The following is a 56761-nucleotide window of genomic DNA, read 5'->3' as shown; positions in this document are numbered from 1 at the left end:
CTGATCTGGCAGACTTCTCTTTTACGCAAATGCTGCAGGGTATACTCTCTGCGCCGGTAAATGGTGGCGGATAAATTAATGGCTAGCGGGGTACATACGGACATAATAACACTTATGGGAAAGGATGTAGAGGTCAAGGTCAAATCGGTTGACCAGATGACACTACGGTTCTTTTCGGAGAACCCTCGGATTTATTCCCACTTATGGCAAGACGATTCAATAGAGCCTACTCAACAGCAGATATTTGAAGTTCTTTCTAAGGCGGAACACGTTCGAGAGACTTTGGTTCCATCGATCAAAGCTAACGGTGGCCTTATCGAACCTCTGCTCGTTCGAGGCGTAACTGTGCTAGAGGGCAATAGTCGGCTCGCGGCGTATAGGCTGTTGGCACAGGTAGATGCCGTGAAATGGAAGAGCGTTCGCATTCGACAGCTACCAGACGATATTTCCGAGGCTGACATATTCTCGCTTCTCGGCGAATACCACATCGTAGGAAAAAAGGACTGGTTACCATTTGAGCAAGCCGGATACGTTTACCGACAGCATAAGAAGCACGGCGTTCAGGAAGAAGTGCTAACGGGTCAGATTGGACTGAGTAGGAAGAAGATCAGGCATTTGATTTCCGTTTATCAATACATGATTGATTGCGACGACCGAACCCCATCTCGGTGGAGTTATTATGACGAATTGCTTAAGGGCCGGAGATTTGACTCTGCTATGTCGGCTTATCCGGATTTTCGTAAAGTGATCGTTGAAAAAATACAATCTGGTGAGATAGAGAGAGCTGTCGATGTAAGAGATGGATTACCACTTATAATAAAAGCGGGAGGGAACACCCTCAAAAGATTCATGTCCGGCGCCCTTTCATTTGAGAAATCTGTCGCGGATGCTAGGTTTAGAGGGGCAGGCAACTACAACTATCGAAAGCTGAACGATTTTCGTCAGTGGCTCGTTGAAGGTCAGCTCGATGACGAATTTCGATCAGCGTCCGACAACGAAAAAAGAATGATGAAGTTCGAAATTGAGAAGATTGAGCGCAGATTGAAGGGGCTGCTGTCCCTGCTTGAACCGCCATCTGCCACGTCGAGCCCCCCTAAACGGTCCGGCGCTTCGCGTTCAAAGTAGGTCGTTGTGTGTGGGCAGTGGTCATTCTTCTGATCCGTGCTGCTGAACGCACCCAAGGCGACGCGAGGGTCTCTTTGCGCAACGAGCCAACGTTGAGCTCTGGACGAGCAAACCAAGCTCGAGTTCCATAAGTCCGGCAAGAGTTTTGTCACGCGCTGGCTCTCCCCATCGCCATGAGTTCCCAAGCGTTCAACTCGGCGCGTCTTTCGTTTTGGTGAGCAACCGTGGTCACACTCTGGTCACACAAAACGCTGTTCCACGGGGCCTTTCGGGCGGCTTGCGTAACCTATCGAATAACTGTAGAAGCCAATAAGCAGTTGAATTAACTAGGTCTTTTAGGAGCGCGGCTTCGGATGGGCGTGTAGCTCAGCGGGAGAGCACTGCATTGACATTGCAGGGGTCACAGGTTCAATCCCTGTCACGCCCACCATCCTTTCAAAGACTTAGTCTCTTGTGCCGATTGGCACAGAACGGCACAAAACGCCCACTGAGCTCCTGAATGGTGCCCTTGAGTATTCCGATGCGGCCGATCCGTGACAGCTTGTGTGTTACGCCCGATATGGCGGGGTCAAGAAAAAAGCCGAACGGAACAACCAGCGCCGTGAGAAGTTAGCCGGCACGCTTCCCTCCGCCCTCCGTCGGCTCAATAGCCCCGTTTGCGCTCGCGGGGCGGGGTTTCTGCGTTTTGGGCATCTACCTCCAATTGCCGACCGAATCGCTCTTTCGGGTGACTTTCTTAAAGGAGTGAACTGTTCAAATCTGGAGTCTCTCTAAGCGGGAGGAACGGATGGGCAGCGATTTCGAGGCCGCACGACGACACCTGAAGCGCGCGCGTCAGTGCCTTCATGGCGATGATCACGTGAGCAGAGAAACGGTTGAGAGAATCGATGAAATGATCATAGCCCTGGCCGCGGAGGAGTGCTCTTCGTTTGGCTCCCTCTTCCCCTTCGGCCATCGAACGACGCGGAACTCTGAGGCCGCCTCGTCCAAGGCATAGCTCTACCTGCCGAAGGCAAACACTCGCGGTCCGTCGAGGCCCCGCTGGCTCCGTCCGGCCGGCTCTTCTGTAGACTTGATGAAAAGGCCGGAGCCAACAACCGCTCCGGCCCTGTTCCGTCGTCAGTCATTGCAGCTGTCGTCGGCCTTTGCCGCCGCGGTCTTGCCGCCATGCTGCTGCGCCTCGATATCCTGCTGCGATGTTGCGAGATTCTTGTCACCGCCGCCTTCCGCCCCCGCCAACGGCATTGTGCTGCCATCCTTGGCGGCCGGTTTGCCGGCACTATCCTTGGCCTTCGGAGTTTCCAAGGGCGCGTGGGTACCATCTTTCGAAATACCGGCAGTCTGTTGGGTGTCGGCGCCCGTGTTGGCAGCCGACTTGTCCGGACATGCCGCGATTGCAGAGCCCGCAGAAAACGACACCGCAAGCGCGATTACCAAAGCCATTTTCATCATGCTCGTCCTTCTGTTTGAGTGCCCTGCGGGTGAAACTAACGGCGCTTTTCTTTGTTCCGGGCCGGGCCGTATGTCGTCATCGACGCACCACAACCGGCACGCTGATGCCACGGCGACGGCGCCAGATACTCCACGGAAGCGTTCGCCGACTCCCTTGTTATGCGGCCGAAGGGATACTCACCAGGAGTGAATGATGAAACGACTTCTTCTCGCTTCCGCCGTAATGATTCTTTCCGGCGGCCTTGCCCTGGCGCAATCGACCAATACGACGTCGAGCGGCTCCTCCTCCACGACGACAACGATGCCGACGGATCAGAACACGGACTCGACCACGACCAAGTCGACCAACTCCGCTAAGGATTGCGCACCGGGCCAACAGACAGGCAGCGCCAAGGAGTCAGCTCCCGGTCAGCAGGATACCAGCGCCAAGTCCGCGGCCCTGGCCAGATGGAAACGACGACGGAAGGTTGCTGACCGCATTGCCACTGATGTCTCGACTCGCAACCTTGGCCTCCAGGTGCCTCGCGTCAGTTGGAACCACCTGCTGGGCTGATAGCCCGTCGGCTTCGGCCGGCGGGTGTCCAATGAATGCGGCTGTGGACTCGGTGACCCCCTACGCAAACGTGACCAAGTTCTCTGAAAAGTGACTGACGATTGTCCGCCTCGACGCGATAACGTTCCTCGACATCAGGAGGAACGCCTTGAAGCTCAATTCGCAGCAGAAGAAAACCGTCCTTGCCTCATTCCTGGGCTGGACGCTCGACGCTTTCGATTTCTTCCTTCTGACATTCCTGCTCACCGACATTGCGTCTGAATTCCAGACCGACGTCCCGGCGGTGTCAAAGGCGCTTTTCCTGACCCTTGCGACGCGCTTCATTGGCGCGTTCTTCTTCGGCACGTTGGCAGACAAATTCGGGCGCAAGCCCATCCTGATGCTCAACATCGTCAGTTATTCCGTGATCGGCGCTTTGGCCGCCTTCTCGCCCAATCTCGGCATATTCCTGGCGCTGCGCGCACTGTTCGGCATCGCCATGGGCGGCGAATGGGGACTTGGCTCCTCGCTTGCCATGGAATCCATCCCGCCCAGCGCCCGCGGCATGGTCTCGGGCATCCTGCAATGCGGCTATCCGGCCGGCTACCTCCTAGCGGCGGTCGTCTATGGCCTGCTCTATCACCAGACGATCGGCGGCTACACGATCGGCTGGCGCGCCATGTTCCTGCTCAGTTTCATCCCGGCCCTGATCGTCCTTTTCATCCGCTCACATGTTCCGGAATCGCCGGCCTTCGTCGAGGCGCGGAAGACCGCAAGGCCCGGCATGCTGGAGACACTGCAAAAGCACTGGGGCGTCGCCCTCTATGCGGTCGTGCTGATGATGTTCTTCAACTTCTTCAGCCACGGCACGCAGGATCTCTACCCGACATTCCTGAAGAAGCAGCATGGTTTCGACCCGCACACGGTGAGCTGGATCACCATCGTCGCCAACATTGGCGCCATCGTCGGCGGTCTGGCGTTCGGCGCGCTGTCCGAGAAGATCGGCCGCGTCAATGCGATCACGCTCGCCTGCCTGATTGCCTTGCCGTCCATCCCGCTATGGGCCTACAGCTCGACGCCCTTCATGCTGGCCATCGGCGCCTTCGTCATGCAGGTCGCGGTCCAGGGCGCCTGGGGCGTCATTCCGGTGCACCTCAACGAGCTCTCGCCCGGCGCGGTGCGCGCGACCCTGCCCGGCTTCATCTACCAGGCCGGCAATCTCGCAGCCTCCTATGGCGGTCCCTATCAGGCGGGCATAGCCGAGGCTCCCGGAGGCAGCTATGGCTACGCGTCGGCGCTATTCGCCGGCGTGGTCGCCGTCTGCATCATCATCGTCATCCGCTTCAGTCCGGAACGGCGCGGCCAGGTGATGACCGTGCTGGACCACGACGTCAGCCGAGTCTGAGCGCCACGACGCCGGCGACGATGCTGAGCGCGGCGGCGCCGCGCCAGCCTGTCATCTTCTCGCCGAGCGCGAACACCGAGATCACCATGGCGAACAGGATGGAGGTCTCGCGCAGCGATGCCACCGAGGCGATCGGCGCCTTGGTCATCGCCCACATGACGATCCAGTAGGCAGCGCCGCTCAGCACGCCGGTGAACAGCCCCGCTTTCCAGTCCCGCGCCAGCACCGGCAAGGCCCGCGGTCCACGGAAGATCAGGCACAGCACCAGCGCTCCAAGCGCATCGCACACGAACAGCCAGGCGGCATAGCTCTGCGCCGTGGCCGCCAGCCGCGCCCCGCTGCCGTCGGACAGTGTGTAGCTGGCGATGAAGATCGAGGTCCCCAGCGCAAAGCCCACCGCGCGCAGGTTCAATCGTTCCAGATGCGCGCCGCCGCGAAACGACATCACCAGCGTGCCGGCCGACAGCAAAAGAATACCCAGAATGGCGAGCGGCGCCGGCACTTCGGCGACCACGAACATACCGCCAAGCGCCGCCAGCAAGGGCGCGGTGCCGCGCGCCAGAGGATAGGTCTGGGCGAAGTCGCCGGCCTGGTAAGCGCCGATCAGGAAGGTCCGGTAGCCCATGTGGAAGACGACGGAGGCAATGATATAGAGCCAGACTTCCGCCCTCGGCACCTCGACGAAGGGAAGTGCGAAAAGCGCGGCAAATCCCATGCCAAGCGTCATCAGGGTGATCGACAGGAAGCGGTCGAGATGGACCTTGACCAGCGCATTCCAGATCGCGTGCATGGCGGCCGCCGCAAGCACCGCGAAGAAGACGAAAAGCGTCATTTGGGCCTCATCCGCCTCCGGGGCCGGCGGGCGTTTCGAGATCGATGTCGATCCTGACCGGAAAATGATCGGAAGCCACTTCGCCAATGTCCGAGCTGACCGAGCGCACACGACCGGCAAACAGGCCGCCGACGAAGCAATGATCGAGCCGGCGCTTTGCCAGCCTGCCGTCGATGATCTTCTCATGCGTGTGGAAGTCATCCGCCGGTTCAATCGCCACGGCAGCGGCATCGACGAACCCATCCAGATAGGCGGCACCGCGATGATAGGGCGTGCCGCCGACGATGCGGCGGTATTCGGCGCTGCCCGGCTCCATGTTGAAATCGCCCATCCAGATCGCCGCCAGCGGGTTCTCCGGCTCTGGCTCGCCATTGCTCCAATTGCGCGCCGGCTCGTCGTCGGCGCCGCTCCACGGCCCCCCATCGGAGGGCGCCCGGCGATGCTCGGCAAGCAGATAGTCGATCTGCTCGAGCCGTTCTTCAGCCGCGACATGGGCGAGATGCAATGAAAGCACCCGCACCGGACCCGCCGGCGTGCGGATCATGCATTCGAGCGCCGCGTTGCGGGTGTTGAGCGGCCGCAGTGTGCGGCGCATCGGCAGCGCATGCAGCCGCGACCAGACGATCGGCAGCTTCGACAGCACCATGGTGCCGAACTGCCGGCGCCGGTTGACGATGCGGCCGTCGCGCTGTTCGCTGGCGTCCATGTCGAAGGCCGGGCCGTAGACCCAGTGATAGTCCGGCAGCAGCCGCGAAAGCAGCTCTGGCTGGTCGTCGAAATTGCTGCGCTGCCAGTGCCGCTCGACCTCCTGCAAGGCGATGACATCGGCGCCGGCAACAATGCGCGCGGCGCGCGCCGGATCGTAGAGGCCGTCGCTGCCGAACCCGTATTGGATATTGTAGCTGACCAGCTTCATTGCTCATCCGGCTCAGTTTGGTGACGGCAGTACCGTTTCGACGGCGACCTTGCAATGGACCGCCGCGGCGGCCCGGCTGGGCCACGACGCAAAAGCCCCTCGCCTCGCCTAGGTCGTCAGCGGCTGGAACCGTCCCGCCGGGGAAGCCGCCAGCTCCGACCAGTCGATTTCTTCCTCCAGCCGGTGATAGGCCTCGTCACCGATCGTCCCGTTGCGGCGAAGTTCTTCCAGCGCGTCGCGCTGGCGCTTGATGGCATAGAGCCGCAGCCGGTCGTACTCGGTTGCTGCCTGGGCGTCGTCGGGGTTCTTGGCGACCTTGCGCTGTGCGGCATACTGCTCGCGCACCGCCGCCGCCGCGGTCGAGGTCTTGCCGCTCAATATGTCGAGGGCCGCCTGCATGATGGCGACACGGGCCTGCGCGACCTCGCGGTCTATGGTCTCGTCCGGTTCGAGACGAAGCAGGCGCAGCAACGGCTTCAGGCTCATGCCTTGCAGGACAAGCGTGCCCAGCACCACGCAAAAGGCGGTGAGCACGATCGGATCGCGGCCGGGGAAGTTCGCCGGCAATGCGAAGGCAGCCGCCAGCGTCACCAGGCCGCGCATGCCGCACCAGCCGATCAGCACCCCGCCGCGAAACGACGGCACCTCTTGCCGCTGCTCCGCATTGCCGAAGCGGGCAAGCCCTCGGATCACGGCGCCGCAGCCCAGCACCCAGGCAAGGCGGGAAACGATGACGACGGCCAGGATCGTCCCTGCAAACAGGAACGCCTCGGACTGTCCCTGCTCGGCCAGGCGACCGACGATCAGCCGCGCCTGCAGGCCCATCAGCACGAAAGCCAGCACGTTGAGCACGAACACCGCCGTCTCCCAGACGGAATAGGAGCTGACGCGCTTTCTGGCCGACATGCGCCGCGGTGCGGTGCGCGCGATGGTCATGGCATAGACGACGATGGTGATGATGGCCGAGAGCCCCAGCCTGTCAGCCAGGATCCAGACGCCGAACGTCCCGGCGAACTGCACGACGGTGCCGCTCGCCGCATCTTCGATGCGTCCAAGCATCGCCTGGGACAGGCGGCCGAGCAGATAGCCCGCGGCCAGGCTGCCGATGGTCGACAGCAGGACCATCGGAACGGCACTGCCCAAAAGAACGGGACCGGCGGCGGCAGTGATCGCGATGCGATAGATCAAAAGCGCGGTGGCGTCATTGAGCAGGCTTTCGCCCTGAAGGATGGCCGTGATGCGGTGCGGCACTTTGAACTGCCCGAGCACGGCGCTCGCGGCAACCGCGTCCGGCGGCGCCACGATGGCGCCGAGGGCTATGGCGGCGGCGATCGGCAGGCCGGCCATTTTCCAGCCGACCAGGGCCACGACGGCGGTCGTGAAAACGACCGCGCCAAGCGCCAACAGCACAAGCGGCAGCCTGTAGCGGTTAAGATCGCGCAGCGATGTGTCGTAGGCCGCGTCGAGCAGCACCGGCGCAATGAACAGCGCAAGCGCCAGTTCCGGATCGATCTCGATCGTCGGCGCGCCGGGCAGGAAGCCAAGGCCGGCGCCCGCCAGCGCCAGCAAGGCGGGGTAAGGAACCTGCAGGCGCCGCGACAGCGCCGTCAGCGCAACGGCGATCAGCAGGAGGACAAGGGTGAGCTCAAATAGCGCCATGGCTCATCGTAGCGGCGAAGCGGAGTTCTTGGCAGTGGCAAAGCCGCAGGATGCTGTTGATTGTCCAAGAGGAGTGCATCGTCCGGCAACTGGACCGGTGACCGGATCGACAGGGCGCTTCGGCCGCGTCAGTGCAGCACCAGCAGGTCGCCCGACGAGAAGGAAATCTCCGCCTTCTCGCCAACGGCCGGCGGTGGCGTCGTCGAACTGTTGAACGTGTCGAGCGAAACGGTGTTGCCGCCGATGCCGACCCGGACCCGGATCACCGAGCCGAGAAAGTGCACTTCGGAGATCTCGCCGGACAGGCTTGAATCGCGGCCGGGCTGGCGGCCGAGCGAAATGGCTTCCGGCCGCAACGCCAATGACAGCGTATCGCCGGACTTCGAGCCGTTGAGCCTGCCCTTGAGCGAGACTTCCTCGGTGTTGACACGAACCTTGCCCGACGCCGCGTCGGTGACGGTGCCTTCCAGCACGTTCAGCGTGCCGACGAAATTGGCGACGAACTTGGTTGCCGGCCGGTTGTAGATCTCGAACGGCGTGCCGACCTGCTCGGCCTTGCCGCCATACATCACCGCGATGCGGTCGGAGATCGACAGCGCCTCTTCCTGGTCATGGGTGACGAAGATGGTGGTGATGCCGAGCTTCTTCTGGATCGAGCGGATTTCCTCGCGCAGCGAGACGCGCACCTTGGCATCAAGCGCCGACAGCGGCTCGTCGAGCAGCAAGAGCTTCGGCTTCGGTGCGATGGCGCGGGCCAGCGCGATACGCTGCTGCTGGCCGCCCGAGAGCTGATAAGGATAGCGGTCGGCCATCTGCGGCAGCTTGATGATGCCGAGCATTTCGGCGACACGGGCATCGATATCCGCCCTGGACATGCCGGCGACTTTCAGTCCGAAGCCGATGTTCTGCGCCACGGTCAGGTTCGGGAACAGGGCATAGGCCTGGAACACCATGCCGACATTGCGCTGGTTCGGCTTCAGCCTGGTGATGTCCTTGCTGCCGACGACGATCTTGCCGGCCGACGGCTCCTCGAAGCCGGCGACCATGCGCAGCACCGTCGTCTTGCCGCAGCCTGACGGGCCGAGGAATGAGACGAACTCGCCCGGTTCGACGTCGAGATTGAAATCCTCGACAACAGTGGTGGCGCCGAAGGATTTTCGCACATGCTGGATGGAGAGGAATGGCTCGGCCATGGCTTTTTCTTTCGGGTCAGTTCGGACGATTAGCCGATTTCGGCGCGAAGCGCGACAGGATCTGGATCAGCGACATGCAGCCCCAGGTGATGACGAAGGCGATGATGGCAAGCGCCGCCGGCTCATAGGCGCGGTTGGCCCCGACATTCTGCAGGTACGGGCCGAAAGCCGGCCGGTTCAGCAAGCTCGCCATCGTAAACTCGCCGATGACGATGGCGAATGTCAGGAAGGCGCCGGACAACACCGCGATCAGCACATTGGGAAGGATGACGCGGGTGATGATCGTGCCCCAGCCGGCCCCGAGGATCTGGGCCGCTTCCGTCAACGTCCGCACGTCGATGGTTCTGAGCCCCGTATCGACGGCACGATACATATAGGGCAGCGCCAAGGTCGCATAGCCGATGACCAGCAAGGCATTGGTTCCCATATCGGACCCGAGGAACGGCAAGGGTGAATTCGAGCCGTACATCCTGATATAGCCGAAGACGATGACGATGGCCGGAATGACCAACGGCAAAAGCGTGATGAACTCGACGATCGGCCTGAGCTGCGGCAGCCGCAATCGGATCCAGTAGGCTGCCGGCACCACGATCAGCACACCCAGAATGATGGTGAAGATGGCGGCGACCACCGAATACAGGAAGGTCGCCTGGAAACGCGCGTCGCCGAGCACGATCCGGTAGGCGTCGAAGGAATAGGCGCCGCGCCGCATGCGCATGGAAAATTCCACCGTCGCGATCAACGGGATGAAGAAATAGGCCGCGCCGAGGATGAAGACCACCCAGGCCCAGAATCTGCCCGACTTCATTTCAGCCACCTCTCGGAACGGGTCCGGAACCAGATGTAGAAGACATTGGCCAGGCCGGTGATGACGATCATGCCGAAGGCGATCGCGTAGCCGAGATGGGCATTGTGCAGCACGTCGCCGCGGATTTGCGCGTAGAGCAGGATCGGCACGATGTTGAGCGACGAGCCGGTCAGCGCATAGGCGGTGGCGATCGCCCCGAAGGCGTTGGCGAAAAGCAGGATCACGGTGCCGAGAAAACTCGGCCAGATCACAGGGATGACCACGATGCGCCAATATTGCGCGGTGGTCGCGCCAAGCGTGGCGGCAGCTTCACCCCATTCCTTCTTCAAGCCATCGATTGCCGGCGTGATGATGACCACCATCAGCGGTATCTGGAAATAGACATAGGTCAGCGTCAGGCCCCAGAAGGACAGGATGTTGAAGCCGTGGGCATAGATGTTGAGGCCGAACACGGTGTTCAGGATCACCGTGGCAAGACCGAGCCGGCCGAGCGTGGCGAGGAAGGCGAAGGCCAGCGGCACGCCGGCGAAATTGGAGGCGACGCCGGAAAAAGTCAGGGTGGCCGAGCGTATCCAGTCCGGCAGCCCGCCGCGCACGATGGCGATGGCGATGGCCAGGCCCGCGAAAGCGCCGATCAGCGCCGAGGCCAGGCTTACCTTGATCGATATCCAGTAAGCGGCAACGATCGACGGCTGCGCCAGAGCGACAATGTTCTCGAGCGTGAACTCGCCGGCATCATTCTGGAATGCGCCCAGCATCAGATAAAGCGTGGGCAAAATCAGGAACATGATGGCGAAGATGAAGAACGGAGCGACGCCTAGCCATTGCGTCGGCAATCGCAACGCGCGTGCCTCCGCGGGCGGCGCGGTCTTGCCTGCGGTATCGTGACTGGAAAGCGAGAGATCGGTCATGCGCCGGCTACCGTCTTCGAGGGGGAACCGGGCGGCCGCGAAGCCGCCCGGTGGATTCAACTGTTACTTGACGTTGGCACCGACAACGGAGTCCCAGTTCTTGGTGACGGCTTCCTTGGCCTTGCCCTGCTCGTCCAGCGTCGGGAACACCGCCGAAGCATAGGCTTCCGCCGGCGGCAGCTTGGCCAGGACGTCCGCCGGGATCTTGCCGTTCTTGGCGAGATCGTTGAAGCGGATCGGGTGGCAATAGCCCTTGAGCCAGCCGATCTGGCCTTCGTCTGAATAGAGGTATTCCATCCAGAGCTTGGCTGCGTTCGGATGCGGCGCATAGGCGCTGATCGCCTGCACGTAGACGCCGGCGACGACGCCGGTCTTCGGCACGACGACGTCGACCGGCGGGTTGCCCTTCAGCGTGTCACGGCCGGCGAGCGCGTTGTAGTCCCAGTTGATCAGAATCGGGGTCTGACCCTGGGCGAGTGTCGCCGGCTTGCCGATGACCGGTACGAAGTTGCCGGCGGCATTGAGCTTCTTGAAGAAGTCGAGGCCGGCGGTGCCCGCGGCTTCGCCAGCCGCGGCTCCACTCGAAAGACCAGCGGCATAGACCGCCTGGATGGCCTGGTTCGAAGCGCGCGGATCGCCGGCGAGAGCCACTGAATTGGCGAATTCCGGCTTCAGCAGATCGGCCCAGTCAACAGGCGATTCCTTGACCAGATCCTTGTTCACCATCATCGCCAGAACGCCGTAGTAATCACCGTACCAGGCGCCGTCGGCATCCTTGGCGCTGTCGGGGATCGAGTCCCAGGTCGACACCTTGTAGGGCATCAGCAGGCCGTCGGCCTTGGCAGTCGGGCCGAAGGACAGGCCGACGTCGATGACGTCGGGCGCCTGCGGACCCTTATTGTCCTTGTTGGCCTTGATCGCCTCGACCTCGTCGCCCGAGCCGGCGTCGGGGTTGAGCTCGTTGATGGTGATTTCCGGATATTTCGCCTTGAACCCCGCGATAACGTCGCCGTAACCGCACCAGTCATGCGGCAAAGCGATGGTGGTGAGCTGGCCTTCCGCCTTCGCGGCCTTGACGAGATCGTCCAGCGGAGCCGCGGACGAAATCACCGTCGACGCAAACAGCGCCGCGGCCGAAAGGGAAAGCACTTTCCCCGTGAATTTGAACATGTGTTCTCTCCGTTGAACTGACGCCGTTGGACGCCTGCGATGCGGTATCGTTTTCGTGTGACAGCCAGATGAAAGCTTTATGAAACCCCACCGCTGGCAGCACGAAAGTTAACTCCTTTTAATCGACTGTAGCAATTAGCCCCCACTTAATTTTCCGGCTAATTACTTTTTGCCTTGCACTTCACCCCTTTCCCCTTGGTTGCCCCTGATTTTCCAGATCAACTTTACCCTTAAAGCGGTATCACACCGTCCCGGCGATTGCATTTTCGAGCAGCGTCAGCGCTGCCTTCTTGGTCAGCTTGACCGGGTTGCCGCCGGCTGTCGGATCGACCACCGCCATATCGGCGATCAAGGCCCTGCGCTTCTTGTCCATGTCGAGCCCCTTGATCAGGCCAGGCAGCGCATGCGGCACCTTCAATTCCTTGCGAAGCTTGATGACAGCCTTGGCGAAGCCGTCGAAGCCGCCCCTTATGCCGCAATAGGCGGCGAGCCGCGCGATGCGGTCCTCGATCGCCTCGCGGTTGAAGGCGAGCACATAGGGCATGAACACCGCATTGGTCATGCCGTGATGGGTGTCGTAGAGCGCCCCGATGGGATGCGACAGCGAATGGATCGCCCCCAGCCCCTTCTGGAAGGCTGCCGCGCCCATCGCCGCGGCGCTCATCATGTTGGCGCGGGCGACCAGATCCCTGCCGTTGGCATAGGCCTTTGGCAGGTTCTCGAAGACAAGTCTGATGCCTTCCACGGCGATGCCGTCGGCCATCGGATGATAGCCCGGCGCGCAATAAGCCTCGAGGCAATGGGCCAGCGCGTCCATGCCGGTGCCGGCGGTGATGAAGCCCGGCATGCCGACCGACAGCTCCGGATCGGCAATGACGATCGCCGGCAGCAGCTTCGGATGGAAGATGACCTTTTTGGTGTGGGTCGCCTCATTGGTGATGACGCCGGCGCGGCCGACTTCGGACCCGGTGCCGGCCGTGGTCGGCACCGCTATGATCGGCGCGATCGCGTCCGAGTTGGCGCGTGTCCACCAGTCGCCGATGTCCTCGAAATCCCAGACCGGGCGCGTCTGTCCCGCCTGGAAGGCGATCAGCTTGCCAAGGTCGAGCGCCGAGCCGCCGCCGAAGGCAATGACGCCGTCATGCTTGCCCTTCTTGAACACCGCGATGCCGGCGGTGAGATTGGAATCGACCGGATTCGGCTTCACTTCGGAGAAAACGCCGTAGGGCACTTTTGCGTCATCGAGGATTTTCAGCGTCGAAGCGACGACCGGCAGTTTCGCCAGCCCCGGATCGGTGACGAAGAGCGGCCGCTTGATGCCGGTGGCGGCGAGCACCTCGGGCAATTCCTTGATGCGCCCGGCGCCGAAGCGGACGGTGGTGGGGTAGTTCCATTTGGAGATCAGCTTGGACATGTTTGTCTTTCAAAAAATCAGATGGCTTCGCGCAGGTGGAAGGATTTCGGCCGGGTCAGGTTGTCGTAGCCGATGGCGGACAAGCCGGCCCCCTTGCCGGTGTCCTTGACGCCGGTCCAGACCAGCGCCGGGTCGAGGTAGTCGCAGCGGTTCATGAACACCGTGCCGGTCTCGACGCGGTCGCCGATCGCCACCGCATGCTCGGTGTCGCGCGTCCAGATCGAGGCGGTCAGGCCGTAGGGGCTGTCGTTCATCAGCGCGATCGCCTCCTCGTCGTTGCGCACCTTCATGATGCCGACGATCGGGCCGAAACTTTCCTCGCGCATGACGCTCATCTGATGGTCGACGCCGGTCAGCACCTCCGGCGCCAGATAGGGCGAGCCGGCCTTGTCCTGAGCCACCTTCATGTTGATATGCGCCTTGGCGCCCTTGCGCAGCGCCTCGGCCTTCTGCTCACGGATCAGGTCGGCGAAACGCGCCTGCGCCATCGGCCCCATCGTCGTCGCCTGTTCGAGCGGGTTGCCGACGACATAGTTCTTCGTCTCGGCGATGAAGGCTTCGACGAACTCGTCATAGACCCTTTCATGCACATAGACGCGTTCGATGCCGCAGCAGCACTGGCCGGAATTGTAGAAGGCGCCATCGACCAGATTGGCGACCGCATGGTCCATCTTGGCGTCGGGCAAGACATAGGCCGGATCCTTGCCGCCAAGCTCCAATCCGAGCGTCATGAAGGTGCCCGCCGCTGCCTTTTCGATGGCGCGGCCGCCGGCGACCGAGCCGGTGAAATTGACGTGGTCGATCTTGCCCGAGCCAAGCAATCTTTCTGTCTGGACATGGTTCAGCACGATGTTCTGGAACACGCCCTTGGGCAGGCCTGCTCTGTCGAAAGCCTGCTGGAAACGCTCGCCGACCAGCAGCGTCTGCGCGGCATGTTTGAGGATGACGGTGTTGCCGGCCATCAGCGCCGGCACGATCGTGTTGACCGCGGTGAGGTAAGGATAGTTCCACGGCGCGATCACCATGACCACGCCGAGCGGATCCTTCTTCACATAGCGGCGGAACCCGTCCTTCGGATTGGAGGCCGGCACGGATTTCAGCGCCGCCTCGGCGATTTCGACCATATGGCTGGTGCGTTCCTTGACGCCGCCGAACTCGCCGCCATAGCGCACCGGACGCCCCATCTGCCAGGCGATCTCCGGCACGATCTCGTCGGTCATGGCAACCAACGCCTCGAGCATCGCCAGCATGTACTTGCCGCGCTCGGCGATCGGAGTCTGCGCCCACTTCTCCTGCGCTGCCTTGGCGCGCTCGACAGCGGCATTGACCGCCTGGTCGGTGGCGATCGGACGCTCGGCATAGACCGAACCATCGATAGGGGATTTGAGTTTCACGATTTCCAAGAAGATGTCTCCATATCGAAAGGCAAAGCGTCAGCAGGCAAGGGCGCGAACATGCCCCGCTCTCGCATAATCCAGTATCGACTGATCGCGCGTCACGAGCGTCAGATCGAACGCCCGTGCCGTCGCGATCAATATTCTATCTGCCGGATCGCCGTGAAGCGATCCGGGCAAGAAGGACGATTCAATCAACAAGCCCGGCGAAAGAGCCTCCACCTTGATGCCTGGCGTGGCGATCACTTCCCCAAAAATGCTTGTTGGCGACTTTGCTGCCGCCAACCGGCCCTTGGCGCTCAGCAGGCCCAATTCCCAGGCCGAAATGGGGGAAACCCGGATCTTCTCGTCAACAGCCGCGGCGGTATTGATCGCAGTCTTGGCTTCCGGCCTGATCGGCTCGTTCAGCGCTATCCATATGATCGCGCACGTGTCGAGCAGCAACCTATGCGTCACGGCTGCACATCAGGCTCAAAAGCCGGCCTAGTGTAATCATGCCCTGGGCAAAGCGTAACCTTGCCTGTCCATATGCCGAAAAGCGGATGGTCGATATTTTCCCGTGGAAGTTCGTAGCTAGCCTGCGCTGGCTCCGCCATTCCCGGAGGAGTCTTGTCCATGGTAGCCATGTTCGGCTTTCGATAGCCCTCGGGCCATCCCTCCAGTTTAAAATCCACGCGTTCGTTCGCAAGGTCGACATGGGACGCCCGATAGTTTGCGCGCAACCAGGCGCGTGCCTGGCTGTGCCCGTTCGGGCTGTTCGCCCACCATTCCTCCCGCTGTCGCGCCGACGGCGGCAAGCGGCCGCCTATTACTTGCTCAATCTCCGCGAAGCTCATGGACATATGGCCTTGGCCCGAGAACAGAAGATGCTCGAAAAGCGGATGGTATTTGGTTCCTTCGGTCATCACATAAATCTAGTTCAATCCGCGTTTCCGATCAAGGTAAGGGTAGTAACTTACTATCTTTCTAGTATCGCTCGAACCCCCTGTGCAGTTCCCAATCCGTAATGCGGCGGTCGTATTCGAACTGCTCCCATTTGGCGGTGTGGACGTAGTGTTCGAGCACGTCCTCGCCGAGCGCCTGTTTCAGCATCTTGGACTTGGCCAGCGTGTCGGTGGCGTCGCGCAGCGTCTTCGGGATCTCCGGCAGGCGCGAGGCCTGATAGGCGTCGCCGACGAAGGGCTTTTGCAGCTCCAGCTTCTCGTCGATGCCGGCAAGGCCGGCGGCGATCAACGCCGCGAAGGCGAGATAGGGGTTCAAGTCGGCGCCGCCGATGCGGCATTCCATCCGGATGCCCTTGGTGCCTTCGCCGCACAGGCGGAAGCCGGCGGTGCGATTGTCTTCGCTCCACATGATCTTGGTCGGCGCGAACGTTCCGGCCTGGAAGCGCTTATAGGAATTGATGTAGGGCGCCAGGAACCAGGTGAACTCCTTGGCGTATTTAAGTTGGCCCGCCGCCCATTGCTGGCCGAGGCTCGACAGCGTCCAGTCGGCTTGTCTGTCGAAGAAAAGCGGCGTCTTGCCGTCGGCGCTCCAGAGCGAATTGTGGATGTGGCTGGAATTGCCGGCGAGCCCGTAATTGTACTTGGCCATGAAGGAAATCGCCTTGCCTTCGGATTCGGCGATCTCCTTAGCGCCGTTCTTCAGGATGACGTGGCGATCGGCCATGTCGAGGGCCTCGGCATAGCGCACATTGATCTCTTCCTGACCCGGCCCCCACTCGCCCTTCGAGTTCTCGATCGGGATGCCTGCCGCTTCCATCTCGTTGCGAAGCCGTCGCATGACGCCTTCTTCCTTGGTGGTGATGCCGATCTGATAGTCGCCGATATAGGGCGAGGCGGTGTCGAGGCCCTGCCAGTGCTTCTTGCGGGCGGAATCGTAGGTCTCGCTGAAGAGGTAGAATTCGAGCTCGGAGGCGAAATAGCCGATATAACCGCGCTCCGTCAGCCGCTTGACCTGCTTCTTCAGGATGGCGCGCGGGGAATGCGGCAGGTCGTCATGGGTGTGGTGATCGAGCACGTCGCAGATCACGAGCGCTGTCTTTTCCAGCCACGGAATGCGCCGCAGCGTCGCGAGGTCGGGCTTCATGACGAAATCGCCATAGCCCTTCGACCAGCTTGCCGCCTTATAGCCGGGCACCGGCTCCATATCGATGTCGGCGGCCAGGAGATAGTTGCAGCCATGCGTCTCGTCATGCGCGGAATCGACGAAGTACTGGGCCAGGAACCGTTTTCCCGCCAGCCGTCCCTGCATATCGACGATGCAGGCCAGCACCGTGTCGATCTCCCCGCCGGAAACCGCTTTCTTCAACTGATCGAACGAGAAATTTCCGGCCATTCCTTTGGCGCTCCAGTGCTTGTCATTTTGGGCTTGTCGATTTCGAAGGGTCGAAGCCATGGCCGGCGATGCGCCGGCCATGGCTGTGAGATGCTGGCCTCAGTGGCCGGTTTCGCCGACGGCCTGCTCAGCCGCCTTGATCGCCGCTTGGCGCGCCGCGATGATGTCGCCGAGCGGCGGACCCTGGAAGCGGTTGCGCTCGAAGGCAAACCAGACGATCGCGGTCAGGATGAAGAAGCCGACGGTGATGTAGAGCGCCCAGTCGTTCGGCGGCTGGATGCCAATGACGAAGATCAGGATCATCGACACGATCGACAGGACCGCAAACAGCATGAACACGCCGCGCCCCATGTTCCACGGTCCCATCTTGTCCCATTTGGGCGTGCCCCAGGCCAGCATGCCGAGCACGATCGGCACGGTGAAGGACAGGAACAGGAAGATGACGGTGCAGGACACCACGATGGTGTAGGCCGAGGTGCCGGCGACCGAAACCAGCGTCGAACCCCAGACGAACAGCACCGACAGGATCGATGCCGTCCAGATCGCCGCCACCGGCGTGCGGTAGGTCGGACTGACCTTGGCCAGTGCAGACGAACCCGGCAGGCCGCCGTCACGCGAGAAGGCGAAGATCATGCGCGAGGCTGAGGTGACGGTGGCGAGGCCGCACAGCAGCTGAGCGATGAACACGACGAGATAGACGAACTCCTTGAGGCCAGGGCTGACGCGCTGGTCGAAGGCCCAGAAGAACACGTTCCAGCCTTGCTTGGCGGCATCGTCCATGTTCGGGATCATCAGCACGAACGCGGCTAGGAACAGATAGCCGAACACGGCCGACCAGATCACCGACATGACCATGGCGCGCGGCACCGAGCTGGCCGCCTTGATGGTCTCCTCGGACGTATGCGCCGAGGCGTCGTAACCGGTGATGGTGTAGATCGGCAGCAGGAGGCCGAGCGCGAACACCCAGGCATTCGAAACCGACGGCCAGACGCCGCCTCCGGCATCGCCGGAGTAGTTATGGAAGGTAAACAGCCGGCTGAAATCCCAGGTTTCGGCGGAGAGCAGGCAGACCACCGCGATCAGGATCGAGCCGAAGAAGATGAGATAGCCCGAGAAGTCGGTGAGCTTGGCCGTCAGCTTGATGCCGAGATGGTTGATCAGCGCCTGGGCGCCGGTGATGATGACCAGAAAGATCATCTGGTTGGTCAGCGTGCCTTCGATGCCGAGCGCCGGTCCGAAGGCGCCGATGAAGAACGTCCAGGTGCCGACATTGATGGCGCCGAGCACGGTGATCAGGCCGAGCAGGTTGAGCCAGGCCGTGACCCAGCCGGTGCCGCGGTTGCCCAGGATCGAGCCCCAATGATAGAGCCCGCCGGCCGTCGGATAGGCCGAGCTGATCTGCGACATGGCGACGGCGAACGTCAACGAGACGAAGCAGCCGACCAGCCAGCCGATGCCGATGCCGATGCCGCCGGCGCCCGACGTTGCCTGCGCCAGCGAATTGATGCCGCCCGACAGGATGCAGATGATGGAGAAGGAAACGGCGAAATTCGAAAAGCGGCTGAGGCGCCGCTCCAGTTCCTGGGCGTAGCCCATGCTGTGGAGGACCTTGACGTCCTCCGCCTTGTCAACTTCGGTATATCCAGGTGCTGCCATTTTTAGTCCCCTTGCGTTCTCAGCTAGCCGATTGAACTGACTTTCCCACTGCGTGTTCCCTGGCGCCCCTGGTCTCCTCGGGCTCTAGATCCGAAAAGATGCCTGTGAGCAAATCCGCCCATTTCCGCTGCCCGGTCTCGCCGGAGATTTCATCGTTGCGGATTTCGATCATCGCGCAGGGCAGCCCGCGCAGGCGCGCATGGCGTTCCAGCGTGAAATAGACGCGGTCGGCCGGCGAATAGGGTTCGTTGACGCCCACGGTGATGCCGGCAAGGTGCCGCAGCGCCGATATCAGCGGCGCTGCCAGCCGGCGGTCGTCATCGTGGATGATGCCGATATGCCAGGGCCGGTCTCGGCCTTTGTAGACCGGCGTGAAGGAATGCACCGATACCAGCCGCGTCTCCTGGCCGCGCGCCATCCTGTCTTCGACAATATGCTCGATGGCGTTATGAAACGGCTGCCAGGACAGGGCGACCCGCGCCGCGCGCTGCTTTTCCGACAGGCCGGTGTTGCCCGGTATGGCTGTGGTTTCGCTGACCGGCGGCACCAGGTCCGGCGCGTCAAGCGGCCGGTTGCAGTCGATGACGAGACGCGAAATGCAGGTTTCGACCAGCGTCGCATCGAGCGCCTGCGCCATGCGCAGCGCAACGGGCAGCGCGCCCGGGTCCCAGGCGATGTGACGCGACAGGTCCTCGGCGGTGAGGCCGAGCGTGCCGAATTCGGCGGGAACGAAATTGGAGGCGTGGTCGCAAGTGAGCACGAAGGGACTCGATCCGCCCGGGTTGGTCACCCTTACGGCATCAGGCGATGCAAGGCTGGCGGGCCGTGCTTTCTCCATAGTCTGCGGTCCCCGGGGAGCGCTGTATCGTATGTTACGTATTTTGCCTCATTGCGTCCCTATGGATGATTTCATACAGTTTGCCCGGCTTTGTCAAATGCGATTTGGGGAAAACACCGTCGGCCGGGCCATGGATGGGAAAGATGATTTCCAGTATTGCCGAATTGATCGCCGACCGCATCGGCACAATGCCGGCCGGCGAGCGGCGCGCGGCCCAGACGCTGATAGCGAGCTATCCGATGATCGGTCTGAAGACTGTCGCCGAATTCTCGTCCGCGGCCGGCGTGTCCTCGCCGACGATCCTGCGTTTCGTCGCCAGGCTCGGCTTCCAGAACTATCCGGAGTTCCAGTCGAGCCTGCAGGACGAACTGGCGGCGCAATTGCAGTCCCCTGCGACCCGCACGCTCAATCCGCCCTTGCCCGGCGGCACGGCGTCGCCGATGCTGGAGGCAACGCTCGACAATATGCGCGAGACGTTCCGGCACCTGTCCGACAAGCAGCTTGCCGACATCGCGTCCCGCCTCGCAGAGCGTCGCGGCAAGACATTCCTGATCGGCGGCCGCTTCACCGATCCGCTGGCGCGCTACATGGCCGCCCACCTTGCCATCATCCAGCCTGACGTCATTCACCTCGCCGGTCAGGAAAGCATGTGGCGCGACAGGCTGATCGACATGGGCAAGCGCGACGTGCTGGTCATTTTCGACATCAGGCGCTACCAGGACAGCCTCATCCGCTTCGCCGAGAAGGCGCATCAGCGTGGCGTGCAGATCGTGTTGTTCACCGACCAGTGGCTGTCGCCGATCGCCCGCTTCGCCCGTCACGTCATCGCCGGGCGAACCGCCGTGCCTTCGGCGTGGGACTCCTCGGCGGCGCTCTTCGTCGTCGCCGAAACGCTGATCGGCGCCGTCACAAGGCAACTCGAGGCCGACGGCGCCCGGCGCATCCGCGAGATGGAAGGCCTGCGTTGATGCAGCCCGGGATAAGTCTGGAACGATTTCGGTCCGAAACTGGCGTCGGGGCGGCATAGCCAGCGTTGTAATCTCGAAAGCCCGGCTCGAAGTGAACTAAAAAATCAAAACTGCACGAACACCGGCAACGTTACGCATATTTAATGTGCGCGGACACTGAAGAATTGTCATAAAGGCACGATATCGGAGGCTTGCTTCTTGCCTTAGAATAGCCCGCTGCGTCTGCTTATTTCGGGAAACCGGTGGACGGAAGGATTGTTTTGCCAACCGGAGTGCCGATGGCCGCCTGGAAACAGATACTTTTCGCTCTTGTGGTGCTGGTGGTGGCGGTTGCCGCCTGGCTGCGCTTTTTTCCGGGCGCGCCGGACGTGCTGGCGCGCTGGGGAATAGACTGGGCCTACGCGGCAACGCCTCCGGCTGAAACTGGCGCCGGCACGAAATCCGCTGGCGGCGAGCGAGCCCGTCAGGTCAACGTCGTCGTCGTGCCCGCTATTTCCGCGACCATAAACGATCGGCTCCAGGCCATAGGCACCGGCCGCGCCAATGCGTCGGTAACGGTCAATCCCTACTCCTCCGGCCGTCTCGCCGAATTGCTGGTTTCGTCCGGCACCCATGTCGACAAGGGACAGGTCATCGCGACTCTTGATTCCGAGACCGAAGTGATCGCCCAGGACCGTGCCCGGCTCGCGCTTCAGGACGCACAGGCCAAGCTCGACCGGGTCAGGTCGCTGCGCGCCTCCAATGCGGCGACACCGGTCGCCGTCGCCGATGCCGAAGTGGTGCTGGCCGGTGCCAAGCTGGCGCTACAGGATGCGGAACTCGCCCTGCACCGCCGGTCTGTTCTCGCCCCGATCTCCGGCACGGTCGGCATCCTGCCGATCTCCGCCGGCAATTATGTGACCAACCAGTCGGCGATCGCCACGCTCGACGACCGTTCCTCGATCCTTGTCGATTTCCTGGTGCCGGAGCGCTTCGCCGCCGCCGTCAAGATCGGCGCGCAATTGTCGGCGACGCCGATCGCCAACCCCGGCAACAGCTATACCGGCACGGTTTCGGCCATTGACAACCACATCGACGAGAACAGCCGTACGCTTCTGGTCAAGGCGACGATCGCCAACCCGGCCGATTCGCTGCGCGCCGGCATGTCGTTCGCCATCACCATGAAATTCCCTGGCGAGACTTACCCCGCCGTCAGCCCGCTGGCGATCCTGTGGGGCTCGGAGGGCGCTTACGTCTGGGCGGTCGAGAACGGCAAGGCCAAGCGGGTGCCGGTGCGCATCATCCAGCGCAACACCGAAACCGTGTTGATCGACGCGGAACTGGACAGTGGCGACATGGTGGTGACCGAAGGCACCCAGAGCGTCAGCGAGGGCGGCGAAGTCCGCATCGCCCGCGGAGAGCAGCGCGCCGCGAACGCGGCCGAAGGCTCATGACCGGAGCCGTCAACGCCGCTAGCGAGACCGGCTTTACCGCCCTGTTCATCCGCAGGCCGGTCATGGCCTTGGTGCTGAATGTCCTCATCGCGGTCGCCGGCCTCGCCGCCTTCTATGGCGTCGAGATCCGCGAACTGCCTGATGTCGACCGCGCCGTCGTCACCGTTTCCACGACTTTCGAAGGCGCGGCGGCCGAAACGGTCGATCGCGAACTGACCGATACCATCGAGGGAGCTGTTGCCCGCGTTTCCGGCGTCAAGTCGATCTCCTCGACCTCCTCCTTCGGCTCGAGCCGCGTCACCATCGAATTCAACGACGGCGTCGATCTCAATGTCGGGGCCTCGGATGTGCGGGATGCCGTCGGCCGCGTCGCCAACCAGATGCCGGAGACGGCCGATCCGCCGCGCATCGTCAAGGCCGACGCCAACTCCGACCCCGTGATGCGCCTGGCCGTCACCTCCGACACCATGTCGGTACAGGACATGACCGTCGTGGTCCAGGACCAGATCGAGGACGAACTGGCTGCCGTTCCAGGCGTCGCGGACGTCCAGGTCTATGGCGACCGCGACAAGATCTTCCGCATCGACGTCGACCAGAACAAGCTCGCCAGCCTGGGCTTCACCGTCGCCGACCTCAGGACCGCCCTTGCCTCGGTCGCCTTCGATTCACCCGCCGGCTCGATCACCACGACCAATCAGGACCTGATCGTTCGCACCACGGCCGATGTGACGACGCCGGAAGAATTCGAGAACATCATCATTGGCGGCACGACGCGCATCCGCGATGTCGCCACCGTCACGCTCGGCCCCGACATCGGCCAGACCACGTTGCGTTCGGACGGCAAGACCGGCATCGGCATCGGCATCATCCGCCAGGCGGAATCGAACACGCTGGATATCTCCACCGGCGTCAAGGCCGCCGTCGAGAAATTGCAGGCAAACCTGCCGGAAGGCATGTCGATCAAGGTCACAAGCGACGACGCGGTGTTCGTCAACGGCGCCGTGCACGAGGTGGAGATCGCGCTCGCGCTTTCCGTCTCCATCGTTCTGGTCGTCATTTATGCCTTTCTTCTCGACTGGCGCGCCACGCTCATTCCGGGCCTGTCGATGCCCGTCGCCATGATCGGCACCATTGCGGCGATCTATCTCGCTGGTTTCTCGATCAACATCCTGACGCTGCTGGCCCTGGTGCTGGCGACGGGGCTTGTCGTCGATGACGCGATCGTCGTTTTGGAAAACATCGTGCGGCGGCGCAATCAAGGCATGGGGCCGCGTGCCGCCGCAGTGCTCGGCGCACAGGAAGTGTTCTTCGCCGTCATCGCCACCACGCTGACTCTGGTTGCCGTCTTCGTGCCGATCTCCTTCCTGCCGGGCCAGACCGGCGGCCTGTTCCGCGAATTCGGCTTCGTGCTCGCCATGTCGGTGCTGTTGTCCTGCGTGGTCGCGCTGACGCTTTGCCCCATGCTTGCCTCGCGCATGCTGTCCACTGCTGCCCTCCACCACGAGGGCGGCAACGGCGTCGGCGCACGCATCGGCGGCGCGCTGAACGCGGCCTACCGGCGCAGCCTGCATGTCTGCCTCGACGCGCCGTGGATCGTGGTGCTGGTGGCGCTGCTGTTCGCCGGCACCGCATTCGCGCTGTTCGGCACCATCCGCCAGGAATTGACGCCGACCGAGGATCGCGCGGTCGTGCTGCTTCGCATCAGCGCCCCGCAAGGCGTCAGCCTCGACTACACGACGCAGCAGATGCAGAAGATCGAAAAACTGATCCAGCCGCTGCGTGATTCCGGCGAAATCGTCAGCACTTTCGAGAGCGCCGGCCAGAACGGCGCCTATAATTCAGGCTTCATGGTGATGACGCTGGCGCCCTGGGACGAGCGCAGCCGCAGCCAGCAGGAGATCATGGCCGAGATCAGCCAACTCACCCGCCAGGTGCCCAGTGTGCGTATCTTCCCGGTGCAGCCCAACAGCCTCGGCATCCGTGGCGCCGGCAACGGCCTGCAGTTCGCGCTGGTCGGCAACGACCGCAAGGCGCTCGGCGACGCGGCCGTCAAGATCATCGCCGAGATGCAGAAGGATCCGCGTTTCCAGACACCCCGTCTTTCCATCGACCCGACGCAACCGCAGCTCTCCGTCGCCATCGACCGCGAGCGCGCCTCCGATCTCGGCATCGACATCACCGGGCTGGCCAACACCATGCAGGCCATGCTCGACGGCAACGACGTCGTCGATGTCTACATCGCCGACCGCAGCTACGGGGTGAAGCTGGTTTCGACCACCAACCCGATCAACGATCCGACCGACCTGGAGAACGTCTTCCTAAAGACGGCTGACGGCCGTTTCGTGCCGATGTCGACCATAGCCACGCTGACCGAGCGTGCCGTGCCGCCCTCGCTGTCGCGCGAGCAGCAGCAGCCGTCGGTGGCGATCACGTCCAACCTCGGCGGCGATTTCGCCCTCGGCTCGGCCCTTACGCGCGCCGAGGAGATCGCAACGCCGCTTCTGCCGCCGGGCAGCCGCATCGTGCCGTTGGCCGAGGCGGCGACGCTGGGTGAGACAAACAGCGCCATGGTCACCATCTTCGGTTTTGCCCTGGTCATCATCCTGCTGGTGCTTGCCGCGCAATTCGAGAGCTTCGTCAGCGCCATCATCATCATGGCGACAGTGCCGCTCGGCCTCGCCTGCGCCATCTTCGCGCTTCTGCTCTCGGGCACCAGCCTCAACGCCTACAGCCAGATAGGCTTGGTGCTGCTGGTCGGCGTCATGGCCAAGAACGGCATCCTGATCGTCGAATTCGCAAACCAGCTGCGCGATCGCGGACTGGGGGTGCGCGAGTCGATCGAACAGGCCTCGACCATTCGCTTGCGCCCGGTGATGATGACAATGATCTGCACCGTGCTCGGCGGCGTGCCGCTGGTGCTGGCGGCGGGCGCCGGCGCCGAGGCCCGTATCGCGCTCGGCTGGGTGATCGTCGGCGGACTGGGGCTGGCCACCGTCTCGACGCTGTTCCTGACCCCCGTCGCCTATCTCTTGCTCGGCCGCTTCGTCACGCCGAAGACCCACGAGGAGGCGCGGCTGAAGCGCGAACTCGAGGAAGCCGCCTACACCGATGTGGAGCCGGCTGAATAGGGAAATTCCAGGAGACCGTGTGGCGGGTCCGGAATTTTCGTGGGGAAACAGCCTGCTATTTCAAGAGACGGCCCTCGATCGACCAGCGCGCGGCGAGGAAATTCAGCACCGCCGCCACAACCACCCCGCCGATCTTTGCCGGCCACACGCCGACGACGCCGGCGAACAGCGCGATCGCAAGGCTGGAGACACCAAGCGAAATCAGCGCGCCGAGCGAGGCGAAGCGAAGAAAGGCATGATGCAGCCGGATGGCCGGATCGCGCTCGAACGACCAGAAGCCGTTGGCCGCGAAGGAGAAGGTGACGGCAATGAACCAGGACGCAACGTTGGCGGGCAGCGGCGGCACGTGCAGCTTGAGCAGCAGAAAGAAACCGGCAAGGTCGATGGCCGTGTTCACCAGGCCGACAATGGCGAAGCGGATAATCTTGTTGCCGGTCGAACGCCGGGACTGATCGGCACTCATGCTGTGCCGTCCATGATGCCGACACGCGCGCGAGCCAGGTTTGCGCCGAAATGATCGGAGGCGAGAACCGCGAATTCGACTTCGCGCACATCTTGCATCGGGTCGCGTGCACGCAACGTCTCGTCGACATGCCCGGGATGGCACATGAACAGTCCCTCTTCCGGCAGGCTTTCAACGGCGGTTTGCAGGGCGGGCGCGAACTTTTCCGGCTGCCGCCAGTCATAGATGCCGGCGAGCGGCGCCCTCACGGTGAAGCCGGCGCGCCGCATGGATCGGTTGAAACCAGTTGCCAGGGCGGCGATCGCCGCAATTTTCGATGCCGCCGCTCCGCTGCCGGCCAGTGCCGGCGCGCCGCGCAGCCACGGTCTGCCGGCATCTCCGGCGAAACGCCCCCGCAGCCATTTGCGCACGACAGGCAGGAAATGCACATGCTGGTGGCCGTCGATGAAATCGGGCCGGTGTCCGAGCGCCTCGACGAAGCGGCCAAATTGGGCGTCGAGCTCGGCATGGACGTCGCAGGTCTCGATGCTGCCGCGCAGGATCGGCAATGCCAGCGAGCGGAGCGGCGGCAGCCGGCCTTCCGGCGCCAGGCTCGACGGGCCGGTCACGGCCGGCTGGTCCGTCAAGGTCAGATGCAGGCCGACGGCGACCCGGCCGCACAGCGGCTTGATGCGTTCCGCCTCCCCCGGCCATTCCGCGAAACCGGTCATGCAACCGGTGCCCGTTAGCCGCCCGCGATCGAGCAGGTCGAGGATCGCCGCCGAGACGCCGGGCGCCAGGCCGTAATCGTCGGCGATCAGGCGGATGCCGCGCATCATGCCCCGGAAACGCCCGGCGCCGACCTGGCGGGAACATCGCTGCGCACGATATCGCGCACGATGTAGACCGGGCGGTCCTTGCTTTCGCTGAGCGTGACCCAGACATATTCACCGATCAGCCCGAGAAGTGTCAGGTTGAGGCCGCCGAGCAACACCACGGCGACCAGCAGGCTCGGATAGCCTGGAACGGCAATGCCGTAGAACAGCACCTCGAAGAGCACTTTCGCGCCATAGACCGCGCCGGCAAACGCCGCAAGCAGTCCGCTGAGGCTGATCAGGCGCAGCGGAATCACCGAAAAGGACGTAAACCCCTCTAGCGAAAAGGCGATCAGGTTGAGCCGGCTCCATTTCGACTTGCCGCTGGCGCGGTTTTCCGGCGAATAGGATATGGCCTTCTGGCGGAAGCCGGCCCAGGCGAACAGGCCCTTGTTGAAGCGCCTTTTGTCGCGCAGGCTGGTCAATGCGCGCGCCACGGTGCCGCGCATGACGCGAAAGTCGCCTGCATTCTCGGGAATATCGAACCGCTGGCTGCTGTTGATCAGGCTGTAGAACAGTTTCGCCAACTGGCTGCGCCGCCAGCTTGCCCCGCGCCGGTCGTTCTGCGCGTAGACGACGTCGACGTCCGGATTCTCAGCCAGCTCGACGATCATCTTCAGGCTGGTCTCCAGGGAGTGCTGCAGATCCGCGTCCATGACAAGCACCATGTCGCCCCGCGAGTGGTCGAGGCCGGCGAGCACGGCGACCTCCTTGCCGAAATTGCGGCTGAGGCGCACGATTTCCCAGGATCCCGAAAGCGCCTGCGAAAATCGCCCGGCGCTATCGTCCCGGCTGCCGTCGTCGACCAGGATCTTGTGGACCTGCATGCCGAAGCGGCTCGACACCGCCGCCTCGAGCGCATCGAGCAATGCCGCGAATGCCGTCGCCGATTGCGCCTCGTTGAAGAACGGCGCCACGATATCGAGTGTCGGGCGCATCTCAGCCATGGGCGACAGGCTCCGCATTCACCAATTTTTGCCGCGCCTTGGCCCAGAACCACCATATCAGGAAGCAGGCGATGAAAGTGACCGTGATCGGCCGAAACCAGGGATAGAGAAAGTCATGCATGTGGCGCTCGACACCAGTCAAACCTGTCAGGAATAAAGTCATGGACAGCACGCAGGCCAGGACGCCACCTTTTTCTTCGCGCCACAACAGGGCAATGGCAAGGCCGGCGGGTACCGCGATCATCGCATAGGTGTTGGGCTCGACGCGCGGGTTGAAGACGCACATGTAGAAGGCGGCCGCCAGGAAGATCGCGAGTCCGGCCGCTCCTTGTTCGAGCTTGCGGTCGAACCAGAGCACGATCGAGAGCGTCAGCAGGCCGATCACGACGCGCACCGCCGTGGCAGCCGAGTCCGGAACGGGCAGCCCCATCTCGATAAAGGGCGCGGTGAAATCGGTAGGAACAAAATGGCTGGTCTTGTCGACGGCCATCGACGTCAGCATGCGGGCGAAATCGCCATACTGCTCGTTCAGGTAGCCGGCGGGAGCGAAAGCGTAGGGTATGGCGAGCACGAACAGCACCGCCAGCACAAGGGCCGGTATCAGCCGCGGGCGCAACGCCCCCACCAACAGCAGCATGATGATCGCGGTTGGCTTGGCCGTTATGGCAAGCGAGGCCCAGAAAAAGGTCTCCGCACGCCGTCCTTCCAGTGCCGACAGGGTCAAGAGCCAGCAGGCGCCGGTCAGCAGGATTGTCGCCTGCCCGTTGCGGATGGCGCCCAGCGTCATCGGCAAAGCGAGGAAGAGGCCGAAGGAAAGCAGCCAGGTCTGCTCCTGTCCGCCCAGCTTGCGCACCTGCCGCGCCGCGGCAAGGGTGAGAACGGCGAAACCGAGGGCATGCCAGACCAGCCCGCCAAGATGCGGTCCCAGATTCAAGAACGGAATATAGAGCGCGGCGAAGGCGGGCGTGTAAAGGTATCCCATCTCGGACTCGAGGTCGTAGAGCGGCCGGCCGGCGAGAAACTCCACACTGCCATATCTGTAGGCGTGCAATACGGTGCGCGCATCGGGCGACCACAGGACCAGGCCAAGCACGACCGCGAATGCCCCGATCCACAGGCCAAGCCCCAGGCGGTCGAAAACCGGCTTGGAAATCCTCATCAAGCACCCCACACCAATCCGGAACAGGCCCGGTCCGGCACTGTCCCAGCGTTCATTGGCGGCGGCATATCACGGACAAAGCGGGGTGGCATAGGGGGATCGAACGGCGTGGCCGCCGATGACATTGAACGATCGCAGCCAAAAAACCACCGTCTTTCCGGCCCTCGAAAGTGATCGCAACTGTGCTCTGGATGGACCGGAATGCAGTTCAACCGCACACCCCTGCTTTACGGCCGAATGAACACCTTACCATTGGGCTTGGCCAATTCCGCCGGCACGCGCGCCATCGCCTCGGCCAGCGGAACCACAGCCGTCACGTCGGTCGTCCAGCGCCCGTCGGAAAAGCGCTTCTGCGCCTCGAGGATCGCAGGACCGCGGCGGTCCTTATGCTGCCGCATCCATTCGCTCAGCCAGAAGCCCTCTATGTGCTTGTGCTGGAAAATCAGCTGGCCGGGTTCGCGGATGATCGTGGCTTCGGGATCGAGGCGTCCATAGATGATCCAGCGCGAGCGCTTCGGCATGGCGTTGAAGATGGCCGAGGCCAGTGGCCCGGTCACCGCATCGAGGAAGATGCGCGGCTGTTCGGCCTTTATAACTTCGCGCAGCGAGGTTTCGAAATCGGGAGACTTCTCGTTGAGCACATGGGCGGCGCCGATTTCCTTCAGCAGCGCGATCTGCTCGTCGCGGCGCACGGTGACGATAGGCCGGAATCCTTCCTCACTGGCCAGCCCGATGATCAGCTTGCAGAGCTGGCTGGCGCCGGCGGTCATGATGAAGGCCCTTTCGCCTTCTCGGCTGACGATGTCGAACATGGCGAGCGCGGTAAGCGGATTGACGATCATGGCAGCCCCATCCTCGTCGCGCACGGTGTCGAGGAGCGGAATGCAGGCGGCGGCTTCGGCAACGGCATAGTCGGCCCATGAGCCCCAATTGGAGAGCCCGGTGGCGAGGCAACGCGCTTGCCGACGAGGCTCTTGGGATAGGGCTCGTCGCCGCCGGCAACGACCACGCCGACGCCTTCGAAGCCGGCCGGCCGGCCCTTGAGCCGCGGCTGGCCGTACTGGCCCTTGATGAAGGCGACATCGGACGGATTGATCGACGCAAGGCTGACCTTGATCAGCACTTGCGTCGGCCCAGGTGCCGGCACTGCGATACTGCCTGGCTTGAGATAGGGCTCCATCGCCTCCAGCACGCTGCCGCTCGGCGCCCTGGTGTAGCCGTCGCCGACCAGGAGCAGGGCCTTCATTTCGGAGGGTATGGCCATTGGTGGCTGCTCCTTGGTTGTCGACGCAAGACGATGAGATGCCGGCCGGCTCAAACCTTTTCCTGCGTGTATTTCCTCAATTCAGCCCGCGCCACCTGGCGGCGATGCACGGCATCCGGCCCGTCGGCGAGGCGCAGCGTTCTGAGATGCGTCCACGAGCGCGCCAGCGGCGTGTCCTGGCTGATGCCTTGCGCGCCGAACATCTGCACCGCCTCGTCGGTGACCTTCAGAGCCATGCGTGGCGCGACCACCTTGATCTGGCTGATCCAGGGCGCGGCGGCGCGCGCGTCGCCCTGGTCGATCATCCACGCCGCCTTGAGGCAGAGCAGGCGGGCCATCTCGATCTCCATGCGGCATTCGGCGATGATGTCGAAATTGGCGCCGAGTTTCGCCAATGGCTGGCCGAACGCTTCCCGGCGGACCGAACGCTGGCACAGCAGCTCCAGCGCCATCTCGGCCTGGCCGATGGCCCGCATGCAGTGATGGATGCGGCCGGGGCCGAGGCGGCCTTGCGCGATCTCGAAACCCCTGCCCTCGCCGAGGATCAGGTTCGACGCCGGCACCAGCACATTGTCGAAGCGAAGATGCATGTGGCCGTGCGGCGCGTCGTCGTCGCCATAGACCTGCATCGGGCGCAGCTTGTTGACACCCTTGGTGTCCGCCGGCACGAGGATCATCGAATGCCGCCTGTGCTTCGGCTCTCCATCGGAGGTCTTCACCATGACGATATAGATGGCGCAGCGGGGATCGCCGGCACCAGAGGCCCACCATTTCTCGCCGTTCAGCACATAGCCGTCGCCGCGCCGTTCGCAGCGCATCGAAATGTTGGTGGCATCCGACGAGGCTACGTCCGGCTCGGTCATCAGATAGGCCGAGCGGATCTTTCCGTCGAGAAGCGGCTCCAGCCAAGCCTTCTTGTGCTCCGCCGAGCCGTAGCGCTCCAGCACCTCCATGTTGCCGGTGTCGGGCGCCGAGCAGTTGAAGGTCTCGGCACCGAGATGCGCCTTGCCCATCTCCTCGGCCAGATAGGCGTATTCGACGGTGGAAAGACCGTAGCCGCGTTCCGAGCCGGTCAGCCAGAAATTCCAAAGGCCGCGCTCTCTTGCGGTCGTCTTCAGCCCTTCGAGGATCTCGGTCTGGCGCCGCGTGTATGTCCAGCGGTCGCCCGCCTTGCCGACTTCACCGAGGAATTCCTTGTCGAGCGGCATGATCTCGTCGCGCACCATGGCCGCGACGCGCGCGTGGATCGGCCTCAGCCGCTCCGTCATGCCGAGATTCATCTCCGTCATCGGTCGCTAACCCTTCATTCAGGCCGGGCATTTTGTCAGTGGCAAGGATGACCGTACTTCGGATAGCCTTGTCAACGCGAACGCTTTCCCCGATCCGCCGATGAAAGGCGCAGGAGTTCGATGAGCTATCTCGACGATCTTTTTTCGGTGGCCGGCAAGACCGCGCTGGTCACGGGCGCGGCGACCGGCATCGGCCGCATGGCGGCGACGGGCCTCGTCAAGGCCGGCGCAACGGTGATGATCGCCTCGCGCAAGGGCGAGGACTGCATCAAGGTCGCCGAGGAATTGAACGGGTTTGGCGCGCCGGGCCGGGCGGAAGGCTTTGCCGGAGACGTTTCCAGCGAGGCCGGCATTGCCGCCTTGGTCGGCGAGGTCAAGACGCGGGCCGAACGGCTGCATATCCTGGTCAACAATGCCGGCGTGTCCTGGGGAGCGCCGCTGGAGAGCTTCCCCTATCATGCCTGGGCCAAGGTGTTCGGCGTCAACGTCACCGCCGTCTTCCACCTGACCCGCGAACTGCTGCCGCTGCTCGAAGCCGCCGCCAGCGACGAGGATCCGGCCCGGGTGATCAATCTGGGCTCCGTGATGGGCACGCAGCCGCTGGCCGACGACGCCTACTCCTACACCGCCTCCAAAGCGGCCGTTCATCACCTGACGCGCACCCTGGCGCTGGAATTCGCCGGCCGCCGCATCACCGTCAACGCCTTTGCCCCTGGGCCCTTCCAGAGCCGGATGACGGCGTTTGCCACCGCCACTGAGGAACAGGCCAGGCATGTCGGCAGCCACGTTCCGATCGGCCGTATCGGCGCCCCGGATGACATTGCCGGCGCAACGCTCTATTTGTGCAGCCGTGCAGGCAGCTATGTCACCGGCGCCATCCTGCCGATTGACGGTGGACAGTCGGTGCAGCATGGGCTGACCCTGTTCAAGGAATGACATGTCCGGCCGGGGAAGCCGGGGATGAAACTGGAGGACATCCGCGTGGAACCGATCAGTCTCGATGTGCTTCTGGCCAGCGTCGGCAAGGAGGTGGGCGTCTCGCCATGGCGGGTGGTCACGCAGCGCATGATCGACCAGTTCGCAGACGCTACCGACGACCACCAGTTCATCCATTGCGATCCCGAGCGGGCCAAACGCGAGACGCCGTTCGGCGGCACCATCGCGCATGGCTTCCTGTCGCTGTCGCTGTTGTCGGCAATGACCTTCGAGACCATGCCGCCGCTGGAAAACGGCAAGATGGGCGTCAACCACGGCTTCGATTCGCTGCGCTTCCTGGCGCCGGTGAAGACCGGCGCGCGCATCCGCACCCGTTTCGTGCTGGCCGACGTCAAGGTCAGACCCTCGGGCTGGGTGCAGACGGCCCATGACGTGACGATCGAGATCGAGGGCTCGAAGAAACCGGCGCTCACCGCCCGCTGGCTGACGCTGACCCTGATCGAACGCCAGCCAGAGACCGCATGAGCGACCCGAACGCGCTCGACCAGGCAGCGCTTTCGCCCTATCTCGAGGCGCGGATCCCCGGTTTTGCCGGACTTTCCTCCGTCGAAAAATTCAAATCCGGCCAATCCAACCCGACCTATCTGCTGACGGCGGCCAGCGGCCGCTACGTGCTGCGCGCCAAGCCGCCGGGGCAGTTGCTGAAATCCGCACATCAGGTCGACCGTGAATTCAGGGTAATGAGCGCCCTTTCGGGCACCGCCGTGCCGGTGCCGCGGATGCTGCATCTCTCGGCCGAGAACTCGCCGATCGGCCGCATGTTCTACATCATGGATTTCATCGACGGCCGCATCTTCTGGAATCCGGCACTGCCGGAAGCGCGCGACAATGGCGAGCGCGCGGCCATTTACGATGCCATGAACGCCACGCTTGCCGCCCTGCACGACGTCGATATCGAGGCCGTGGGTCTCGGCGACTTCGGCCGGCCGGGCAATTATTTCGAGCGCCAGCTGGCGCGCTGGACCAGCCAGTACCGCGCCTCGGAGACCGGTGCCATTGCCGACATGGACCGGCTGATCGACTGGCTGGAGACGCACATGCCCGCCGACGATGGCCGTGTCTCGCTGGTGCATGGCGACTATCGGCTGGACAACCTGATATTCGCGCCGGACCGGCCGAAGGTGATGGCGGTGCTCGACTGGGAACTGTCCACATCAGGCCATCCATTTGCCGATATCGCCTACCAGTGCATGCAATGGCGCCTGCCGCATAGCTCGGGCTTTCGCGGCCTGGGCGGTATCGACCGCGCCGCGCTCGGACTGCCTTCGGAAGAGGACTATGTCGCCACCTATTGCCGGCGGCGCGGGCTCACCGGCATCGGCCACTGGACGTTCTTCCTCGCCTTCTCCTTCTTCCGGCTGGCCGCGATCTGCCAGGGCGTCTACAAGCGCGCGCTGGACGGCAATGCCTCGAACCCGGAAAACGCCAGGACCTATGGCGAGGCGGTGAAACTGCTTTCGCATCTCGCCGCGAAACTGATCGACTGAAACTGATCGACGAGGAGTGATCGATGGGCCGCTTCGACGGAAAGACGGTGTTGATCACGGGTGCCGCGGGCGGGCTTGGCCGCGGCGCCGCCAAAGCTTTTGCCGCCGAGAGCGCGCGGCTGGTCCTCTCCGACCTCGATGAACCAATCTTGAGGAGCTTTGCCGAAACGCTCGATGCCGAGACGGCGGTCCTGGCCGGCAACATCGCCGACGAGGCGCTATCGCGGGCGCTGGTGGCTCTGGCGGTCGAAAGATTCGGCCGGCTGGATGTCGCGGTCAACAATGCCGGCATCCTGCAGAGTTTCGTGCGTTTGCCGCAGGTCGCCTCGGAGGAGGCGCGCCGGGTGATCGAAATCGATCTGCTCGGCGTCTTCTATGCCATGAAGCACCAGATCCCGCAGATGGAGCGGCAGTTCAAGGCGGACGGCAAGGGCGGCGCCATCGTCAACATCGCCTCCGCCGCCGGACTGGGTGGCGCGCCGAAGCTTTCGATCTATGCCGCCGCCAAGCACGGCGTGGTTGGGCTGACCCGGTCGGCGGCAATTGAATACGCCAGCAAGGGCCTGCGCATCAACGCGGTCTGTCCGGCGCACACGAGAACGGCGATGGTCGACAGTTTCGTGCGCGTCTCCGGCGCTCCGGAAGCTGACGCCTTGGCCGAACTGACGCGCGGCGTGCCGATGAGGAGGGTGGCCGAAGTGGATGAGATCACCCCGGTGATCCTGTTCGCCGCCGACCCCGCCAACTCCTTCATGACCGGCCACACATTGGCTGTCGACGGCGGCGTCGGCGCCATCTGACGCCTGCCGCTTGGGAACCAGCGACGCCCTTGTCCGTTTCCGTACAGCGTATATAATTCAGTTGGCCCCCAACCAGCAGAGGCAGACGATATTGCCGGTGAGCGCCCAGACACGCCGCGAGAAACAAAAGGCCGAACAGCGTTCCGAACTTGTCGAGGCCGCGCACAAGCTTGTGCAGGAGGAAGGCTATGAGGGCCTGACCATCCGCAAGCTGGCCAAGCGTGTCGGCTACGCGCCGATGTCGGTCTATTCCTATTTCGCCGACAAGCAGGACATATTGTTCGCGCTGGCCGAGGATGCGTTCGAGACGCTTGCCCGACGCATCGAGGAGCATCCTGCCGACGATCCGATCGAGGCGCTGCAAGCGGTGATGACGGAATACGCCGCATTCGGGCTTGGCAATCCCAATGAATACCGCACCGTCTTCATGACCGAAAAGACCAAGCTGCCGGCAGGCCGGAGCTACGAGGACATGGAAGAAAGCAACCCGGCGATGAAGGTGCTGATCAGCAGGGTCGAGGCCTGCGTCGCCGCGGGGAAGTTGCAGGGCGATCCGCGCGCCATCGCCACCATGCTGTGGGCGGTCGGCCACGGCACCATTTCGCTGCTGATCACTTTTCCCTTCTATCCTTTCGGCGATCCGCAGGCTTTCGTGAAACGGATGTGCGATTTCACCCTTGCCACGCTCAGCACACAGAACGTGCCCCCGCTGACCGAGACACAGGTCAACTGCTGAACGATATCTCCTTGCGTAACCACGCTTCATCGCCGCTCCGCGTTTAACGTGCCAAGCGGGGCGGATTTCCTTGGTTAACAAAAAATTTCCGTACGCGTACGATTCTGGCTTGAACTCCGCGATCGGTGGGCGTATTTGTACGGAATACCGTACATGTACGAGAACAAATTCACCCATCGAACCCGGAGACGGACAATGAAAAAGACCCTCCTCACCCTCGCCGCCGTGCTGGCACTTTCGGGCTCGGCCCTTGCCGCCAACACGACCCACCCGGTCAAGCACGTGCCGCCGGCGACTTGCGTCGACACCAAGGCCAATGTGAAGCTCGATTGCGCATCGACCGGCTCGCTCGAGAAAAAGGGCGTCACGGAAAATACCGCTGAAGGCAAGGGCCTGCGCCTCGGCATCAGCATCAATCCCTGGATCGTGCCGAGCGCGTTCTGATAGCGGCAACACACGCCTGGCCGGTGCAGCCGGCCAGATGTGATTCAGGCGATCGTGACCGGCAGTCTGGACGACGAACTCTCGAAGGCCGCGTCGATCAGCCTCTGCATGTCGGCGGCGCGACGGAAGGATGGATCGCCGTTCCTTCCCCTATCGAGCGCTTCGGCGAAACGCAGCGCGTTGCGCTTCACATCCGGCAGCGCCAGTGTCCGCCAACGTTGCTGGTCGATGTCCTCGCCCAGGCAGGCCGACAGGCGCGAAACCTTGCCGTCTGTTTTGACCTTGATGGCGCCCTTGGTGCCATGCATGGCCAGCGACAGGTCGTTGGCGTGGCCGGTCATGTAACGGCTGGCGACGATCGTCGCGAGCGCCCCGCATTTGAACCGCGCCGTCATTGCGACACTGTCGTTGGCATCAAGCACATAATCGCCGATCCGATCGCCTTCGGCCTTGGGAAACGTCACCAGGTCGGCGTGCAGGGTGGCGATGTCCTGGTCGGCGCCATAGCTTGCGAAATCCAGAATGTGGATACCGACATCGCCGAGCACGCCCGTCGAGCCGTGCCGGTTGGACAGGCGCCACAGCCATTTGTCTTCGATGCGCCAGTCGCCCCATGACTTGCTGACCAGCCAGCTCTGTTTGTAGCTCGCCTCGACATGGCGCAATGCGCCGATCTCGCCGGCCTGCACCATGCGTCGCGCTTCCTCGATCGCCGCCGAGTTGCGGTAGGTCAGGTTGACCATGTTGACGACCCCGGCCGCCTCGGCCGCTTCCGTCATTGCAAGCGCGTCGGCATGGTTCGGCGCCAGCGGCTTTTCGCAAAAGACGTGTTTCCCCTGGGCAAGCAGCGCCAGCGTCGTGGCCTTGTGCACGCCATCCGGCGTCGCATTGATGGCCGCATCGAACGCACCCCAGCCGATCGCCGCTTCCAGGCTCTCGAAAGACTGGCTGATCTTGTTGGCGGCGGCGAACATCGCACCGCGGCCCGGCACCTGGTCGACGCAGGCGACGATTGTGCATCCTGGAATCCTGGCGAACTCCTCGACGTGATGTCCGGCAATGCCACCGGTGCCGAGCAGAAGGAGGCGGTGCATCTTCAACTCACGCCTAACTCAGGCCCTTGTCGCCGTCGGCATGCAGGCGCAGGCCCTTCTGGACGATCTTCTCCTTGGCCTGGTCTGTCGGCACGTTCGGCGCATTGATGATGCCGGACCATGCGGGTGCGGGATTGTGCGCCCAATGCACGGCGTTGCGCAGCACCTGCTGCACGCCTTCATTGTGGTAGATCGGGTAGGTCTCGTGGCCGGGCGAGAAATAGAAGATCCGTCCGGCGCCGCGCTGATAGGTCAGCCCCGACCGGAAGACTTCGCCGCCTTCGTACCAGGAGACGAACACCGTCTCCAGCGGCTCCGGCACCGCGAAGGGCTCGCCATACATCTCCGTCTCGCCGATCTCCAGGCACTCGCCGATGCCTTGCGCGATCGGATGGCTGCGGTTGATGGCCCAGACGCGCTCGCGCTCGCCCGCTTCGCGCCATTTCAGCGAACAAGGCGTGCCCATCAGCCGCTTGAAGATCTTCGAATAGTGTCCGGAATGGAGCACGATCAGACCCATGCCTTCCCAGACCCGTTTCTGCACGCGCTCGACGATCTCGTCCTTGACCTCGCCATGGGCGGCATGGCCCCACCAGAGCAGGACATCGGTGGCAGCCAGCCGGCTTTCGCTCAAGCCGTGCTCCGGCTCCTGCAAGGTGGCGGTGGTCGCCTCGATGCCCTTATCCTGGTTGAGCGCGGCTGCGATGGTCCCATGCATGCCCAATGGATAAAGGCCGCGCACGGCGGCATTGGTCTGCTCATGGACATTCTCGCCCCAGACGACGGCTTTTACCGGCATTTTACGATCTCCCAAAGCGCTTTGAATATCCCACTTGGCGCCGTCTTGGAAAGATGGCTCCTCAACCGAAGCTGGGGAAATCAGCGCGGTTTGCGTCCGGGAACGGTCTTGGCTTTGCCCGGCCTTGCGGGGGCGCCGGGGATAGCCGTCCCCGTGATCGACACAGGATCGCTGGCCGGGAACGTATCCTCGAGGCCTTCCTCGAGTTCCTCTTCGGCGTCGGCGCCGTGATGCCGCTCATGCTCCAGGGAGCGCACGGCCGAGCTTTTCCCGGGCGACTTCGGCGTGGACTTCGATGGCATCGGCATTCTCCCTCGACCTGTTGCCGCAAACGGGCGCGGGCGGCAAACGTTCCGGGATCAGGCCGCCGCGTCGCGTGCTCCCTCGGAGAGGAAAGTAAAGACATAATCCGAGAAGGAACGCCAGCACTCGACCCGGAAAGCGTCTTGCGCCGTGCGCAGCAGAATAATCTCGGCCTTGCCGAGAATGGTACGCGAGGCGGCACCCACCGGGAAGGGTTCGAGCGACAGATCCTGCGGGCAGCCCGAATTGATTGCCGCGGCCGCGGCCGGACCGGCGACCGATATCGCAACGTTGCGATGCGAGATGCCGACAGCGGAATGCAAGGCGGAAATCTTTGCACAATCGGCGAGCGGGTCTTTGCCGGCCTCGTCGATGATCATCCATTCATCCGGCCCAAGCCACAGCGCGGTGCGCCCGCCTTTCGACACGGACGTCTTCGGCTTTTTCGGCATGGTCACGCCGAGCGCCTTCGACAAGGCGGCAAGCGACGCCTCCGGAGCGCGCAGCGAGATCCGTTCGGCCGGCGGCAGCACCTCTACCTTGACGCCGGCGGCGGAGATAGCGCGCCCGGCCAGCGCCGGACGGCGCTCGGCCGCCGGCGATGCGGCCGAAGCCGTCTTTTTCGCGACTGCCTTAGCCATTGAGGCGGCCTCCCGTTTCGTCGAAGAACACCATGCCGGAAACCTCCACTTCGATCGTCCCGCCAGGCATCGGCACGTAGAGCGTGTCGCCCGTGCGTGCGCGACCGCCGGCGACCAGCGCCAGAGCGATCGAGCGGCCGCAATTCTGCGACCAATAGCTCGACGTGACATGGCCGATCATCTTCATCGGGATCGCCTGCCTGGGATCCTCCACGATCTGCGCGCCTTCCTCCAGCACCACCTTGGGATCCTTGGTCTTGAGGCCGACCAGTTGCTTGCGGCCCTTGGCGACCAGGTCAGGCCGCGTCAGGCCGCGAATGCCGACGAAATCGGCCTTCTTCTTGCCGACGGCCCAGTCGAGACCGGCATCATTGGGCGTCACCGTGCCGTCGGTGTCCTGGCCGACGATGATGTAGCCCTTCTCGGCGCGCAGCACGTGCATTGCCTCGGTGCCGTAGGCGGTTGCGCCATGCTTCTGGCCCTCGGCCCACAGCGCTTCCCAGACGGCCTGGCCGTAGTCCGCCGGCACATTGACCTCGAAGCCGCGCTCGCCGGTGAACGACATGCGGAACAGCCTTGTCGGCACGCCGCAGATCTTGCCCTCGCGCACCGACATGTGCGGGAGGGCCTCATCCGACATGTCGATGCCTTCGACCAGCGGCGCGATGATGTCGCGAGACTTCGGCCCCTGTACGGCGATAACAGCCCATTGCTCGGTGATCGAGGTCAGCCAGACATTGAGATGCGGGAACTCGGTCTGGAGATAGTCCTCCATATGGTTCATGACGCGCGGCGCGCCGCCGGTCGTCGTCGTCACATGGAAGCGGTCGGGCGCCAGCCTGCCGACGACGCCGTCATCATAGATGAAGCCGTCCTCGCGCAGCATGATGCCGTAGCGGCAGCGGCCAGGCTCCAGCTTTTCCCACGGATTGGTGTAGAGCAGCTCCATGAACTTGGCCGCATCGGGACCGACCACCTCGATCTTGCCGAGCGTCGAGGCGTCGAACAGGCCAGCCGTGTTTCGAACCGCGACGCACTCGCGGTCGACCGCCGCATGCATGTCCTCGCCACCCCTGGGGAAATACCAGGCGCGCTTCCACTGCCCGACATCCTCGAACACGGCGCCTTGGGCTTCAGCCCAGGGATGGATCGCCGTCTTGCGCGTCGGATCGAACAGCGGACCGCGCGCATGGCTGACGATGGCGCCGAAGGTCACCGGCGTATAAGGGGCGCGGAACGTAGTGAGGCCCACCTCGGGGATTGGCTTGCCAAGCGTCTCGGCGGCAATCGCCAGGCCGTGCATGTTCGAGGTCTTGCCCTGGTCGGTCGCCATGCCGTTGGTGGTGAAGCGCTTGACGTGCTCGATCGAGCGCATGCCCTCATGCACCGCCTGGCGGATGTCCTTGGCGGTGACGTCGTTCTGGAAATCGACGAAGGCCTTCACCATCGTATCCGGACCGGCGCCGGGGGCGGCGCCCAGCATGCCACGCGACCAGCTTTCCGAGGCGTCGACTTTTGGCTTTGTACCCTTGGCAGTCTTTGCGCCGGCGTCCTTTGCCGCCTTGGCCCCTGCCGCATAGGCCTCGTCGAGGGTCGCCGACAGGCCGTCCGTGCCGTTGCAGGCGCCGACAGAGATGCAGTCCTGTGCATAGGTGCCGGGCACGAAGCGCTTGGTTTCGTCGTTGAAGGCGACCTTGCCGCGCGACTGCGAGAACAGGTGCACCGACGGCGTCCAGCCGGCCGACATCAGGATCGCATCGACCGCAATGGTGCGCTCGCCGCCACCATTCTTCGGCTGCACCGTCATCGACGAGACGCGCAGCTTGCCGCCGGCGCGGATCACCGCGCGACCGAAATTGATCTCGATGCCGAGCGTCCTTGCTTCATCGATCACCGGCCCGGTCGGATTGTCGCGCAGATCGACGATAGCCGCGATGTTGACGCCGGCCTTCTTCAGGTCGATCGCCGCCGCGTAAGCGGAATCATTGGCGGTGTAGACGCCGACGTTTTTTCCGACCGCGACGCCATGGTGATTGAGATAGGTGCGCGCGGCCGAGGCCAGCATGATGCCCGGCCGGTCGTTGTTGGCGAACACCATGTGGCGCTCGATGGCCCCGGACGCCAGCACCACGCGCCTGGCGCGCACCTGCCACAGCCGCTCGCGCGGCAGGTCGTGGCCGGGATTTTGCAGATGATCGCTGACCCGTTCGACCAGGCCGACGAAGTTCTGTGCGTAGTAGCCGAAGGCAGTCGTGCGCGACAGCACGCGGACATTGTCCATGCCTTTCAGCCTGGCGATCGCCGCCTGCGCCCAGGCAAAGCCGCCCTGGCCGTCGATTTTCGCGCCGCTCTCGAAGCGCAGGCTGCCGCCGAATTCGGCCTGCTCATCGGCCAGAATGACCCGCACGCCGGTTTCAGCCGCTGCCAATGCAGCCGCGATGCCGGCCGCACCGCCGCCCAGCACCAGCACGTCGCAATGAGCGTAACGCGACGAATAATGGTCGGGGTCCGGCCTGTCGGGGGACACGCCAAGCCCGGCGGCTTCCCGGATCTTGGGTTCGTAGAGGCTCTTCCAGGCCGCCTTCGGCCACATGAAGGTCTTGTAGTAGAAGCCGGCCGAAAACAGCGGCGACGCCAGATCGTTGACCGCGCTGACGTCGAAGGACAGCGACGGCCAGCGGTTCTGCGAGTTGGCGGCGAGTCCGTCATAGAGTTCCTGCACGGTCGCGCGAACATTCGGCGTTTTGCGCGCGTCGTCGCGCACGATCTGCACCAGCGCGTTGGGCTCCTCCGCGCCGGCCGACAGCACGCCCCGCGGCCGGTGATATTTGAACGAGCGGCCGACCAGGTGCACGCCGTTGGCCAGCAGCGCCGAAGCCAGCGTATCGCCTTCGATGCCGACGAAGGACTGACCGTCGAAGCTGAAGCGGGCGGTCTTGGCCTGGCTCAGGCGGCCGGCGCTCGGTATGCGGAACGCGCCGCTCATTTGGCAACCACTTCGCTGGAGTTCTTGGGCAGCTTGGAAGGCTTCGGCTCGCCGGCCTTGTAGGTCATGACGAACTTGTCGGTGACGGTGTCGCGCACGGCGTTGAAGAAGCGCGCACAGCCATGCATGTGTCGCCAGCGCTCATAGATGATGCCTTTGGGATTCGAGCGGATGAAGAAGAATTTTTCGAAATCCTCGTCGCTCTCGCCTGACAGGTTGGCCGAGCGCGCGATATGCGCCTCGCCGGCGTTGCGGAACTCAAGTTCCGGACGCTCTTCCTCGCAATAGGGGCAGCGGATGAGAAGCATGTTTTCGTTCCTACAGCTCAGTCATCGTCAATGCGCCACCGCCGCCGCCGCCGCCTCGTCGATCAACCGGCCGGTGCGGAACCGCTCGATGGTGAAGGGCGCGTTGATCGGATGCGGATCGTCCCTGGCGATGGTGTGGGCAAAGACATGGCCGGAGCCGGGTGTCGCCTTGAAGCCGCCCGTGCCCCAGCCGCAATTGACGTAGAGGCCGGGCACCGGCGTCTTGGCCAGGATCGGCGAGCGGTCGGGCGTGACGTCGACGATGCCGCCCCAGGAGCGCAGCATCTTCATGCGCGTGAAGATCGGGAACATCTCGCAGATTGCGTCCAGCGTATGCTGTAATATGTGCAGGCCGCCGGTCTGCGAGTAGGAGACGTACTGGTCGGTGCCGGCGCCGATCACCAGTTCGCCCTTGTCGGACTGCGAGATATAGGCATGCACCGTGTTCGACATCACCACGCAGGGAACGACAGGCTTGACCGGCTCCGACACCAGCGCCTGCAGCGGATAGCTTTCCAGCGGCATTCGCACGCCGGCCATGTTCATAATGACCGAGGAATGGCCGGCCGCGACCACGCCGACCTTCTTGGCGCCGATGAAGCCGCGCGTCGTCTCGACACCGGTGACCGCGCCATTGGCCGCCCGCTTGACGCCGGTGACCTCGCAATTCTGGATGATGTGCACGCCCCGCGCCGAGGCGCCGCGCGCATACCCCCAGGCGACCGCGTCATGGCGCGCCGTGCCGCCGCGCCGCTGCAAGGCGGCACCGACGACCGGGTAGCGCGCATCCCTGGAAATATTGAGCGGCGGGCAGAATTCCTTCGCCTGCTCGGGTGTGAGCCATTCATTGTCGATGCCGTTCAGCCGGTTGGCGTGGACATGGCGCTTCAGCACCTGGATGTCGTGCACATTGTGCGCCAGCATCATGACGCCGCGTGCCGAATACATGACGTTGTAATTGAGCTCCTGGCTGAGCCCGTCCCACAATTTCAGCGCATGGTCGTAGATGCCGGCGCTCTCGTCATAGAGATAGTTGGAGCGGATGATGGTGGTGTTGCGGCCGGTATTGCCGCCACCGAGCCAGCCCTTCTCCAGCACCGCGACATTGGTGATGCCGTGCACGGTGGCGAGATAGTAGGCGGTAGCCAGGCCATGGCCGCCGGCGCCCACGATGACGACGTCGTATTCCTTCTTCGGCTCCGGCGAGGACCATTGCTCCTCCCAGCCCTTGTGGCCGCGCATGGCCTCACGCGCGATGGCGAATACAGAGTATTTCTTCACGTTCCAGCCTCGCGCCAAAGTCTCGCGGATTTGCGGCCGGGCTAGCAATTTCTCCCGGCGCGCGAGGTGTATCACTAGCGAAACAGCGCTGCCACCCTTGCGCTGTTTGCGACGGCTCTTGCCGTTTTGCGCCGCAACCGGCCGCGGCGTGCGAGGCCAGGGAAAATCGGCGGGTTCGCAGCTTTCGGGTGGCTGCGGCCATGCTCATTTGCGACGACGCATCCGACCGCCGGCAAGGCCGGCTTAGCGGAAGGATGACAGAAACATGCTCGCACTCGCCAACAAGATCGCCATCGTCACTGGCGCCAGTTCCGGCATCGGCCGCGCCACTGCAAAGCTCTTTGCCGAGGAAGGAGCCAAGGTCGTCGCCGCCGCGCGCCGCCAGGCCGAGCTCGATAGGCTTGTCGAGGAGATCGTGGAAACCGGCGGCACTGCGATCGCTCTTGCCGGCGACGTCAGGGACGAAGCCTATGCGAAGGCGCTGGTCGATCTCGCGACCGGTAGCTTCGGTGGTCTCGACATTGCATTCAACAATGCCGGCGCTGTCGGCATGATGGCGCCGCTGCCGGACCTGCCGCCGGCGTCGTGGCATGACACGATGGATACCAATCTGACCAGCGCCTATCTGGCCGCCAGGCATCAGATACCGGCGATGCTGGAGCGTGGCGGCGGATCGCTGGTCTTCACCTCCAGCTTCGTCGGCTATACCGCCGGCATGCCAGGCATGGCGGCCTACGCCGCGGCCAAGGCCGGCCTGATCGGCCTGACGCAAGTGCTGGCCGCCGAGTACGGGCCGAAGGGGTTGCGCGTCAACGCACTGCTGCCAGGCGGCACAGACACGCCCGGCGCGACCACAACCACGCCCGAGGCCCGCACGTTCGTCGAAGGCATCCATGCCCTGAAGCGGATGGCCCGGCCGGAAGAGATCGCCCGCTCGGCGCTTTATCTTGCCTCCGACGCGTCGAGCTTCACCACCGGAACGGCGCTGTTCGCCGACGGCGGCGTGTCGATCAACCGGACGTGAACGGTTTCGGCGCCGGCATGCGGATCAACGCGGGCCGCGATGTCGCAATCCGGGCTTGCATTTGGGCTCGAATTGACGATTCCGTTCTCTCCTTGGAAACGGGCCGGAACCATGCTGCTGATCAAAACCTATGTCGCCCAAAGCGCAATCGAGGGCGTCGGCGTGTTCGCCGCCGAGCCAATCAGGAAAGGCGCCTCGATCTGGCGGCTCGACCCGGATTTCGACCGGCTGATCCCGCTGGAAAAATACGAGGCGGCACCCTCGCATCTCAGGGAACTGCTCGACCGCTACGCCTATCCCAGCCCCGACCGGCCCGGCTTCATGGTCTATGAGGTCGACAATGGCCGCTTCATGAACCATTCGGCGACGCCGAACACGGACTTTTCGCAATATGGCGGGGCAACCGCGACCCGCGACATAGCGGCCGGCGAAGAGATAACCTGCGACTATGGCGAATTCTTCGAGGATTTTGAGCGGTTGCATCTGGCCACCGCGTAGTTGGCTGCCTACCTTGCGAGCGCCCGCTGGGCGATTTGGCCGCCTCCCTTCATTTCGGCTGTGGACAGCGCGGCGTGATTCTGCTATCAGCCGCCACAATTCGTGGTGTAAATCGCCGCGGAGGCTAGTGGCTATGGCCGCTTGCCTGTTGATATCAAACCCGAAAGACAGGATTGCCCGTGCAGGTACTCGTCCGCGACAACAATGTTGATCAGGCGCTTCGCGCTCTCAAGAAGAAGATGCAGCGCGAAGGCATCTTCCGCGAAATGAAGATGCGCGGTCACTACGAGAAGCCTTCCGAGAAGCGCGCCCGTGAAAAGGCCGAAGCCGTGCGCCGAGCCCGCAAGCTGGCCCGCAAGCGTGCACAGCGCGAAGGTCTGCTGCCGATGACGCCGCGTCCGGTGGCTGCTGGCGGTGCCGCCGGCGCAGCGCGTCCGCCGCGCTGATTAACGCCAATATTTCGTCCTTTTCGAAGGATACCAGGGGTGGCGCGATGCGGAATCGCCGCCACCTTTTTATTTTGATGTGACCCGGCCCGGAGGGGGGATCCGGACCTGAATGACGCGGCAAGTGAGGACAGGGCAGACATGAACGCAATCAGCGTGGAGAGCAAAACCACATTTCGTGGCTTTGCCCTGGCGACAGCCCTGCTTTCCGGATTGATGCTTGCCGGCTGCCAGACCTCGGGCCCGACCGGCGAGTTCAACAACATCGACAAGGCGCAAGGGTCGAGCGAGAACATCTCCTCGCTGTCGGCGGTGATTCAGCGCAATCCGCAGGATCCTGAAGGCTACAATGTGCGCGGCTCGGCCTATGGCCGGGGCGGCCAGTACCAGGCGGCGCTCAAGGATTTCAACCAGGCCATCCAGCTTAACCCGAATTTCTACCAGGCCTATTCGAACCGTGCGCTCATCCAGCGCTTCCTCGGCAATCAGGAAGCAGCGCTGGCGGACTACAACCGCTCGATCCAGATCAACGGCAACTACGATGCCGCCTATATCGGCCGCGGCAATCTCTACCGGAAGGCCGGCCGCACCCAGGAAGCCTTCAACGATTTCCAGAAGGCGATCCAGCTCGACACGACCGATGCCCGCGCCTATCACAATCGGGGCCTGATCTATCAGAGCCAGGGCCAGCACAAATTCGCTATCGAGGATTTCTCGACCGCCATCTCGCTGGCCCCGGACGCCGCCGAGCCGTATAATGGCCGCGGCCTTTCCTACCTCGCCACCAATGACGAGGACAATGCCTTCTCCGATTTCAACATGGCCATCAAGCTCGACGGCAAGAACGCCGAGGCCTGGTCCAACCAGGCGCTGATCTACGAGCGGCGCGGCGACAAGGCCAAGGCGGCCAAGTCCTACCGCGAAGCCGTTCGGCTCGATCCCACCTACCAGCCGGCCAAGGATGGCCTCGCCCGCGTCAGCTGAGATCAGGCAAGGCCGGCCAAGCCCACACGCGTCGGATGCGTGTCCGAAAGGACACGTATCGCCGCAGATCGCCATCAATCCGGCAACCGCGCGCTGACCCCGCTGCAAGCCGTGATCGCCTGCCTTGTTCGCGCCAAGGTTTCAGCGGAACGGTCTGGCCACCCAGCCGTTACTTTGAAGCGTTTTGCGAAAGGACCTCCCATGACCAAGAAACTCGTCTGCGCCGCTGCGCTCGCCACGACCATGTTCGCTGTTGCACCGGCAAGCGCCGGCAGATTGCAGCTCGGCACGCTCGACTGCACCATCGACGGCGGCACCGGCTACATCGTGACATCCAACAAGGGCGTGTCCTGTGTCTTCCGCCCCTATCATCACGGTCCGGCCGAGATTTACACCGGCGTCATCTCCAAGCTCGGCGTCGATGTTGGCAAGACGCACCAGGGCCAACTCGCCTGGGCCGTGTTTGCCGCGACCCGTGACCGCGACGCGGGTGATCTTGCCGGCAGCTACTACGGCGTCAATGCCGAGGCGAGCGTCGTGACCGGCGGCGGCGCCAATCTGCTGGTCGGCGGCTTCGACAGCGCCTTCATGCTGGAGCCGCTCAGCGTCCAGGCACAGACCGGCGTCAACCTGGCCGTTGCCGTGACCTCGCTTGAGCTGATCCACTCTCTCAAGTAACGGCACGTTGATCTTCTCGGCACGGACGGCAACCGCGCGATGATCAAAATAGCGCGCGGTGGACTTGGTTCCGCCGCGCGCTTTGCATTTGCGAACTGCTGTGACCAGGCCAAGCTAGCAGATCGAAATTATTGCCGATGGAAGACTTGCTCGTTCTGTGCTACCAACCGGAAATGTTGCTGGCTCTGCGCGAAAATGCGCGCGAGCTCCGGCAGATGTAAAGACATCGTCGAATGCAATTTTGTTGCAGCTGCCGGAGGCCGTGATGGATTTCATCGAGCAGTTATTCGGATTTTCGCCCGATGGCGGGTCGGGATCCTTCGAACTTCTTCTGATACTCGCACCATTCTTGATTGCCGCTGTCTGGTTTTTCATGCGTCGACAGCGACGTTGACGAAATGGCCGCGGACTGGCCATGAACCCGCTCCCCAAAGTACTGGATTTCCTGAACGCGCTCGCCGACGCGTTCACCGAGTGGCCATCGAACCTGCGCCAGATCGCTGCCCGGATCTGCGCCCTCGCCAGATTGCTCTGCGAAAGAATGAAGCTCCCCGATCGGTTGGACCGAAGCGGGCCGCAACGTTGCGTCAAGATCAGCGACCCCGCCTATAAACGCCCGGATCCCCTGATCTACGCGCAGTATTATTTGATGGGCCAGGGCCTCGCCGTCACATGGGACAACCCCGACATCGAGATCCGAAGCGGCGGCAATCCTGTCGCACCACATATGCTGGCGCCCGACACCGAATATGAAATCGTCGCCCGTATCTGGAACAACTCGACCGAGGCCCCGGTCGTCGATCTGCCGGTGAAATTCTCCTATCTGAGTTTCGGCATCGGCACGGTGTCGCATTGGATCGATGAGACCAGGACCGATCTCGGCGTCAAGGGCGGGGCCAACCATCCGGCTTTCGCGTCGGTCAAATGGCGAACTCCGGCAGCGCCTGGTCACTATTGCATCCAGGTCCTGCTCGACTGGCTCGACGATGCGAACCCGAACAACAACCTAGGCCAGGACAACACCACCGTCGGTGTCGCCCATTCGCCCGCAAGATTTGAATTTCGCCTGCGCAATGGCGAGCGGGAGAGGATGGGATTTCGTCTCGAGGCCGATGCCTATTCCCTTCCTGAATTGCCGGTCTGTGAGCCGCGCCCTCGCCCGAGGCCGCGTCGCCGGCCCTTGCGCACCTTCCCCGGCACCATCGCGGCAGTGCCTGTCGGCCACACCCGTCAATCGCATCCTTTGCCCGCCGGCTGGCTTGTCACGTTCGAGCCCGCACAAGCGGACCTTGCCCCGGGTGAGGAAATCCCCGTCACTGTCAATATTGAACCGCCAGCCGGTTTCACCGGCCGTAAGGCAATCAACGTTCATGCTTTCTCGGCCCGCGGCCTCGCCGGCGGCGTGACGCTCTATGTCGAGCGATAGGGGGTCGCCATGGCTTATCGGCACTACACCAAATGCGTATCGGTCGGAAATCACCACGGCAAACAATACGGGCAGATGATCATTGCGGCGGCCGTGGTCGCTTTGCCGCTCATCCTTGTGGGCGCCCTTCCCGGACCGGCCGCCATGCTGGTGGCGCTTGCGGCCATATTGGCCTATTGCCGCTGGTGGCTGTACGACCGGCTGATCTGTCTCGGTGGCGACGAATGCGCGGTGGGCTGGCTGCTCAAGGTCGATCCGCCGGAGGAGAAGTCGGGACTGGACCGGTTCGACACCGACTACAGTCTCAATCTGGTGCCGGGCAATGTCGTCGAATTCACCAACCAGGCAACGGCCGAAAAGATAGCGCCGTTTGGACGCCTGATCGCCAACACGCCTGCGATCCAGGGCGCGGGCCTCGACTGGAAAGGTCAGGAAGCGCGCCAATGGGCCAATGACGACCCGACCGCGGTGCTGCATTGCGAGTTCGAAGGCGCCGGCGTCTACGACCTCATGATAGCCTGCCTTGCCGCAATTCCAGTCGCCACGGCCGCCGCGGTTGCTTGCGCCATTCCCTTCTTCGGCTGGATCGCCTGCGCGGTCCTGTCGCTCATCGCGGCGGTCATCGTCATCATAGGCGGCATAGTCGGCCTGCTCGACACAGCCAATCCGACGGATCTCGACGAGAATCTCGGCGATCTTCACGTCAACGATCCGACGCGCCGCGGCGCGGACATCCTGTTCGTCAAGGGAACGTGGGTCTACGATTCGGCACATGACGGCTGGAACGAAATCCATCCCATCAAGCACTGTCAGAAGATCGGCACCTGGAACGGCAGCTGGAACGAATCCCCGGTTCCCGACGGCAGCCCCGCGCGCTGGTGTGAAGCCGTTGAGACGGCAGGATCGCCATTGACCGTCGCATCCCAGCAGGAGCCTCAGAACCAGTGGACGATACATCCCGCCATAGACGGTTGCCGGCCAAAGCCCGACGATCACCGACCGGACCCCGTGCACTGACCTGGCATCCTTCGCTCGCGAAGCAGTGTCATCTGCTCCTCAAAGATGGCTGCAGCGAATGCACGAGGGGCCCATGACACGCAAAATGATCCTTGCTGCCATCGTTGCCATTGCCAGCCCCGCCTTGGCCCAGGCACAGGACCAGGGCATCGAGCTCGGCACACTTGAATGCGCCATATCGGGCGGCACCGGCTTCATCTTCGGCTCGAGCAAGGATCTGAGCTGCACCTTCACCCCTGCCGACAAGACTTTCGCGCCGGAAGCCTATTTCGGCGCGGTCAACAAATACGGCCTCGACATCGGCACGACCAAGCAGGCGGTGATGCGATGGCTGGTGCTGACGCCGCTGAAGAACATCTACGCGCCGGGCGCATTGGCCGGCGACTATGTCGGCGCCAGCGCCGAGGTGACGGCAACCGTCGGCGCCGGGGCCAATCTGCTGGTTGGCGGCTCCTCGCAGTCCTTCACCTTGCAGCCGCTCAGCCTGCAGACCCAGACCGGCATCAATTTCGCCATCGGTGTCAGCCAGTTCCAGCTGCGCAGCACGGAGAACTGATTGGCCGGCGATGCCGGCCGGCCAGGGATGCGGGCATCCACGAACATGTCCAAAAAATCGCTTGAGCTCAAGCTTGGTTGAGGTTCTACAAACCCATCCGACCATGGTCCTGCCGGACCCCCGAGCCGGCTCCTGGCGCCATGCGTTTGCATCGGGATATGAAATTCGAGGGACCGAAGTGACCGACATCAGCACAAACAGGGTCGACTGGCGCGCATTGTGGGCGAGCGGCGACCTCGCGCGCTTCTGCTTCATCAGCCTCGGCATCCTGCTGCACGCCACCAACGAGACGATGGTGGCGACCGTCATGCCCGCCATGATCGGCGAACTGGCGGGCGTGCAGCTCGTCGGCTGGTCGCTGGCGATCTATGAACTGGGCGCCATCGTCGCCGGTGCCGCGGCCGGACGGCTGGTCAGCTATGTGGCGCTGCGCACCAACATGGTGGTCGCGGCGCTGCTTTACGCGGCCGGCGCGCTGATCTGCGCCACCGCGCCCTCGATGCAATTGTTCCTGGCCGGGCGCCTGATCGAGGGCCTGGGCGGCGGCGCGCTGGTGTCGCTGGCTTTCGTCTCGGTGGAGCGCCTGTTTCCGCGGGCCATCTGGCCGCAGCTTTTCGGTATCATGTCGGCGATCTGGGGCGTCGCCGCCTTCAGCGGGCCGATGCTTGGCGCGATCATGACAGAGCTTCTGTCATGGCGCTGGGCGTTCGGCATCTTCGTGTTCGGCGGTGCGGCGATGGCGCTGGCGAGCTTCGTCGTGCTCGACACGCCGGAAGCGACGAGGCCGAGTGCCGGCGCGGGCAAGGCACCACCCTTCCCGCTCATAGCGCTTGGCTGCCTTGCCGTCGCCGTCGTGCTGATCGCCTCGGCGGGGGTCGATATCGCCCTTCTGCGCTCGTCGCTGCTGATGGTGCTCGGCCTGATCGGCCTTGTGCTGTTCTTCCGTATCGATGCGCTGAAGCCGAAATCGCGGCTTTTCCCCTCGCGGCTGTTCTCGTGGCGCACGCCGGTCGGCAGCGGCATGACCATGGTCGCCGCCTTCTCGGTGGCGACCTGTTCCTTTGCCATTTACGGCCCGCTGCTTCTGACCACGCTGCACCACGTTCCGCTCCTGACCACCGGCTACATCATCGCCGCCGAATCGATCGCCTGGTCGATCCTGTCGATCCTTGTCGCCAACGCGCCACAGGAGCGTGAGAGATCGATCATCGTCATCGGCGCCCTGATGATCGCCACCGGCCTCGCTGGTTTCGCCTACACCATCCCGGCAGGCTCGATCCCGCTGATCCTGGTATGCGCCCTTTTGCAGGGTGGCGGCTTCGGCGTTGCCTGGCCGTTCCTGACGCGCGTCATCGTGGCCTCCGCGCCGGAAGATGAGCAGACCATCGCCTCGGCCGCGGTGCCGACCATGCAGCGCATCGGCTATGCGGTGGGTGCCGCCCTTGCCGGCATCGTCGCCAATGCCAGCGGCTTCTCGCAAGGCCTGAACCGGGACGCGGCGGCTGATGTGGCAACCTGGCTGTTCCTCGCCTTCGTGCCGCTCGGCATCATTGGCTGCCTCGCCGCCCTGCGCACATCGACGACCGCGAACCGGCTGCCGGAAGCTGTCGGCTAATCAGGCCAGGCAACGCTCATTCGACCTCGCGCAGGCGGTAGCCGACGCCGGTCTCGGTGGTGATGTAGCGCGGCTGGTCCGGCGTCTTCTCGATCTTCTGCCGCAACTGCCGGACATAGACCCGCAGATACTGCACGTCGGTCGAATCGTTCCACACCTGCTTCAGCAGGAACTGGTGCGTGAGAACCTTGCCCGCATACTGCACGAGAATGCGCAGAATGTCGTATTCCTTGGGCGACAGCTTCACCTCCTTGCCCCCGACCTTGACGATGCGCTTGACCAGGTCGACGCTGAGATCACCGGTTTGGAACACCGGCCTCTCGCCCTGCTGCTGGAACTTGTGCCGCAGTGCCACACGGATGCGCGCCACCAGCTCGTTCATTCCGAACGGCTTGGTGATGTAGTCGTCGGCGCCGAGTTCGAGCGCGTCGACGATGCCGGCCTCGTCGGCGCGGCTGGAGAGAATGACCACCGGGATATCGAGGCCGTCGTCGCGCCATTTGCGCAGCAGTTCATGGCCGCTCATGCCGGGCAGGCCAAGGTCGAGCAGCACGAGATCCGGTTTTTCCTGCACCATCAGCTCGATAGCCGCCTTGGCGTTCGGCGCCTCGCTGACCGCGTAGCCCTGGCTGGCGAGGCCGACCCGGAGCAACTTGCGGATCGGCGGCTCGTCATCGACGACCAATATCCTGACGTTCGAATTGGTCATCGAGGCTGATCCGCGCTGGAGCCGATGCGATTGCCGATGTTGGGCAACTCCGCCGGCACCGGCATCCTGATGGTGAAGGCAGCACCCGAACGGTCGGTCCGGTTGGCGGCCGAGATCGTGCCGCCCATCGCCTCGATGAAGCCGCGGCAGATCGACAGGCCGAGCCCGGTGCCGGCGCGCACCTGGTCGCCCTTGCGCACCCGGTAGAAAGTATCGAACACGCGCTCAAGATCCTGCGGAGGGATGCCCAATCCCTCATCCATGATCTGAAGCACGACGGAGCCGATGTCGGTCCAGCCCTGCAGGCGGATCGTCGAGCCGGGCGGCGAATATTTCGACGCATTGTCGAGCAGATTGAACAGGACCTGCTCGAACAGCACAGGGTCGAGCTTCAGCATCGGCAGGTCGGGCGGAATATCGACCTCGATCTTGTGCTCGCTGGTGATCTTGCGGGCGCGATCGAGCGCGGTGCCGACGGCGTCGCCGACATAATGCAGCGCATAGTTGGGCTCCATCGCACCGGATTCGATCTTGGTCATGTCGAGCAGATTGGCGATGAAGCGGTTCAGCCGCTCCGCTTCGTCGACCACCGTCGACAACAGCTCCGTCCGGTCCTGCTCGGGCAGATCAGGCGCGAACTCCCTGAGGGTGCCGGCCGCGCCCATGATGGCGGCGAGCGGCGTCTTCAGATCATGGGAGATGGAGGTCAGCAACGCCGAGCGCAGCCTGTCGGCTTCGGCCGCGAGCTTGGCACGGTCGACATCGGCGACGAGCTGGATGCGCTCGATGGCGACCGCTGCCTGGTCGGCCAGCGCGTCGAGCAGCCGCTGCTGCTCGGGCGTCAGCAGCGGACCCTGCTTGTCGTTGTCGAGGCCGACCACGCCGACCGCCGTGCGCCCGGTGCGCAGCGGCAGATAGAGCCGCTTCGCACCGGGCAGCGTATCGGCGCCGCGGCCGGCGGCGCGATCGTGCTCCCAGGCCCAGCGGGCGGCGGCGATGTCGGCCTCCGCCAGCGTGTCGTCGGGCGGATAGCCCGCCTTGACGGTGATGGCGCCGTTTTCGGGCAAAAGCAGCACGACCCGCAATTTCAGCATCGAGGCGATCTGGAAGGCCGTGACCCACAGAACGTCGTCGAGCGTGCCGGCGCCGGCAAGCTTCTTGGAAAACAGATAGATATCCTCCGTGGCCCGCGCCCGTGAGCGGGCGGCGGCGGCCTGACGCTGCACGCGCGCCGTCAGGTTGCTGGCGATGACGGCAACGACGAGGAAGACGGCAAACGCAACGATGCTCTCGGGATCCCTGATCGTCAGCGTGTAGCGCGGCTCGAGGAAGAAGTAGTTGAAGGCAAGGGCGCTCAGGAAACAGGCGTACAAGGCCGGCCACAGTCCGAACGTCACCGCCGATGTCAGTACCGCCAGCAGCAGCACGATCGCCAGATTGCGCACGTCGAGGAACTGATCGAGAACCGTGCCGACGGCCAGCGAGCCCGCGACATAGGCCGTGGCGAACAGATACGGCCATATCTGGAACGGCCGCTGCTCGGCCGCCGTCCTGACCTTTCTCGATGCTGCGTCGGTATCGCGCTCGGTTCCCGAGATGACATGGACGCTGATGTCGCCGGCATTGCGGATCAAATCATAGGTGAGCGAGCCCTCGATCAATTCCCGCCAGCGCGACCGGGTCGGCCTGCCGATTACGATATGGGTGAAATTGTTCGCCGTCGCATGGCGCACGATGTCCTGCGCGACGTTCTGGCCCGGAATGGTCGTCACCTCGGCGCCGAGCTGCTCGGCGAGGCGCAGATGGTTCGCCAGCCTGTCCTTCTCTTCTTCCGACATGGCGGCCGAACGGGGGGTGTCGACATGAAGCGCCGTCCATGGCGCACGGAGCCTGTCGGCCAGCCTGCGCGCATAGCGCACGCGCGCCGCCCCGCCCGGACGCGCGTCGAGGCAAACGAGCACCCTTTCCCCCGCCGCCCATGGGCCCTGGATGGCATGGGACTGCATGTGGTTGAGCAGTTGTTCGTCGACACGCTGGGCGGTGCGGCGCAGCGCCAGCTCGCGCAGCGCCGTAAGGTTGCCGGGCGAGAAATAGTTCTCGATGGCGCGCTGGGCGGTATTGGGGAAATAGACCTTGCCTTCCTCCAGCCGCTTGATCAGGTCGTCGGGTGTCAGATCGATGATTTCGACGTCGTCGGCCCGGTCGATGATGGAATCGGGAACCGTCTCGCGCACCCTGACCCGCGTGATCTGGGCGACGACGTCGTTCAGGCTTTCGACATGCTGAATGTTGAGCGTCGTGTAGACGTCGATACCGCGCGCCAGGATTTCCTGCACGTCGAGATAGCGCTTGGGGTGACGGCTGCCGGGCGCGTTTGTGTGGGCGAGTTCGTCGACCAGGACCAGTGCCGGGCGGCGTGCCAGGATGGCGTCTATGTCCATCTCGTCGAGGGTGCGTCCCTTGTATTCGACCGGGCGGCGCGGAATGACCTCGTAGCCCTCGACGAGGGCCAGGGTTTCCTTGCGGCCGTGCGTCTCGACCACGCCGATCACCACGTCGATGCCGTCGGCCAGCCTGGCGCGTCCCGACATCAGCATTTCATAGGTTTTGCCGACGCCGGGTGCCGCGCCCAGAAAGATGCGCAGACGCCCGCGGCCCTCGCGCTCGGCATGCTCGAGCAGCGCGTCGGGGGAAGGTCTGTTTTCGACGTTGCTTCTCTCGTCCGGCATCGGCATCCAGTTTGAACGGCGCCGGGGACGGTGTCGATCCCCGGCGCTGTTCTTCATTGCTTGGCTGTGTCGTCCAATGCGAGGTTAAGGACCAGCACATTGACCACCGGCTCGCCCAGCACGCTGAGCTCCCGGTCCTCGACATGGCTGTCGACGAGCGCCTTGACCTTGGCTTCATCGATGCCCCTTGCCTCGGCGACACGGGGAACCTGGAAATAAGCGTCGTCGGGGCTGATGTCAGGATCGAGCCCACTGCCCGATGTCGTGACGAGGCCCATTGGAACCGGCGCATCGGGGTTTTCGGCCTTCAGCTTCGCCGCGTCGCCCTTGATGCGCTCGATCAGCTTGGGGTTGGACGGACCCAGATTCGAGCCGCTGGAGGCGCCGGCGTCGTAGCCATTGCCGGCGGCCGATGGCCGGCCGTGGAAATAGCGTTCGCTGGCGAAGGCCTGGCCGATCAGTTCGGAACCGACCACCTTGCCGTCCTTCTCGATCAGGCTGCCATTGGCCTGTTTCGGGAACAGCGCCTGGGCGATGCCGGTCATGCCGAGGGGATAGATGAGCCCGGTCAGCACGGTGAAGAAGACTATCATGACGATCGCGGGTCTGATTTGCTTGAGCATCGGAGTGATCCCTTATGCAAGGCCGAGGGCCGTGACGGCCATGTCGATAATCTTGATGCCGGCGAACGGCACGATGATGCCGCCGAGGCCGTAGACGAGCAGGTTGCGGCTGAGCAGCGCCCCGGCGCCGATTGCCCGGTATTTGACGCCGCGCAGCGACAGCGGGATCAGCGCGATGATGATCAGCGCGTTGAAGATGATGGCCGACAGGATGGCGCTCTGCGGCGTCGCCAGATGCATGATGTTGAGCGCCTGCAGCGGACCTGTGGTGTGGCCGGGTGCGACGTAGAACACGGCGAACATGGCCGGGATGATGGCGAAGTACTTGGCCACGTCATTGGCGATGGAGAAGGTGGTCAGCGAACCGCGCGTCATCAGCAGCGCCTTGCCGATCTCGACGATCTCGATCAGCTTGGTCGGATCGGAGTCCAAGTCCACCATGTTGCCTGCTTCCCGCGCGGCCACCGTGCCGGTGTTCATGGCGACGCCGACGTCGGCCTGGGCAAGGGCCGGCGCGTCGTTGGTGCCGTCGCCGCACATGGCGACCAGCTTGCCCTTGGCCTGCTCGTCGCGGATCAGTTTCAGCTTGTCCTCCGGCGTCGCCTGGGCAAGGAAGTCGTCGACGCCGGCTTCGGCCGCGATGGCCGCCGCCGTCATCGGATTGTCCCCTGTGATCATCACCGTGCGTATGCCCATGCTGCGCAGCTCGGCGAAGCGTTCGCGGATGCCGCCCTTGACGATGTCCTTGAGGTGCACGATGCCGAGCAGGCGTCCGTCGCGCTCGACCGCAAGCGGCGTGCCGCCCGATTTGGCGACCTCGTCGGCGATCGCCTGGAGATCCCTGATCGTATCGCTGTTCGGGCGCGTTGCGTGGCTGGCGACGGTCGACTGGTTGACATGGGCGAGCACGGAATCGACCGCGCCCTTGCGCACGGAGGAGCCGTCTATGTCGACGCCGCTCATCCGGGTCTGCGCGGTGAAGGGCACGAAGGTGGCGTGCAGTGTCGCCATGTCGCGGGCGCGGATGGCGTATTTCTCCTTGGCCAGCACGACGATCGAGCGGCCTTCCGGCGTTTCGTCGGCGAGCGAGGCAAGCTGTGCCGCATCGGCCAGTTCCTGCTCGGTGACGCCCTTCACCGGGCGGAATTCGGTCGCCTGGCGGTTGCCGAGCGTGATCGTGCCGGTCTTGTCGAGCAAAAGCGTGTCGACGTCGCCGGCCGCCTCCACGGCGCGGCCGGACATGGCGAGCACATTGAAGCGCACCAGACGGTCCATGCCGGCGATGCCGATGGCCGACAAAAGCGCGCCGATAGTGGTCGGGATCAAGGTCACGAACAAAGCGACGAGCACCGTGACCGGGATATAGCCCCCCGAATAGGAAGCGAAGCTCGGGATGGTAGCGGTGGCCAGCACGAAGATCAGCGTCATGCCGAC

Annotated in this window: 55 protein-coding genes and 1 tRNA gene (2 of these 56 cut by a window edge); 23 read left to right on the top strand and 33 right to left on the bottom strand. The window is 63.5% G+C overall.

The annotated features are described in order from the left end of the window. The 3 genes from FJ940_RS17785 to FJ940_RS17775 all read left to right on the top strand — a co-directional run. Window positions 1-74: the final stretch of a DEAD/DEAH box helicase gene (locus FJ940_RS17785; protein WP_140657341.1), read on the top strand. 1423 nt of this gene lie to the left of the window's left edge; only the last 74 of its 1497 coding nucleotides appear in the window; its start codon lies beyond the left edge, outside the window; it ends in the stop codon at window positions 72-74. 4 nt (window positions 75-78) lie between these two features. Further along, window positions 79-1125, top strand: a complete 1047-nt coding sequence (locus FJ940_RS17780; RefSeq protein WP_140657339.1) for a hypothetical protein — start codon at window positions 79-81, stop codon at window positions 1123-1125. 355 nt (window positions 1126-1480) lie between these two features. Beyond that, a tRNA-Val gene (locus FJ940_RS17775) sits at window positions 1481-1555 on the top strand. A 689-nt stretch (window positions 1556-2244) separates the two neighbouring features. Here the strand turns inward: FJ940_RS17775 and FJ940_RS17765 are convergent. Then, window positions 2245-2577: a hypothetical protein gene (locus tag FJ940_RS17765; RefSeq protein ID WP_140496294.1), complete on the bottom strand. Its 333-nt coding sequence runs from the start codon at window positions 2575-2577 to the stop codon at window positions 2245-2247. A gap of 193 nt (window positions 2578-2770) precedes the next feature. On the opposite strand from FJ940_RS17765, the gene FJ940_RS17760 reads away from it, so the two are divergent. Continuing rightward, on the top strand, window positions 2771-3130 hold the full coding sequence (locus FJ940_RS17760) for a hypothetical protein (protein ID WP_140657337.1): 360 nt from the start codon (window positions 2771-2773) through the stop codon (window positions 3128-3130). Between the two features lie 148 nt (window positions 3131-3278). Further along, window positions 3279-4514, top strand: coding sequence for an MFS transporter (locus tag FJ940_RS17755; RefSeq protein WP_140657334.1), 1236 nt, complete (start codon window positions 3279-3281; stop codon window positions 4512-4514). On the opposite strand, the gene FJ940_RS17750 is transcribed toward FJ940_RS17755, so the two are convergent. The 14 genes from FJ940_RS17750 to FJ940_RS17685 all read right to left on the bottom strand — a co-directional run bounded on the left by FJ940_RS17750 (window position 4501) and on the right by FJ940_RS17685 (window position 19642). Then, window positions 4501-5346, bottom strand: a complete 846-nt coding sequence (locus tag FJ940_RS17750) for an EamA family transporter (RefSeq protein WP_140496297.1) — start codon at window positions 5344-5346, stop codon at window positions 4501-4503. The two genes, FJ940_RS17755 and FJ940_RS17750, sit on opposite strands and share 14 nt — an antisense overlap. Before the next feature lie 7 nt (window positions 5347-5353). Next, on the bottom strand, window positions 5354-6262 hold the full coding sequence (locus FJ940_RS17745) for an endonuclease/exonuclease/phosphatase family protein (RefSeq protein ID WP_140496298.1): 909 nt from the start codon (window positions 6260-6262) through the stop codon (window positions 5354-5356). 108 nt (window positions 6263-6370) lie between these two features. After that, window positions 6371-7921 carry a sodium:proton antiporter gene (locus FJ940_RS17740; protein WP_140496299.1) on the bottom strand — a complete coding sequence of 517 codons (1551 nt, stop codon included), beginning with the start codon at window positions 7919-7921 and terminating at the stop codon, window positions 6371-6373. Between the two features lie 128 nt (window positions 7922-8049). Continuing rightward, window positions 8050-9114 (bottom strand): ABC transporter ATP-binding protein, encoded by a 1065-nt coding sequence (locus tag FJ940_RS17735; protein WP_140496300.1) that lies wholly within the window; start codon window positions 9112-9114, stop codon window positions 8050-8052. Window positions 9115-9130: 16 nt separating this feature from the next. Beyond that, window positions 9131-9922, bottom strand: a complete 792-nt coding sequence (locus FJ940_RS17730; RefSeq protein ID WP_140513696.1) for an ABC transporter permease — start codon at window positions 9920-9922, stop codon at window positions 9131-9133. Further along, window positions 9919-10833 (bottom strand): ABC transporter permease subunit, encoded by a 915-nt coding sequence (locus FJ940_RS17725; RefSeq protein ID WP_140513697.1) that lies wholly within the window; start codon window positions 10831-10833, stop codon window positions 9919-9921. Before FJ940_RS17725 ends, FJ940_RS17730 begins: the two co-directional genes overlap by 4 nt. Before the next feature lie 63 nt (window positions 10834-10896). Beyond that, window positions 10897-12003, bottom strand: coding sequence for an ABC transporter substrate-binding protein (locus FJ940_RS17720; protein WP_140496303.1), 1107 nt, complete (start codon window positions 12001-12003; stop codon window positions 10897-10899). 241 nt (window positions 12004-12244) lie between these two features. Beyond that, a complete protein-coding gene (locus FJ940_RS17715) occupies window positions 12245-13417 on the bottom strand; it encodes an iron-containing alcohol dehydrogenase (protein WP_140513698.1) in 1173 nt (390 codons plus the stop codon). Between the two features lie 17 nt (window positions 13418-13434). Beyond that, window positions 13435-14820, bottom strand: a complete 1386-nt coding sequence (locus tag FJ940_RS17710) for an aldehyde dehydrogenase family protein (RefSeq protein ID WP_140632466.1) — start codon at window positions 14818-14820, stop codon at window positions 13435-13437. A 30-nt stretch (window positions 14821-14850) separates the two neighbouring features. Beyond that, complete coding sequence (locus tag FJ940_RS17705) at window positions 14851-15255, bottom strand: type II toxin-antitoxin system VapC family toxin (RefSeq protein WP_224518925.1); 405 nt, start codon at window positions 15253-15255, stop codon at window positions 14851-14853. Between the two features lie 8 nt (window positions 15256-15263). After that, window positions 15264-15716 (bottom strand): hypothetical protein, encoded by a 453-nt coding sequence (locus tag FJ940_RS17700; RefSeq protein ID WP_140513701.1) that lies wholly within the window; start codon window positions 15714-15716, stop codon window positions 15264-15266. Between the two features lie 61 nt (window positions 15717-15777). Next, on the bottom strand, window positions 15778-17148 hold the full coding sequence (locus tag FJ940_RS17695; protein WP_140496308.1) for a glutamine synthetase family protein: 1371 nt from the start codon (window positions 17146-17148) through the stop codon (window positions 15778-15780). A 99-nt stretch (window positions 17149-17247) separates the two neighbouring features. After that, window positions 17248-18804 (bottom strand): amino acid permease, encoded by a 1557-nt coding sequence (locus FJ940_RS17690; RefSeq protein WP_140496309.1) that lies wholly within the window; start codon window positions 18802-18804, stop codon window positions 17248-17250. Between the two features lie 19 nt (window positions 18805-18823). Then, complete coding sequence (locus tag FJ940_RS17685; RefSeq protein ID WP_140657332.1) at window positions 18824-19642, bottom strand: N-formylglutamate amidohydrolase; 819 nt, start codon at window positions 19640-19642, stop codon at window positions 18824-18826. 143 nt (window positions 19643-19785) lie between these two features. On the opposite strand from FJ940_RS17685, the gene FJ940_RS17680 reads away from it, so the two are divergent. The 3 genes from FJ940_RS17680 to FJ940_RS17670 all read left to right on the top strand — a co-directional run bounded on the left by FJ940_RS17680 (window position 19786) and on the right by FJ940_RS17670 (window position 25171). Beyond that, window positions 19786-20610 (top strand): MurR/RpiR family transcriptional regulator, encoded by an 825-nt coding sequence (locus tag FJ940_RS17680; RefSeq protein ID WP_140496311.1) that lies wholly within the window; start codon window positions 19786-19788, stop codon window positions 20608-20610. Window positions 20611-20888: 278 nt separating this feature from the next. Next, entirely contained in the window at window positions 20889-22043 is a 1155-nt protein-coding gene (locus tag FJ940_RS17675) for an efflux RND transporter periplasmic adaptor subunit (protein WP_140496312.1), read from the top strand. Beyond that, window positions 22040-25171, top strand: a complete 3132-nt coding sequence (locus tag FJ940_RS17670) for an efflux RND transporter permease subunit (protein WP_140657330.1) — start codon at window positions 22040-22042, stop codon at window positions 25169-25171. Before FJ940_RS17675 ends, FJ940_RS17670 begins: the two co-directional genes overlap by 4 nt. A 55-nt stretch (window positions 25172-25226) precedes the next feature. Here FJ940_RS17670 and FJ940_RS17665 read toward each other — a convergent pair whose 3' ends face one another. From FJ940_RS17665 to FJ940_RS17640, 7 genes are all read right to left on the bottom strand, one after another. Continuing rightward, entirely contained in the window at window positions 25227-25634 is a 408-nt protein-coding gene (locus FJ940_RS17665; protein ID WP_140496314.1) for a GtrA family protein, read from the bottom strand. Next, the gene (locus FJ940_RS17660; protein WP_140496315.1) at window positions 25631-26452 is read right to left on the bottom strand and encodes a ChbG/HpnK family deacetylase; all 822 of its coding nucleotides are present in this window, start codon (window positions 26450-26452) and stop codon (window positions 25631-25633) included. Before FJ940_RS17660 ends, FJ940_RS17665 begins: the two co-directional genes overlap by 4 nt. Then, the gene (locus FJ940_RS17655; RefSeq protein WP_140560287.1) at window positions 26449-27435 is read right to left on the bottom strand and encodes a glycosyltransferase family 2 protein; all 987 of its coding nucleotides are present in this window, start codon (window positions 27433-27435) and stop codon (window positions 26449-26451) included. The genes FJ940_RS17660 and FJ940_RS17655 overlap by 4 nt, the downstream gene beginning before the upstream one ends. Continuing rightward, complete coding sequence (locus tag FJ940_RS17650) at window positions 27428-28594, bottom strand: glycosyltransferase family 87 protein (protein WP_140657328.1); 1167 nt, start codon at window positions 28592-28594, stop codon at window positions 27428-27430. The genes FJ940_RS17655 and FJ940_RS17650 overlap by 8 nt, the downstream gene beginning before the upstream one ends. A gap of 227 nt (window positions 28595-28821) precedes the next feature. Beyond that, entirely contained in the window at window positions 28822-29436 is a 615-nt protein-coding gene (locus FJ940_RS28810) for a zinc-binding dehydrogenase (RefSeq protein WP_246671035.1), read from the bottom strand. Further along, window positions 29433-29858: an alcohol dehydrogenase catalytic domain-containing protein gene (locus FJ940_RS28805; protein ID WP_246671036.1), complete on the bottom strand. Its 426-nt coding sequence runs from the start codon at window positions 29856-29858 to the stop codon at window positions 29433-29435. Before FJ940_RS28805 ends, FJ940_RS28810 begins: the two co-directional genes overlap by 4 nt. A gap of 50 nt (window positions 29859-29908) precedes the next feature. Then, window positions 29909-31147: an acyl-CoA dehydrogenase family protein gene (locus FJ940_RS17640; RefSeq protein WP_140556518.1), complete on the bottom strand. Its 1239-nt coding sequence runs from the start codon at window positions 31145-31147 to the stop codon at window positions 29909-29911. A gap of 120 nt (window positions 31148-31267) precedes the next feature. On the opposite strand from FJ940_RS17640, the gene FJ940_RS17635 reads away from it, so the two are divergent. The 6 genes from FJ940_RS17635 to FJ940_RS17610 all read left to right on the top strand — a co-directional run bounded on the left by FJ940_RS17635 (window position 31268) and on the right by FJ940_RS17610 (window position 35610). Continuing rightward, a complete protein-coding gene (locus FJ940_RS17635; RefSeq protein ID WP_140513710.1) occupies window positions 31268-32083 on the top strand; it encodes an SDR family oxidoreductase in 816 nt (271 codons plus the stop codon). Window positions 32084-32107: 24 nt separating this feature from the next. Continuing rightward, complete coding sequence (locus FJ940_RS17630) at window positions 32108-32608, top strand: MaoC family dehydratase (protein ID WP_263483366.1); 501 nt, start codon at window positions 32108-32110, stop codon at window positions 32606-32608. Next, entirely contained in the window at window positions 32605-33630 is a 1026-nt protein-coding gene (locus FJ940_RS17625; RefSeq protein ID WP_140657326.1) for a phosphotransferase family protein, read from the top strand. The genes FJ940_RS17630 and FJ940_RS17625 overlap by 4 nt, the downstream gene beginning before the upstream one ends. A gap of 23 nt (window positions 33631-33653) precedes the next feature. Continuing rightward, window positions 33654-34430 (top strand): SDR family oxidoreductase, encoded by a 777-nt coding sequence (locus FJ940_RS17620; protein WP_140522440.1) that lies wholly within the window; start codon window positions 33654-33656, stop codon window positions 34428-34430. Window positions 34431-34521: 91 nt separating this feature from the next. Beyond that, window positions 34522-35166, top strand: coding sequence for a TetR/AcrR family transcriptional regulator (locus tag FJ940_RS17615; protein WP_140632439.1), 645 nt, complete (start codon window positions 34522-34524; stop codon window positions 35164-35166). Window positions 35167-35361: 195 nt separating this feature from the next. Next, window positions 35362-35610, top strand: a complete 249-nt coding sequence (locus FJ940_RS17610) for a DUF680 domain-containing protein (RefSeq protein ID WP_140657324.1) — start codon at window positions 35362-35364, stop codon at window positions 35608-35610. Window positions 35611-35654: 44 nt separating this feature from the next. Here the strand turns inward: FJ940_RS17610 and FJ940_RS17605 are convergent, their stop codons facing one another. From FJ940_RS17605 to FJ940_RS17575, 7 genes are all read right to left on the bottom strand, one after another. Beyond that, on the bottom strand, window positions 35655-36704 hold the full coding sequence (locus FJ940_RS17605; RefSeq protein ID WP_140513713.1) for a Gfo/Idh/MocA family oxidoreductase: 1050 nt from the start codon (window positions 36702-36704) through the stop codon (window positions 35655-35657). A gap of 13 nt (window positions 36705-36717) precedes the next feature. After that, a complete protein-coding gene (locus tag FJ940_RS17600) occupies window positions 36718-37503 on the bottom strand; it encodes a ThuA domain-containing protein (RefSeq protein ID WP_140513714.1) in 786 nt (261 codons plus the stop codon). Window positions 37504-37583: 80 nt separating this feature from the next. Continuing rightward, entirely contained in the window at window positions 37584-37805 is a 222-nt protein-coding gene (locus FJ940_RS17595; protein WP_140496327.1) for a hypothetical protein, read from the bottom strand. Between the two features lie 57 nt (window positions 37806-37862). After that, entirely contained in the window at window positions 37863-38447 is a 585-nt protein-coding gene (locus tag FJ940_RS17590; protein WP_140657322.1) for a sarcosine oxidase subunit gamma, read from the bottom strand. Continuing rightward, window positions 38440-41433, bottom strand: coding sequence for a sarcosine oxidase subunit alpha (locus FJ940_RS17585; RefSeq protein ID WP_140657320.1), 2994 nt, complete (start codon window positions 41431-41433; stop codon window positions 38440-38442). Before FJ940_RS17585 ends, FJ940_RS17590 begins: the two co-directional genes overlap by 8 nt. Further along, window positions 41430-41741 carry a sarcosine oxidase subunit delta gene (locus FJ940_RS17580; RefSeq protein WP_140624374.1) on the bottom strand — a complete coding sequence of 104 codons (312 nt, stop codon included), beginning with the start codon at window positions 41739-41741 and terminating at the stop codon, window positions 41430-41432. The genes FJ940_RS17585 and FJ940_RS17580 overlap by 4 nt, the downstream gene beginning before the upstream one ends. Before the next feature lie 27 nt (window positions 41742-41768). Beyond that, window positions 41769-43022, bottom strand: coding sequence for a sarcosine oxidase subunit beta (locus tag FJ940_RS17575; RefSeq protein WP_140624375.1), 1254 nt, complete (start codon window positions 43020-43022; stop codon window positions 41769-41771). 265 nt (window positions 43023-43287) lie between these two features. On the opposite strand from FJ940_RS17575, the gene FJ940_RS17570 reads away from it, so the two are divergent. From FJ940_RS17570 to FJ940_RS17530, 9 genes are all read left to right on the top strand, one after another. Beyond that, window positions 43288-44046, top strand: coding sequence for an SDR family oxidoreductase (locus FJ940_RS17570; protein ID WP_140657318.1), 759 nt, complete (start codon window positions 43288-43290; stop codon window positions 44044-44046). A 111-nt stretch (window positions 44047-44157) separates the two neighbouring features. After that, entirely contained in the window at window positions 44158-44544 is a 387-nt protein-coding gene (locus tag FJ940_RS17565) for an SET domain-containing protein-lysine N-methyltransferase (protein ID WP_140657316.1), read from the top strand. 179 nt (window positions 44545-44723) lie between these two features. Continuing rightward, entirely contained in the window at window positions 44724-44990 is a 267-nt protein-coding gene (rpsU, locus tag FJ940_RS17560) for a 30S ribosomal protein S21 (protein WP_010911429.1), read from the top strand. A gap of 141 nt (window positions 44991-45131) precedes the next feature. Next, window positions 45132-45974 carry a tetratricopeptide repeat protein gene (locus FJ940_RS17555; RefSeq protein ID WP_140496334.1) on the top strand — a complete coding sequence of 281 codons (843 nt, stop codon included), beginning with the start codon at window positions 45132-45134 and terminating at the stop codon, window positions 45972-45974. 201 nt (window positions 45975-46175) lie between these two features. After that, a complete protein-coding gene (locus tag FJ940_RS17550; protein WP_140522452.1) occupies window positions 46176-46652 on the top strand; it encodes a DUF992 domain-containing protein in 477 nt (158 codons plus the stop codon). A gap of 415 nt (window positions 46653-47067) precedes the next feature. Further along, window positions 47068-48078 carry a hypothetical protein gene (locus FJ940_RS17545; protein WP_140522454.1) on the top strand — a complete coding sequence of 337 codons (1011 nt, stop codon included), beginning with the start codon at window positions 47068-47070 and terminating at the stop codon, window positions 48076-48078. A gap of 9 nt (window positions 48079-48087) precedes the next feature. Then, complete coding sequence (locus FJ940_RS17540; RefSeq protein ID WP_140496337.1) at window positions 48088-49095, top strand: hypothetical protein; 1008 nt, start codon at window positions 48088-48090, stop codon at window positions 49093-49095. A 73-nt stretch (window positions 49096-49168) separates the two neighbouring features. Then, the gene (locus FJ940_RS17535; RefSeq protein ID WP_140513722.1) at window positions 49169-49651 is read left to right on the top strand and encodes a DUF992 domain-containing protein; all 483 of its coding nucleotides are present in this window, start codon (window positions 49169-49171) and stop codon (window positions 49649-49651) included. 178 nt (window positions 49652-49829) lie between these two features. Continuing rightward, window positions 49830-51266 (top strand): MFS transporter, encoded by a 1437-nt coding sequence (locus FJ940_RS17530; protein WP_140657314.1) that lies wholly within the window; start codon window positions 49830-49832, stop codon window positions 51264-51266. Window positions 51267-51282: 16 nt separating this feature from the next. On the opposite strand, the gene FJ940_RS17525 is transcribed toward FJ940_RS17530, so the two are convergent. The 4 genes in view from FJ940_RS17525 to kdpB are tightly spaced (at most 53 nt apart) and all read right to left on the bottom strand, a layout consistent with a single transcriptional unit that may run on beyond the window. Continuing rightward, a complete protein-coding gene (locus FJ940_RS17525; RefSeq protein ID WP_140560272.1) occupies window positions 51283-51975 on the bottom strand; it encodes a response regulator transcription factor in 693 nt (230 codons plus the stop codon). Beyond that, the gene (locus FJ940_RS17520; protein ID WP_140496341.1) at window positions 51972-54704 is read right to left on the bottom strand and encodes a sensor histidine kinase KdpD; all 2733 of its coding nucleotides are present in this window, start codon (window positions 54702-54704) and stop codon (window positions 51972-51974) included. The genes FJ940_RS17525 and FJ940_RS17520 overlap by 4 nt, the downstream gene beginning before the upstream one ends. Window positions 54705-54757: 53 nt before the next feature. Then, window positions 54758-55327, bottom strand: a complete 570-nt coding sequence (gene kdpC, locus FJ940_RS17515) for a potassium-transporting ATPase subunit KdpC (RefSeq protein ID WP_140496342.1) — start codon at window positions 55325-55327, stop codon at window positions 54758-54760. A 12-nt stretch (window positions 55328-55339) separates the two neighbouring features. Continuing rightward, window positions 55340-56761, bottom strand: the 3' portion of a protein-coding gene (gene kdpB / locus FJ940_RS17510) for a potassium-transporting ATPase subunit KdpB (protein ID WP_140496343.1). The gene runs 672 nt beyond the window's last position; the window shows 1422 of its 2094 coding nt (coding positions 673-2094); its start codon lies beyond the right edge, outside the window; the stop codon is at window positions 55340-55342.

It is taken from the genome of Mesorhizobium sp. B2-3-7, from assembly GCF_006442695.1.
Taxonomy (GTDB): Bacteria; Pseudomonadota; Alphaproteobacteria; order Rhizobiales; family Rhizobiaceae; genus Mesorhizobium.
This window is presented reverse-complemented; position numbering and strand designations above follow the sequence as displayed.

Coding starts and splice junctions, on each gene's coding strand:
- FJ940_RS17780 (WP_140657339.1), top strand. CDS start 79: ATGGCTAGCGGGGTACATACGGACATAATAACACTTATGGGAAAGGAT.
- FJ940_RS17765 (WP_140496294.1), bottom strand. CDS start 2,577: ATGATGAAAATGGCTTTGGTAATCGCGCTTGCGGTGTCGTTTTCTGCG.
- FJ940_RS17760 (WP_140657337.1), top strand. CDS start 2,771: ATGAAACGACTTCTTCTCGCTTCCGCCGTAATGATTCTTTCCGGCGGC.
- FJ940_RS17750 (WP_140496297.1), bottom strand. CDS start 5,346: ATGACGCTTTTCGTCTTCTTCGCGGTGCTTGCGGCGGCCGCCATGCAC.
- FJ940_RS17745 (WP_140496298.1), bottom strand. CDS start 6,262: ATGAAGCTGGTCAGCTACAATATCCAATACGGGTTCGGCAGCGACGGC.
- FJ940_RS17740 (WP_140496299.1), bottom strand. CDS start 7,921: ATGGCGCTATTTGAGCTCACCCTTGTCCTCCTGCTGATCGCCGTTGCG.
- FJ940_RS17735 (WP_140496300.1), bottom strand. CDS start 9,114: ATGGCCGAGCCATTCCTCTCCATCCAGCATGTGCGAAAATCCTTCGGC.
- FJ940_RS17730 (WP_140513696.1), bottom strand. CDS start 9,922: ATGAAGTCGGGCAGATTCTGGGCCTGGGTGGTCTTCATCCTCGGCGCG.
- FJ940_RS17725 (WP_140513697.1), bottom strand. CDS start 10,833: ATGACCGATCTCTCGCTTTCCAGTCACGATACCGCAGGCAAGACCGCG.
- FJ940_RS17720 (WP_140496303.1), bottom strand. CDS start 12,003: ATGTTCAAATTCACGGGGAAAGTGCTTTCCCTTTCGGCCGCGGCGCTG.
- FJ940_RS17715 (WP_140513698.1), bottom strand. CDS start 13,417: ATGTCCAAGCTGATCTCCAAATGGAACTACCCCACCACCGTCCGCTTC.
- FJ940_RS17700 (WP_140513701.1), bottom strand. CDS start 15,716: ATGACCGAAGGAACCAAATACCATCCGCTTTTCGAGCATCTTCTGTTC.
- FJ940_RS17695 (WP_140496308.1), bottom strand. CDS start 17,148: ATGGCCGGAAATTTCTCGTTCGATCAGTTGAAGAAAGCGGTTTCCGGC.
- FJ940_RS17690 (WP_140496309.1), bottom strand. CDS start 18,804: ATGGCAGCACCTGGATATACCGAAGTTGACAAGGCGGAGGACGTCAAG.
- FJ940_RS17685 (WP_140657332.1), bottom strand. CDS start 19,642: ATGGAGAAAGCACGGCCCGCCAGCCTTGCATCGCCTGATGCCGTAAGG.
- FJ940_RS17680 (WP_140496311.1), top strand. CDS start 19,786: ATGATTTCCAGTATTGCCGAATTGATCGCCGACCGCATCGGCACAATG.
- FJ940_RS17675 (WP_140496312.1), top strand. CDS start 20,889: ATGGCCGCCTGGAAACAGATACTTTTCGCTCTTGTGGTGCTGGTGGTG.
- FJ940_RS17670 (WP_140657330.1), top strand. CDS start 22,040: ATGACCGGAGCCGTCAACGCCGCTAGCGAGACCGGCTTTACCGCCCTG.
- FJ940_RS17665 (WP_140496314.1), bottom strand. CDS start 25,634: ATGAGTGCCGATCAGTCCCGGCGTTCGACCGGCAACAAGATTATCCGC.
- FJ940_RS17660 (WP_140496315.1), bottom strand. CDS start 26,452: ATGATGCGCGGCATCCGCCTGATCGCCGACGATTACGGCCTGGCGCCC.
- FJ940_RS17655 (WP_140560287.1), bottom strand. CDS start 27,435: ATGGCTGAGATGCGCCCGACACTCGATATCGTGGCGCCGTTCTTCAAC.
- FJ940_RS17650 (WP_140657328.1), bottom strand. CDS start 28,594: ATGAGGATTTCCAAGCCGGTTTTCGACCGCCTGGGGCTTGGCCTGTGG.
- FJ940_RS28810 (WP_246671035.1), bottom strand. CDS start 29,436: ATGATCGTCAATCCGCTTACCGCGCTCGCCATGTTCGACATCGTCAGC.
- FJ940_RS28805 (WP_246671036.1), bottom strand. CDS start 29,858: ATGGCCATACCCTCCGAAATGAAGGCCCTGCTCCTGGTCGGCGACGGC.
- FJ940_RS17640 (WP_140556518.1), bottom strand. CDS start 31,147: ATGACGGAGATGAATCTCGGCATGACGGAGCGGCTGAGGCCGATCCAC.
- FJ940_RS17635 (WP_140513710.1), top strand. CDS start 31,268: ATGAGCTATCTCGACGATCTTTTTTCGGTGGCCGGCAAGACCGCGCTG.
- FJ940_RS17630 (WP_263483366.1), top strand. CDS start 32,108: ATGAAACTGGAGGACATCCGCGTGGAACCGATCAGTCTCGATGTGCTT.
- FJ940_RS17625 (WP_140657326.1), top strand. CDS start 32,605: ATGAGCGACCCGAACGCGCTCGACCAGGCAGCGCTTTCGCCCTATCTC.
- FJ940_RS17620 (WP_140522440.1), top strand. CDS start 33,654: ATGGGCCGCTTCGACGGAAAGACGGTGTTGATCACGGGTGCCGCGGGC.
- FJ940_RS17610 (WP_140657324.1), top strand. CDS start 35,362: ATGAAAAAGACCCTCCTCACCCTCGCCGCCGTGCTGGCACTTTCGGGC.
- FJ940_RS17605 (WP_140513713.1), bottom strand. CDS start 36,704: ATGCACCGCCTCCTTCTGCTCGGCACCGGTGGCATTGCCGGACATCAC.
- FJ940_RS17600 (WP_140513714.1), bottom strand. CDS start 37,503: ATGCCGGTAAAAGCCGTCGTCTGGGGCGAGAATGTCCATGAGCAGACC.
- FJ940_RS17595 (WP_140496327.1), bottom strand. CDS start 37,805: ATGCCATCGAAGTCCACGCCGAAGTCGCCCGGGAAAAGCTCGGCCGTG.
- FJ940_RS17590 (WP_140657322.1), bottom strand. CDS start 38,447: ATGGCTAAGGCAGTCGCGAAAAAGACGGCTTCGGCCGCATCGCCGGCG.
- FJ940_RS17585 (WP_140657320.1), bottom strand. CDS start 41,433: ATGAGCGGCGCGTTCCGCATACCGAGCGCCGGCCGCCTGAGCCAGGCC.
- FJ940_RS17580 (WP_140624374.1), bottom strand. CDS start 41,741: ATGCTTCTCATCCGCTGCCCCTATTGCGAGGAAGAGCGTCCGGAACTT.
- FJ940_RS17570 (WP_140657318.1), top strand. CDS start 43,288: ATGCTCGCACTCGCCAACAAGATCGCCATCGTCACTGGCGCCAGTTCC.
- FJ940_RS17565 (WP_140657316.1), top strand. CDS start 44,158: ATGCTGCTGATCAAAACCTATGTCGCCCAAAGCGCAATCGAGGGCGTC.
- FJ940_RS17555 (WP_140496334.1), top strand. CDS start 45,132: ATGAACGCAATCAGCGTGGAGAGCAAAACCACATTTCGTGGCTTTGCC.
- FJ940_RS17550 (WP_140522452.1), top strand. CDS start 46,176: ATGACCAAGAAACTCGTCTGCGCCGCTGCGCTCGCCACGACCATGTTC.
- FJ940_RS17545 (WP_140522454.1), top strand. CDS start 47,068: ATGAACCCGCTCCCCAAAGTACTGGATTTCCTGAACGCGCTCGCCGAC.
- FJ940_RS17540 (WP_140496337.1), top strand. CDS start 48,088: ATGGCTTATCGGCACTACACCAAATGCGTATCGGTCGGAAATCACCAC.
- FJ940_RS17535 (WP_140513722.1), top strand. CDS start 49,169: ATGACACGCAAAATGATCCTTGCTGCCATCGTTGCCATTGCCAGCCCC.
- FJ940_RS17525 (WP_140560272.1), bottom strand. CDS start 51,975: ATGACCAATTCGAACGTCAGGATATTGGTCGTCGATGACGAGCCGCCG.
- FJ940_RS17520 (WP_140496341.1), bottom strand. CDS start 54,704: ATGCCGGACGAGAGAAGCAACGTCGAAAACAGACCTTCCCCCGACGCG.
- kdpC (WP_140496342.1), bottom strand. CDS start 55,327: ATGCTCAAGCAAATCAGACCCGCGATCGTCATGATAGTCTTCTTCACC.